This window comes from Bradyrhizobium macuxiense, from assembly GCF_007993935.1.
Lineage (GTDB): Bacteria > Pseudomonadota > Alphaproteobacteria > Rhizobiales > Xanthobacteraceae > Bradyrhizobium > Bradyrhizobium macuxiense_A.
This window is the reverse complement of sequence record NZ_VITY01000018.1, coordinates 1-55,231: the sequence shown is the minus strand read 5'-3', so window position 1 is coordinate 55,231 and position 55,231 is coordinate 1. Positions and strand designations below refer to the sequence as shown.

Genomic DNA, 55,231 nt, shown 5'->3' with positions numbered 1-55,231 from the left:
GTTGGCGAGTTCGACCGCGATCGCGCGGGCCTTGGCCAGCACCTCCGCGCGCGGCGCGACATGATTGACCAGCCCGATCCGCTCCGCCTCGTTGCCCTTCAGCAGCGTGCCGCGGATCAGGAATTCCTTGGCCTTGTTGATGCCGATCAGGAGCGGCCAGATCACCGTACCGCCGTCGCCTGCGACCAGGCCGACGCGCGAGACATGGGTGTCGCCGATCCGTGCATCCTCGGCCATCACGGTGATGTCGCAGAGCAGCGCGTGGGTCGCCGCAAGGCCGATGGCGTCGCCGTTGATCGCCGCGATGATCGGCTTGTCGAGCTCGAGCTGGCGGGTGACGCCGCGCCGGCTGATCATGGGATCGTGCACCTCGCCTTCTTCGAGGACGTCGCCGCCGGGCCGCTCCGACATCGCCTTCACGTCGCCACCGACGCTGAAGAAGTCTCCGGCGCCGGTCAGCACCACGGCATTGACGGCGTGATCGTCGGCGAGGTCGTCCCAGATCGTCCGCAGCTCGCGGATCAGCTTCTGATTGATGGCATTGCGCGCCTGCGGGCGGTTCAAGGTCACGGTCGCGACCTTGTCCGCGACCTCGACCGTCAGGCATTCATACTTGGCGTAATTGGACACGTTTGCCTCCATTGTATTGCTGTTTGAGTTGTTAATTGACTGACAGGGTTGGCGCGCTACCGGCGCATCCCGGGCTGCACGTCGGCCAACGCGACGTGGAGCGACATCGCCCCCGGATCCTGTTCCAGCATCCGCTGCACGGATTCCAGGTGCGACCGCAGCAGCCGGCTTGCCAGCGCCACGTCTCGCTCGCTGAGCGCCGCAAGGAATTGGCGCCGCTTCTCCGCGAGCCGCGCCATCGCAACTCCGCTCGAGGCGACCTTGGCGTAGACGAATCGCATGTGGATCTCGGTGACCGAGTCCACGATCATCGCAATCACCTTGTTGCCGGTCGAGGCCGCCAGCAGCTTGTAGAACTCGCGCGAACATTCGACGCGGTCGAGCAACCGCCCCTCCTTGGTCGCAAGCTCCGTCCGCTCGATATTGGCTTCCAGCGCATCGAGGTCGGCCCGGCGCGCGTTCGCGCAGGCCAGCTGCACCACGAGGTCGAGCACGTGAACCCGCGCCTCCGACAGTTCCCGCACCGAAATCGTCCCGAGGCTCAGCATGTCGCGCATGACCTCGTTCATGCGGCGGGTGTCGCCCTGCTGGATGAAGGCGCCGCCCTTGACGCCCTTCTGCAGCCGCAGCACGCCGGCCATCTCCAGGCTGCGCAACGCTTCCCGCAGCACATTGCGGCTGACGCCGAGCTGCTGGGCCAGTTCGCGCTCGGCCGGCAATTTGTCGCCGGGCTTCAGCACGCCGAGCGCCAGCTGCTCGCGAATCCGCTCGCAGATCTCCTCGAACGTCCGCCTGGTGTGGATCGGCTTGAATGTCGGCGCAGCCGACGCTCCGGCCGCCCGGTGATCGACGGCCCGCTCCCGCCGGTTCGGCGAGGCGGTGCGGGAGCGCTGCGGCGCGCGAGGGCTTGACTTGGTGCTCATGCGGTGAATTATTAAATGGATCACCCATTCAATGGAAGCCCCTTTTTCGGCTTCCAACAAAGAAAACGCAACGGGAGTCCGCATGAGTTTTTCCGAGGAGCAGGTCGCCTTCCGCGACAACGTGCGCAGGATGGTCGCGAGGCACGTGGCGCCGATCGCCGCCGAAATCGACGAAACCGACCGCTTCCCGACCGAGCTGGTCAAGCTGTTCGGCGAGATGGGGCTGATGCAGCTCTGGGTGCCGGAGCGCTATGGCGGCCCGAACGGCAATCTGACCATGGCCTGCATCGCGCGCGAGGAGATCTCGAAGGTCTCGCCGGCCTGCGCATCGATCGCGGCGCTCAACACCATGTTCATCATGCCGCTGCTGCATTTCGGCTCGGAAGAGCAGCGCCAGAAATACCTGCCGATCATCGCCCAGGGCGGCGTGGTCACGGCGATCGCGATCTCGGAGCCGCAGGCCGGCTCCGACGTCGCCGCGCTCAACACCCGCGCCCGCAAGGACGGCGACAGCTACGTGCTCAACGGCCGCAAACAGTGGTGCAGCTACGGCGTCGTCGCCGACTACATCGTGGTGATGGCACGAACCAGTGACGGCGCCGGCGCTGATGGCATCAGCGCCTTCATCATCGAACCCAAGAAGATGCCGGGCATCACGTTCGGCCGCCATGAGCGCAAGATGGGCTTTCGCGGCGCCCCCAATACCCCGATCTTCTTCGACAATGTGCGGGTCCCGGCCGAAAACCTCGTCGGCGAGGAAGGCAAGGGTTTCCGCGCGTCGATGCGCGCGCTCGACCTCAACCGCCCGACCATCGGCGCGCAGTCGGTCGGCCTTGCACAGGGCGCGCTCGATGCCTGCATCGCCTACGCCAAGGAGCGCAAGCAGTTCAAGCAGCCGATCGCCGAGTTCCAGGGCGTGCAGTTCATGCTCGCCGACATGGCCATGCAGATCGAGGCGGCCCGCGCCCTTGTCTATGAATGCGCGCGCGCCGGCGATGCCGGCGACTGGAAGCGGCTCAACGTGCTTGCCAGCATGGCGAAATGTGTCGGCAGCGACATGGCGATGAAGGTCACGACCGACGCGGTCCAGATCTTCGGCGGCTACGGCTACACCATGGACTACCCGGTCGAGCGCATGATGCGCGACGCCAAGCTGACCCAGATTTTCGAGGGCACCAACCAGATCCAGCGCGTGGTGATCGCCCGCGAGCTGCTGCGCTAGGCATGATCCGGAAAAGTGCGAAGCGGTTTTCCGGAAACGATCATGCTCAGACAACGAGCCAAAGCGCGATCTCATCGCGCTTTGGCTCAGTTCGATTTCAACAAGAAACGAATTACAGGGAGAACGACCTTGAACCACCTCATCGACCGGGCGTTGGCAGTTGTCGCGCTGTCGGCCCTGCTGGCGGCGCCCGCTTACGCGCAGAAAGCCTATGGTCCCGGCGTCAGCGATACCGAGATCAAGCTCGGCCAGTCGACGCCGCTCAGCGGCCCGGCATCCGCCTTCGGCGCGGGCGCCGGGCGCGCCGTGGTCGGCTATTTCGAGATGCTGAACGCGAAGGGCGGCATCAACGGCCGCAAGATCAACTTCACCCAGCTCGACAACGCCTACAGCGCGCCGAAGGCCGTCGAGCAGTCACGCAAGCTGATCGAGGACGTCGGCGTCCTGGCCGAGGTCGGCACGATCGGCACCGCGCCCAACGTCGCGATCCAGAAATATCTCAACGCCAAGCAGGTGCCGCAGCTGTTCATCACCGCCGGCGGACGCCGCTTCAACGATCCCAAAACCTTTCCGTGGACTATCCCGCTCTATCCGGACTTCGAGACCGAAGGCCGCGTCGTCGCCAAGTATATCCTGAGCGCAAAGCCCGACGCCAAGATCGGCGTGCTCTACCAGAATGACGACTACGGCAAGGACTATCTCAAAGGCCTTCGCGCCGGCCTCGGCCCGAAAGCCGAGCTGATCGTCGCCCAAGCCTCCTATGAGCTCGCCGATCCGACGATCGACTCGCAGATCGTCCAGCTGAAGGCCGCCGGCGTCGACACGCTGATCGAGCAGTCGTCGTCCAAGGCCGCCGCGCAATCGATCCGCAAGGTGTTCGAGCTCGGCTGGAAGCCGCTGCACGTGATCGGCGGCTCGACGGCATCGGTCGAAACCATCCTGAAACCCGCAGGCCTCGAAGCATCGAAGGGGCTGGTCACCACGCAATTCCTCAAGCAGCCGGGCGACCCGGCCTGGGCCAATGACGACGAGGTCAAGGCCTACAAGGAGTTTCTCAAGACGTACGCGCCCTCAGCGAATCCGGACGACTACTCCGTGCTCGTGGCCTACATGAACGTGCACGCCCTGGAGCTGGCGCTACGCAAGTGCGGCGACGACCTGACCCGCGAGAACCTGATCAAACAGGCGACCTCGCTGAGCGGCGAGCGGCTGCCGATGATGCTGCCGGGTGTCTCGATCGGCACCCGCCCCGGCGACTACACGCCGTTCCGGACCTTGCGGATCGCAACGTTCGACGGCGAAAGCTGGTCGCTGACCGGCGAGCCGCTCTCGGCCGACTAGGCCGGTTGGCGAGAACCGTCTTCGGCGGCACTCGCCAACGTCACCTCACGCGCGCAAGCTCGGCAGATCGAGCCCGTTGGCGCGGGCGCATTCGATCGCCGTCTCATAGCCGGCGTCGGCGTGGCGCATGACCCCCGTCGCCGGGTCGTTCCACAGCACGCGCTCGAGCCGGCGCGCCGCCTCCGGCGTGCCGTCGGCGACGATCACCATGCCGGCGTGCTGCGAATAGCCGATGCCGACGCCACCGCCGTGATGCAGCGACACCCAGGTGGCGCCGCTCGCGCAATTGAGCAGCGCGTTGAGCAGCGGCCAATCGGACACCGCATCGGAGCCGTCGCGCATCGCCTCGGTCTCGCGGTTCGGGCTCGCCACCGAGCCGCTATCGAGATGATCGCGGCCGATCACGATCGGCGCCTTGAGTTCGCCGCGCGCCACCATCTCGTTGAAGGCGAGGCCAAGCCGATGGCGGTCGCCGAGGCCGACCCAGCAAATTCGCGCCGGCAGCCCCTGAAACTTGATGCGCGCCTTCGCCATGTCGAGCCAATTGTGCAGGTGGCCGTCGTTGGGCATCAACTCCTTGACCTTGGCATCGGTCTTGAAGATGTCCTCGGGATCGCCCGACAGCGCCGCCCAGCGGAACGGACCGACGCCGCGGCAGAACAGCGGACGGATATAGGCCGGAACGAAGCCCGGAAAATCGAACGCCTGCCTCAGGCCCATGTCCTTGGCCATCTGGCGGATGTTGTTGCCGTAGTCGAGCGTCGGGATTCCCTGCGCGTGGAAATCCAGCATGGCCTGGACGTGATCGACCATCGAGGTCTTGGCCGCAGTCTCGACCGCCTTCGGATCGGCAGCGCGCCGAGCTTCCCAATCGGCGAGCGTCCACCCCTTCGGCAAATAGCCGTTGATCGGATCATGCGCGCTGGTCTGGTCAGTGACGATGTCCGGGCGCACGCCGCGCCGCACCAGTTCGGGAAAGATTTCCGCCGCATTGCCGAGCAGGCCGACCGACACCGGCTTTCCGGTCTTGGTCGCGTCGGCAATGATCGCCAGCGCTTCATCGAGCGTCGCCGCCTGGCGGTCGAGATAGCCGGTGCGCAGCCGCATCTCGATGCGGCTCGGCTGGCATTCGACCGCGAGCATCGAGGCGCCGGCCATGGTCGCGGCCAGCGGCTGCGCGCCACCCATGCCGCCGAGGCCGGCCGTGAGGATCCATTTTCCGGCGAGGCTGCCGCCATAGTGCCGGCGGCCGACCTCGACGAAGGTCTCGTAGGTCCCCTGCACGATGCCCTGGCTGCCGATATAGATCCACGAGCCTGCCGTCATCTGGCCGTACATCATCAGGCCCTGGCGATCGAGCTCGTTGAAATGGTCGAGTGTCGCCCAATGCGGCACCAGGTTCGAGTTCGCGATCAGCACGCGCGGCGCGTCGGCATGGGTGCGGAAAACGCCGACCGGCTTGCCGGACTGCACCAGCAGCGTCTGATCGCCTTCGAGCGTGCGCAAGGAGGCGGCGATCCGGTCAAAACTCTCCCAGTCGCGCGCCGCGCGGCCGATGCCGCCATACACCACGAGCTCGCTCGGGCGCTCGGCGACATCGGGATCCAGATTGTTCATCAGCATCCGCAGCGGCGCTTCGGTCAGCCAGCTCTTTGCGCTGATGTCGCTGCCGCGGGGAGCGCGGATGATGCGTTCGTTATCCAGTCGGCGGTTCATGACTGATATCCCTGTCGGCTAAGCAAGTTTTGGAAATGGATCGATCGAAAGGGCCGCGATCGCGGCGGCGGGCAACGCGTCGGCTTCGATTAACTTCGCCGCCCGTGCGAGATCGTCGGCCATGTAGCGATCCGCGGTGAGTGCCGGAACGTGCTCACGCAGCGCGGCAATGACCGCAGCGAGCGCTACACTCGTTGAATGCGGGGCGCGCAGCGTAATGCCCTGCGCCGCGACCAGCAGCTCGATGCCGAGGATGGAAGCGAGGTTGTCGGCCATGTCGGACAGCCGGCGCGCGGCATGCGCGGCCATCGAGACGTGATCCTCCTGATTGGCGCTGGTCGGCGTCGAGTCGATCGAGCATGGCATCGCGCGCTGCTTGTTCTCGGCATAGAGCGCCGCAGCCGTCACCTCGGCGATCATGAAGCCGGAATTGATGCCGGGATCGGGCGTCAGGAACGGCGGCAAGCCAAAGTTCAAGGCGGGATCGACGAGGGTCGCGATCCGGCGCTCGCTGGTCGCGCCGATCTCCGAGAGCGCCAGCGCGATCTGGTCGGCGGCGAACGCCACCGGCTCGGCGTGAAAATTGCCGCCCGACACGATCTCGCCGGTATCGACCAAAACCAGGGGGTTATCCGTGACGGCATTTGCCTCAACCACGAGGCCGCGCGCGGCCTGCGCGAGCAGGTCGAGCACGGCGCCCGCGACCTGCGGCTGGCAGCGCAGGCAGCATGGATCCTGCACGCGCTCGTCGCCTTCGAGATGCGACTGCCTGATGTCGCTGCCGTCGAGCAGCGCGGTCAGGGTCGCGGCCGCGGCGATCTGCCCATCATGGCCGCGCAAGGACTGAATCTCGGGACGGAACGGCACCGTGGAGGCCATCGCCGCATCAACCGAAAGCGCACCGGTCACCAGTGCGGCACACGCCAGCCGATGCGCGCGCAGCAGGCCGGAAATCGCATAGGCAGTCGAAAACTGCGTGCCGTTGATCAGCGCGAGCCCCTCCTTGGGACCGAGCGTCAGCGGCGCGAGACCAGCAGCGGCAAGCGCGTCTCGGCCCGGCACGACCTTGCCATCAAGGATTGCCTGTCCCTCCCCGATCATGACCGCGGTCATATGGGCGAGCGGCGCCAGATCGCCGGAGGCGCCGACCGAGCCCTGCTGCGGCACCAGCGGCGAGACGCCGCGCGCCAACATGCCCTGCAACTGCTCGATGACGTCGCGCCGGACGCCGGACGCGCCGCGGCCGAGCGAGATCACCTTCAACGCCATCATCAGGCGCACGATCGGCTCGGGCGTGGCCGGGCCGACCCCGCAGCAATGCGACAGAATGAGGTTGCGCTGAAGCAGCGCGGTCTGATCGGGCGCGATCCGCGTCGATGCCAGCTTTCCGAAACCGGTATTGATGCCGTAGGCAGGAATGTCGATCCGCGCCGCCTTCGCGACGATCTCCGCCGCCGCCTCGACGCGCGGCCAGAATGATGGATCGAGCTCGATTGTCGCACCGGCGAGCACGCGCGCCAGGACGTCGAGCCCGACCGTCCCGGGCGTGACGATATCAGGCGCGTTGGAAGCGCTCATTGTCCCCTCCACACCCGACGGTGCAGCGGATTGAAGCCGATCCGGTAGACCAGCTCGGCCGGACGCTCGATGTCCCAGATCGCCAGATCGCAATATTTGCCGGCTTCGAGCGTACCGGTCTCGGCGAGCATGCCGAGCGCGCGTGCCCCTTCCCGCGTCACGCCAGTGAGGCATTCTGCGACCGTCATCCGGAACAGAGTTGCGCCCATGTTCATGGCAAGCAAGAGAGAGGTCAGCGGCGAACTGCCGGGATTGCAGTCGGTCGCCAGCGCCATGGGCACGCCGTGCTTGCGGAACAGCTCGACCGGCGGCTTGTGTGTTTCGCGAATGAAGTAGAACGCGCCGGGCAGCAACACGGCGACCGTTCCCACCTTCGCCATTTCAGCGGCGCCGGCTTCGTCGGTGTGCTCCAGGTGATCGGCCGACAGCGCAGAGAATTTTGCGGCGAGCGCCGCGCCGCCGAGATTCGACAGCTGATCTGCATGCAGCTTCACCGGGAGCCCCGATGCGCGCGCCGCCGCGAACACCCGCGCCGTCTGCTCACCGGAAAATGCGATGCCCTCCATGAAGGCATCGACGGCATCGGCGAGGCCCGCCTTGGCCACGGCCGGCAGCATCTCGTTGCAGACCAGATCGATATAGCGGTCCTTGTCGCCATTGGCCTCGAGCGGCAGGGCATGCGCGCCGAGAAACGACGTGCGGATCGCGACCTGCCGCAAGCGGCCGAGGCTGCGTGCCGCCGCAAGCTGCCGCATCTCGGTCTCGGCATCGAGGCCATAGCCGGACTTGATCTCGACGGTGGTCGCGCCCTCGCTGATCAGTGCGTCGAGCCGCGGCAGCGCGCCCGCTACCAGCTCGGCCTCGGTCGCCTTGCGTGTTGCTGCCACCGTCGAGACGATTCCGCCGCCTGCACGCGCGATCTCCTCATAGCTCGCGCCCTTCAGGCGCAGCTCGAACTCGTGCGCGCGGTTGCCGCCGAAGACGAGATGGGTGTGGCAGTCGACCAGTCCGGGCGTAACCCAGCGGCCACCGCAATCGATCCGTTCGACGGCATCCGCATCCACGGGAAAATCCGCCTGCGCGCCGGCATAGACGATGCGGCCGTCGCGCGCCGCGATCAGGCCCTGCTCGATCTCGCCGAGATCGGCGCGACCATCGCGCATCGTAGCGAGCCGGGCGTTGTGCCAGATGCGGTCGAAGCGCTCTGCCATGCGATCGTCCCCTCGAGGTGGGATGCTTGACTTATATGTCTAGACATATAATCGTGTCGCGGTTCTGTCCAGCCGGCATGGAAAAATGACCCGACTGCATTTCGCATTCGCGCTGCTGCCCTCGGGCTGGGCCAATGACGTGCGGGTCGAGCTCAGCGGCGGCGCGATCGCGTCGGTGACGGCAGGCGTTGCGCCAGCCGCCGGCGATGAACGTCACCAATTGGCGGTTCCGGGACTGGCGAGCCTGCACAGCCACGCGTTTCAGCGCGGCATGGCCGGCCTTGCCGAGCAGCGCGGCGATACGACGGACACGTTCTGGACCTGGCGCGAGACGATGTATCGCTTCGCGCTGACCATGACGCCGGACGACGTCGCCGCGGTTGCAACGCTACTCTATATCGAGATGCTCGAGCGGGGCTTCACCCGCGTCGGCGAGTTCCACTATCTGCACCATGATCGCGACGGCTCGGCATACGCCAATCCGGCCGAGATGGCTGTGCGCATTGCGGAGGCGGCTGGCGCCTCCGGCATCGGGCTTACCCTGCTGCCGAGCTTCTATGCGCACAGCACGTTCGGCGGCGCGGCGCCACACGCCGGGCAGCGCCGCTTCATCTGCTCGGTCGACCAGTTCGCCACGCTGATGGCGGCCTCGCGCGAAGCGATCCGAACGCTCCCCGGCGCCAATATCGGCATCGCGCCGCACAGCCTGCGCGCCATGGCGCCCGATGAGTTCGGGGCGATCATCCCGCTTGCCGGACCGGATCCAATCCACATCCACGCCGCCGAACAGGTGCGCGAGGTGGAGGATTGCATGGCCTGGTCGGGGCAACGGCCGGTCGAATGGCTGCTCGAGCATGCGCCGGTCGACCAGCGCTGGTGCCTGATTCACGCGACTCACATGACGGAGCAGGAAGTCACGGCGCTCGCCGACAGCGGCGCGGTTGCCGGCCTCTGCCCCATCACCGAAGCAAGCCTCGGCGACGGTATCTTCTCGGCGCGTGAATTCCTCGCCGCGGGCGGACGGTTCGGCATCGGAACCGATTCCAACGTGCTGGTCGGCGTCGCCGACGAGCTTCGCCAGCTCGAATACGGCCAGCGGCTCAAGCACCGCGAGCGCAACGTGCTCTCGGGGCGTCCGGGCGCATCGACCGGCCGCGCCTTGTTCGATCATGCGTTGGCCGGCGGCGCGCAGGCTCTGGCACAAACCAAGGTTGGGATCATGCCTGGCGCACGGGCCGACATCGTCACGCTCGACACTGCGCATCCGTCCCTGGCGGGACGGTCGGGCGATGCAGTTCTCGACGGCTGGCTGTTTGCTACCGGCAGCGACGCGATCGATTGCGTCTGGGCCGGCGGCGACAGACTGGTCGCGGGTGGACGGCACCGGCTGCGCGACAAGGCGCGCGAGCGGTTCAATGCCAGCATCCGGAGGCTCGTCGCATGAGCCTCGCTTCCGATCGCGCCAAGCCGCGCGCAACCGAAAAGCCGACGCTCTACAAACGCATCAGGCTCGACATCGAGACGCGGATCCTGACCGGCGAATGGCCGCCGGGCCACCGCATCCCGTTCGAGCACCAGCTGATGGCGCGCTATCGCTGCTCGCGCATGACCGTGAACAAGGCGCTGTCGGAACTGGCGCAGGCCGACCTGATCGAGCGGCGACGGCGTGCCGGCTCATTCGTGCGCCGGCCGCAGCATATGTCCGCGGTACTCAAGATCGCCGACATCAGGGCCGAGATCACCGCGCTCGGCCGCGCTTACGGCTATCAGCTGATCGATTGCCGGCGGCGCACCGCGACATCGGCGGATCGCGCCCGGCTCGGCGTGAGCACGGCCGGCAAGGTGATCGCGATCGCCTGCCGCCACAGCGCCGACGATGTGCCGTTCGCCGTCGAGGACAGGCTGATCGATCTCTCCACCGTTCCGGAGGCCGCAACCGCGGATTTTGCGCGCGAACCGCCGGGATCATGGCTGCTGCATCACGTGCCGTGGACCGAGGCTGAACATACGATCAGCGCCGTCGTTGCCGACGCTCGCACGGCGAAGGCGCTCGACATCGCGGTCGGCGCGCCCTGCCTCGTGATCGACCGCTACACCTGGCGCAGCGCGCGCACGGTGACCGCGGTGCGGCTGCACTATCCGGGCGAGACGCACCGCCTGGTGGCTCGCTTCAAGGGAGGTTGAGGACGTCTTGCGCGGCATATTTCATGCAATGCATCATAGGCCACCATCCACCAACGTTCCTGATACGGCAATCCGCCGCGACTGACGTGAAAGCAATCAACAGGGTTCAATCCATCGTTCAAGGGGTCAACAATCATGCGTTCCTTCAAGCTATTGCCCGCAATGGTCGCGTTGCTCGCGTCCACCGCTGCGTTCGCGGATGACGTCAAGGTCGGCGTCGGCATCTCCGGATGGACCGGCTTCGCGCCGCTGACGCTCGCCAAGGAGGCCGGCATCTTCAGGAAGAACGGCCTCGACGTGACCTTGAAGAAGATCCCGCAGAAGGACCGGCATCTCGCGATCGCCTCGGGCGACATTCAATGCGCGGCGACCACGGTCGAGACCTGGATCTCCTGGAACGCCAACGGCGTCGCGACCAAGCAGATCTTCCAGCTCGACAAGAGCTATGGCGCCGACGGCATGGCCGTGCGTAACGACGTCGCCGCGATCAAGGACCTCAAGGGCAAGACCGTCGCGGCATCGGCGCCGGGCACCTCGCCCTATTTCGCGCTGGCCTGGATGCTGAAGAAGAACGGCCTCTCGGTGAAGGACGTCACCGTGGTCAATCTGGAGCCCGCCGCCGCCGCGCAGGCTTTCGTCTCCGGCCAGAACGATGCCGCGATGACCTACGAGCCCTATCTGTCGACGGTGCGTGCCGCGCCCGACAAGGGCAAGATCATCGCCACCACCCTCGACTATCCGATCGTGATGGACACCTTCGGCTGCACGCCGAAATTCCTCACCGACAATCCGAAGGCGGCGCAGGCGCTGGCCGACAGCTATTTCGAGGCGCTCGACATGATCGCCAAGGACCAGGCCAAGGCCTATGAGATCATGGGCGCCGACGTGAAGCAGAGCGGCGAGCAGTTCGGCAATTCGGCAAAGTACCTGCGCTGGCAGGACAAGGCCGCGAACCAGAAATTCTTCGCCGGTGATTTCCTCTCCTTCAACAAGGATGCCGCGGAGCTCCTGCTCGAGGTCGGCATCATCAAGGCCGCGCCGAAGGTCGAGGACATCTACGACGCCAGCTTCATCAAGTGATGCGTCCTCTCGAGCCCACCACATCGAAGCAGCGCGTGGCCTATGGCCTCGCGTTCTTCGTGCTGTTCGTCGCGCTCTGGTCCTGGGCAACGTTCGGCGGCCATGTGTCGAAGACCTTTCTCGCCAACCCGCTGACCATGGTGCAGGAAGGCTATGAGCTGCTCGCCAAGCAGGGCTTTCTGTTCGACATCGGCATGACGATCTGGCGTGTCATCGGCGGGTTTGTGCTTGCCGCCGTCATCGCGGTGCCGCTCGGCGTGCTGATGGGTGCGTACAAGCCGATCGAGGCCTTTCTCGAACCCTTCGTGTCCTTTGCCCGCTATCTGCCGGCGTCCGCCTTCATTCCGCTGCTGATCCTGTGGGCGGGCATCGGCGAGCTGCAGAAGCTGCTGGTGATCTTCATCGGCGCGGTGTTCCAGATCATCCTGATGGTGGCCGTGACCGTCGGCGCGACGCGGCGCGATCTGGTCGAAGCCGCCTACACGCTCGGCGCCCGTGACAGTGGTATCATCCGCCGCGTGCTGCTGCCGTCCGCCGCACCGGAGATCGCCGAAATCCTCCGCCTGGTGCTGGGCTGGGCCTGGACCTACGTCATCGTCGCCGAGCTGATCGGCTCGTCCTCGGGCATCGGCCACATGATCACCGATAGCCAGGCACTGCTCAACACGGGCCAGATCATCTTCGGCATCATCGTCATCGGGCTGATCGGCCTGATCTCCGATTTCCTGTTCAAGGCGTTCAACGCCTGGCTATTCCCTTGGAAACTCGCATGACCGCGCTTCGGATCGATCAGGTCTCGCGAACCTTCCCCGCCCGCGCCGGCAATGCGCCGACCCGGGCGCTGGAGCCGACCACGCTCGATGTCGGCGACAACGACTTCGTCACCATCCTCGGCCCCTCAGGCTGCGGAAAGTCCACCCTGCTCCGGATCATCGCCGGCCTCGACCGGCCGACCAGCGGCCGCGTCACGCTCGACGGGCGCGAGGTCACCGGCCCCGGCGCCGATCGCGGCATGGTGTTTCAGTCCTACACCCTATTTCCCTGGCTGACCGTGCGCGAGAACATCGCCTTCGGCCTGCGCGAGCGCGGCGTGCCGGAGAAGAAACGCCACGAGATCGCCGATGCCTTCATCCGCCGGGTCGGGCTATCGGGGTTCGAAACTCACTGGCCCAAGCAGTTGTCGGGCGGCATGCAGCAGCGCACCGCGATCGCCCGGGCGCTCGCCAACGATCCAAAGATCCTGCTGCTCGACGAGCCGTTCGGCGCGCTCGACAACCAAACACGGGCCTTGATGCAGGAGATGCTGCTCGGGATCTGGGAGCGCGACCAGAAGACGGTGCTGTTCGTGACGCATGACATCGAGGAAGCGATCTTCCTCGGCAGCCGCGTCATCGTCATGAGCGCGCGCCCCGGCCGCATCAAGGCGGAGATCGCGGTCGATCTTCCGCATCCCCGCTCCTACAAGATCAAGACCACGCCCGAATTCGTCGCGCTGAAGGAGCGGCTGGTCGAGGAGATCCGCACCGAGGCCCTGAAGGTCGCCGAACAGGCGTGACGATCGGCCGCTTTGTTAGTGGCTGATCATCCAGGGGCGCGCAGTCGGAAAGCCCTTGGCGCCGCTCCTGGTCTTGGTCATCAGTCGCGCCGGCTTCTTCTTTCCCGACGAGGAGCAACAGCCGCAGCCCGGGCCGTGCGCGGCCTTGTATTGATCGAGCGTCTTCGGCGCATGCCGGCTCTGCTCATTGGTGGCGTGCGCCTTGCGCTTGTCCGATGGCATGCAGAAGAATGCCGGCGCGGTGAGGATCACGCGCGGCGACGTCGTTTCGCATTGCGGACAGTCCTGCGGCAGGTCGCATTCCGCCATCGGCCGCATGTCGGTGAACGGGCCGCAGTCGTTGCAGAGATATTCGTAGATCGGCATTGTCTTAATCCTTGCGCAGTCGTGTGACATGCGGCGATGGATGCGGGGCGGCCAATACGCAGCCGTCCCGCACCCTTCGCGCAGGGATTCACTTGTCGGGCGAGATCGGCATCTGGACGTCACCCTTGATGTGCTTGATCGGTCCCGCCGACGACGGCATGACGTCGAAATCGAAGATCTCCGTCGGCAGCCACAGCGTGGCGCAGGCGTTGGGCACATCGACCACGCCGGAGATGTGGCCCTGGCACGGCGCGGTGCCGAGGATCGAATAGGCCTGGGCGCCGGAGTAGCCGAATTTCTTCAGATACTCGATCGCGTTCAAACAGGCCTGGCGATAGGCGATGTGGACGTCGAGATAGTGCTGCTTGCCGGCCTCGTCGACCGAGATGCCCTCGAAGATCAGATAGTCCTTGTAGTTCGGCGTGATCGGCGACGGCTTGAACACTGGGTTCTTGATGCCGTATTTCGACACGCCGTCCTTGATGACGTCGACCTTGATGTGCAGCCAGCCGGCCATTTCGATAGCGCCGCAGAAGGTGATCTCGCCGTCGCCCTGGCTGAAATGCAGGTCACCCATCGAGAGCCCGCCGCCCGGCACATAGACCGGGAAATAGATCTTCGAGCCGCGCGACAGATCCTTGATGTCGCAATTGCCGCCATGCTCGCGCGGCGGCACTGTGCGGGCACCTTCGAGGCCGATCTTGGCCTTGACGTCGCCCTTGGCCTGGCCGGCATGCGCGGTCGGCGCGAACGGCGGGTTGGCGAGGCCCGGCACGCGCGTCGGATTGGTCGCGATCAACTCGGCCTCGCGCGCATTCCAGGCCGCCAGCATCTTGGCGTCGGGCAGACAGCCGATCAGGCCGGGATGGATCAGGCCGGCGAAGTTGACGCCGGGGACGTGACGCGACGAGGTGTAGAGGCCCTTGATGTCCCAGATCGACTTCTGCGCCAGCGGGAAATGGTCGGTGAGGAAGCCGCCGCCGTTCTGCTTGGAGAAGAAGCCGTTGAAGCCCCACAGGCTCTCCTTCAACGGACCGACGTCGAGCAGATCGACGACCAGGAGATCGCCGGGCTCAGCGCCCTTGACGCCGATCGGGCCGGACAGGAAATGCACGATCGACAGATCGATGTCGCGCACGTCATCGGCGGAATCGTTGTTCTTGATGAAGCCGCCGGTCCAGTCGACGGTCTCGATGATGAAGTCGTCGCCGGGGCTGACCCACTCGACGATCGGAACCTCGGGATGCCAGCGGTTGTGGATCTTGTCGTTCTCATAGGCCGACTTGCTGAGATCGACCTTGATCAGTGTATCTGGCATCGCGATGCTCCCCTTGGGTTACTGATGGTGGTTGGTTACACGGACAGATATTTCGAGATCTGCGCGGCATCGACGCTATCGCGCGGATCGTCGCGAACGATCTCGCCGTTCTCGATGACGAGCACACGGTCGGCGATGTCGAGCGCGAAGCTCAGCACCTGTTCGGAAACGACGATCGACAGCCCCCGCTCGTCGCGGATCCGCTTCAGGGTGCGCGCCATGTCCTTGATGATCGACGGCTGGATGCCTTCGGTCGGCTCGTCGAGCAGCAGCACCTTCGGTTTGGTCGCGAGCGCGCGGGCGATCGCGAGCTGCTGCTGCTGCCCGCCCGAAAGATTGCCGCCGCGGCGGCCCTTCATCTCGAGCAGCACCGGGAACAGCTCGTAGATATCGCCGGGCACCTCGGAGCCGCCTGACACCACGAGCCCGGTCTCGATATTCTCCTTCACCGTCATGGTGGAGAAGATCATGCGGCCCTGAGGCACATAGGCGAGGCCTTTCGCCACCCGCTCGTAGCTTTTCATCGCGCCGAGCTCGGCGCCGTCCATGGTCACCTTGCCGCTCTTGGCCGGCAGGATGCCCATCAGCGACTTCATCAGCGTGGTCTTGCCCATGCCGTTGCGGCCCATGATCGCGACGATCTCATTGGGCGCAACCGACACGTTGAGGCCGTGCAGCACCTCGCTCTGGCCGTAGGCGACGTGAAGATCATTGATTGCCAGCATCGACGCCGCTCCTTAATGGCCGAGGTAAACTTCAATGACCTTGGGGTCGTTCTTGACGTGCTCCATCGTCCCCTCGGACAGGATCTGTCCCTGGTGCAGCACCGTGACCTTGTGCGCGATGTCCTCGACGAACTTCATGTCGTGCTCGATCACCAGCACCGAGCGATCCTTGATGATGCGGTTGAGCAGCTCGGCGGTCTTGGCGCGCTCGGAGACGCTCATGCCGGCGACCGGTTCATCCAGCATCAACAAATCCGGGTCCTGGATCAGCAGCATGCCGATCTCGAGCCACTGCTTCTGGCCGTGGCTGAGCTGGTCGGCATAGGTGTTGAGCCGGTCCTTCAGGAAGATCATCTCGGCGACCTCCTCGACCCGCTGCTTGACGGTGTCGTCGCGCTGGAAGGTCAGCGAGCCGAACACGGTGCGCCCGCGGGGGAAGGAAATCTCGAGGTTCTCGAACACGGTGAGATCCTCGAACACCGACGGCGTCTGGAACTTGCGCCCCACCCCGGCTTGCACGATCTCGTTCTCGCGCAGCCTTGTCAGCTCCTGGCCGCGGAACTGGATCGAGCCTGACGTTGCGCGGGTCTTGCCGCAGATCAGGTCGAGCACGGTGGTCTTGCCGGCGCCGTTCGGGCCGATGATGACACGGATCTCGTTCTCCTCGACATAGAAGGAGAGATCGTTGACTGCCTTGAAGCCGTCAAAGGACACGGTGAGACCGGAGACCGCGAGCAGGAAGTCTTTTGGCTGATGGCCGACGAGCATGATGATCCCCTCCTCACTCGGCCGGTGCGCCGTCGGCGATCATGCCGGCCGCCGATTTCGATTTGCGTGATGCCAGCAGGCGGTCGATGCGGGGCTGGACGTGGTCCGCCCAGATGCCTGAGAGCCCGTTCGCGAAGGCGAGCACGACCGCGATGAACAGCGCACCGAGGCCGAACAGCCAGAGCTGCGGGAAGGATTCCGAGAGGCTGGTCTTGGCGAAGTTGACCAAGAGCGCGCCCCAGACCGCGCCGAAGATCGACATCCGGCCGCCGACCGCGGTGTAGATCACCATCTCGATCGAGGGCACGATGCCGACGAAGGACGGCGACATGAAGCCGACCTCGAGTGTGAACATCGCGCCGCCGATCGCGGCGAACACCGCCGCGGCACAGAACGCGAAGATCTTGAAATTGGCGACGCTGTAACCGGAGAAACGCACACGATCCTCCTGCTCCCGCATCGCCACCAGGATGCGCCCGAGTTTTGTCAGCCGGATGAATTGCGCGGCGACGATGCATCCGAACAGCAGCACAACCTCGACGAAATACAGAATGAACTTGGCGTGATCGGTGCGGATGTCCCAGCCGTGCAGCGTGCGGAGATCGGTGATGCCGTTGATGCCGCCGGTGTAGCCCTGCTGCCCCACGATCAGGATGGTGAGGATCGCGGCGATCGCTTGCGTGATGATCGCGAAGTACACGCCGCCGACCCGGCGCTTGAACATCGCGGCGCCGATGATCAGCGCGAAGAACGCGGGAACCAGCAGGATCGCCAATAGCGTGATCGGGAAGCTGTGGAACGGTTTCCAGAAGAAGGGCAGCGAGGTCAGCTGGTTCCAGTCCATGAAGTCAGGAATGCCCGGCGTCGACTGGATCTTGGTGTTCGCGACCGACGACGCCTCGAGCTTGAGGTACATCGCCATGCAGTAGCCGCCGAGGCCGAAGAACACGCCCTGCCCCAGACTCAGGATGCCACCATAGCCCCAGCACAGCACGAGGCCGATGCCGACGAAGGCGTAGGTCAGATATTTGGCGACCAGATTGAGACGGAAGATATCCAGCGACAGCGGCAGGATGAGAAACAGCAGCACCGCGAGCGCAAGGAAGCCGAGCAATTCGGAGCGATTGAAAAAACGCGAGTTGATCATGACCAGCCTGCTTGTTCTTATTTGCGGACCTTGAGCGCGAAGAGCCCCTGCGGACGCACCATCAGGATCGCGACGATCGTGAGCAGCGTGATCACCTTGGCCATCGATCCCGACAGGAAGAATTCCAGCGTCGACTGGGTCTGCGAGATCGAGAAGGCGGAGGCGATGGTGCCGAACAGGGAAGCGGCGCCGCCGAACACCACGACCAGGAAGGTGTCGACGATATAGAGCTGGCCCGCGGTCGGCCCGGTCGAGCCGATCATGGTGAAGGCCGAGCCCGCAATCCCGGCGATGCCGCAGCCGAGGCCAAAGGTGTAGCGATCGACCTTCTCGGTGTTGATGCCGACGGCGCCGGCCATCACGCGGTTCTGCACCACGGCCCGCACCTGCTTGCCCCAGCTCGACCAAAACAGGATGTAGAACACGACGATCGTGATCAGGATCGTCAACCCCATCACGAACATGCCGTTGATCGGGATCTGGATCGCGTCGGTCGCCTGCCAGGAGCCCATCATCCATTCAGGCAGCTCGACGCCGACCTCGCGTGCGCCGAAGATCGAACGATAGGCCTGCTGCAGGATCAGGCTGAGACCCCAGGTCGCCAGCAGCGTATCGAGCGGACGTTTGTAGAGATGGCGGATCAGCGCCCACTCGACCAGCATGCCGAGCGCGCCGGAAGCGATGAACGCCAGGATCATCGCGATGAAGAAGTATCCGGGGAACAGCCAGGGCGCTGTGTGCTGCACGGCGTTCGAGGTCATCCAGGTGACGTAGGCCCCGAGGATCATGAACTCGCCATGGGCCATGTTGATGACGCCCATCTGGCCGAAGATGATGGCAAGCCCCAGTGCCATCAGCACGTAGACGGAGAACAGGATGAGCCCGGCAAATCCCTGCATCGCAAGGATGGCGCCGAGATCGCTGATCGAATAGTCGCCGAACATCTGGTTCTCCAGTCCAAGGGGCCAACGCCGCGACAAAGCGGCGCCCGATCAGCGGCGTGGGCGATGACGTCCACGCCGCGATGCGTTTGAAGTGAGGTCGCGCCTTACGCGAAAGAACTCACTGGTAGCCCTTAGGGAACGGATCCGGCTCGACGAGATCGGCGGTCTCGTAGATCAGCTCATACTGGCCGTCGGCCTTGGCGCGTCCGACGCGGGTCTTCGACCACAAATGATGGTTCTCGTGGATCCGGACGTAGCCTTCCGGCGCGCCCTTGAACTCGACGCCAGGGGAAGCCGCCGCGATCTTGTCGATGTCGAAGCTCTGCGCCTTCTCCACCGTCAATTTCCACAGCCACGGGCCGAGATAGGCGGCCTGGGTGACGTCTCCGATCACCGTCTTCTCGCCCCACATCTTCTTGAAGGCGGGCACGAAGGTCTTGTTGTTCGGATTGTCGAGCGACTGGAAGTACTTCATGCAGGCATAGGCGCCAGCGATGTTCTCGCCGCCGATGCCGTCGATCTCGTCCTCGGTGACCGAGATGGTCAGCAGCGTCTGCTTGGACAGATCGATGCCGGCCGCCTTGAGCTGCTTGTAGAACGCGACGTTGGAGCCGCCGACGATGATCGCGTAGATCACGTCGGGCTTGGTCAGCTTGATCTTGTTGATCACAGAGTTGAACTGGGTCGAACCGAGCGGGAAGTATTCCTCGCCGACCACCTTGCAGCCCTGCAGATGGTTCTCGATGTGCTTGCGCGCGATCTTGTTCGAGGTGCGCGGCCAGATGTAATCGGAGCCGAGCAGATAGAAGCTCTTGGCGCCCTTGGTCTTGTTCACCCAGTCGAGGCCGGCGATGATCTGCTGCGTCGCCTCCTGGCCGGTGTAGATCACGTTCTTGGACTGCTCGAGGCCTTCATAGAAGGTCGGGTAGTACAGCATGCCGTTGTACTGCTCGAACACCGGCAGCACCGCCTTGCGCGAGGCCGAGGTCCAGCAGCCCATCACGGCGGCGCATTTGTCGTTGACCAGGAGCTTCTTGGCCTTCTCCGCGAAGGTCGGCCAGTCGCTGGCGCCGTCCTCCTGGATGAACTTGATCTTGCGGCCGAGCACGCCGCCGGCGGCGTTGATCTGCTCGATCGCGAGCTTCTCGGCCTCGACCGACCCGGTCTCGGAGATCGCCATGGTGCCGGTCACCGAGTGCAGGATGCCGACCGTGACTTCGCTATCGGTGACTGCAAGACCCGTGGTGTTGACCGCGGAGGTTGCAGGAACGTCGGCAAATGCCGGACGGCCAAGCATCGAGACGGCCGGCAATGCCGCCATTCCCATCAAGAGCTTGCGCCGGAGCGGAGACTTCAGGCCTGGTTTGGTTTCGTCTGACATGAGCACCCCATCTGGTTCGAGAACGCTTATTGATGAGGCGAGGATTGCTTACTTTTGTGCACCGCACTGATACGTGAGATCGCGTATACTGCACCGCAAAATAGCGACGTAGGTTTTTGGTACGGGATTTGCCCGCGATCAGCGCATCGTGGACCAGGAGTAAGAACGAGTGGCAGGGCGGCAGCGGATAGACCGCGTCAGGCGCCAATACAATCAATGGGTCGCCAACCAGACGCTGGAAGACTACGCGCTGCGCTTCACCGCCAAGAGCGCGCGGCGCTGGTCCGCCGCCCGCGTCGCCAATACTGCGCTCGGCGCGATCTCCTTCCTCGCGCTGGAGGCGATCGGCGGCACCATCACGCTGAACTATGGCGCGATCAACGCCTCCGCCGCGATCCTGGTCGTCAGCGTCATCATCTTCCTGTGCGGGCTGCCGATCGCCTACCATGCCGCGAAAAGCGGCATCGACATCGACCTGCTGACCCGCGGCGCCGGCTTCGGCTATATCGGTTCGACCATCACCTCGCTGATCTACGCCTCCTTCACCTTCATCTTCTTCGCGATCGAGGCCGTGATCCTGGCCAGCGCGCTCGACATGTGCTTCGGCATCCCGCGGCCGATCGGCTATTTGATCAGCGCGGTCGTGATCATTCCGCTGGTCATCTACGGCATCACGCTGATCAGCCGCTTCCAGCTCTGGACCCAGCCGCTGTGGATCATCCTCCACATCATGCCGTTCGCGGCGATCGCCTGGGCCAATCCGCATTCGTTCACCGAGTGGCGCAAATTCGCCGGCGAGCACGGCGATCCCGCAGGGAATCTCGATCTGCTGCTGTTCGGCACCGCGGCCTCGGTCGTGTTCGCGCTGGTGGCGCAGATCGGCGAGCAGGTCGACTTCCTGCGCTTCCTGCCGCGCGATCGCCGCACCTCGCGCAAGGCCTGGTGGATCGCACTGCTCTCCGCCGGCCCCGGCTGGATCGTGCTCGGCGCGCTCAAGCTGCTGGCCGGCTCGTTCCTGGCCTTCTTCGCGCTCAGCCACGGCGTCTCGGCCGAGCATGCCGCCGAGCCGGCGAACATGTACCTCGAGGCGTTCCGTTACGTACTGTCGCAGCCGGATCTCGCGATGGCGCTGACCGGGACGTTCGTGATCCTGTCGCAGGTCAAGATCAACGTCACCAACGCCTATGCCGGCTCGATCGCCTGGTCGAACTTCTTTTCCCGCCTCACCCACTCGCATCCCGGCCGCGTGGTGTGGCTGGTGTTCAACGTCGTCGTCGCGCTGCTGTTGATGGAGATCGGCGTCTACAAGGCGCTGGAGCAGACGCTGGCGCTCTACTCCAATGTCGCGATCGCCTGGGTCGGTGCGCTGGTGGCCGATCTCGTCATCAACAAGCCGCTCGGCCTGCGGCCGCAGCACATCGAGTTCAAGCGCGCCCATCTCTGCGACATCAATCCGGTCGGCGTCGGCGCGATGACGATCGCGACCGTGGTGTCGATCAGCGCGTTCTACGGCCTGTTCGGCCCCACCGCGAAGGCGCTGTCCGCCTTCGTTGCGCTCGCGGTCGCGTTCGTCGCGGCTCCCCTGATTGCCTGGGCGACCGACGGCAAATACTACATCGCCCGCAAGCCGAAGCGGAGCTGGCAGAACATTGAATCGATCCAGTGCTGTATCTGCGAGCATGCGTTCGAGCCCGAGGACATGGCCGCCTGCCCGGCCTATGCCGGCCCGATCTGCTCCCTGTGCTGCTCGCTCGACGCCCGCTGCCACGACCTCTGCAAGCCGCACGGCCGGATCGGCGCGCAGGTCTCGGACGCGCTGGGCAAGGTGATGCCGCAGCCGATCTACGCCCGTATCAACTCGCAGCTCGGCCATTACCTCGGCGTGTTCGCGGTCTCGGCCGGCCTCGTGGCGCTGGTGCTCGGCCTGATCTATCTGCAGACCACAGCGGCCGTGCATGCCAACGAATTACTGGCCGACGTGCTGTGGAAGGTGTTCTTTGCGCTGACCCTGATCATCGGCGTCGTCGCCTGGCTGTTCGTGCTGGCGCAGCAGAGCCGGCGCGCCGCAGAAGACGAAACCCGCCGGCAGACCACGCTGCTGATCCAGGAAATCGACGCCCACAAGCGCACCGATGCCGAACTGCAGCGCGCCAAGGAAGTCGCGGAATCGGCCAACCTCGCCAAGAGCCGCTATGTCGTCGGCCTCAGCCACGAGCTCCGCTCGCCCCTGAATGCGATCTCCGGCTACGCGCAGCTGCTGGAGCAGGACGATAGTCTACAGGTGCGCCCCCGCGAGCAGGTGCGCGTCGTCCGCCGCAGCGCCGACCATTTGTCGGGGCTGATCGACGGCATTCTCGATATCTCCAAGATCGAGGCTGGCCGTCTTTATCTGTCGCGCGACGAGGTGCGGCTGAACGATTTCCTCGAACAGCTGGTCGGCATGTTCCGCCTGCAGGCGGCAGCAAAAGGCATCGACTTCGTGTTCAAACGGCCGGCCGTGCTGCCGGTCGTGGTCTATGCCGATGAGAAGCGGCTGCGGCAGATCCTGATCAACCTGCTCTCGAATGCGATCAAGTTCACCCAATCCGGCCAGGTGCAGTTCGTGGTGCATTACCGCAGCCCGGTCGCCGAGTTCGATGTGATCGATACCGGACCCGGCATCCAGCCCGACGACCTCGAGCGGATCTTCGCGCCGTTCGAGCGCGGCGAGCTCGGCGTCACCCAGCCGCAGACCGGCACCGGGCTTGGCCTCACCATCAGCCGCCTGCTTGCGGGCGTGATGGGCGGCGACATCAAGGTGCTGAGCACGGTCGGCACCGGCAGCGCCTTCAAGGTCAAGCTGCTGCTCTCCGAGGTCACCAATCCGCGCCGTGAAGCGCCGGTCGACGCTCCCGTGTACGGCTATCACGGCCCGCGCAAGACGATCCTGATCACCGACGACGACCCGACCCATCGCGACCTCTTGCGCGAGATCCTGGCACCGCTCGGCTTCATCCTGCTCAGCGCGCCGGACGGACCGGGCTGCCTTGCGCTCGCCCAGCATTGCCGGCCCGACATGTTCCTGCTCGACATCTCGATGGCGGGCATGGACGGCTGGACGGTCGCCGAAACCCTGCGCTCCGAAGGCCATCACCAGGCCCGCATCCTGATGATCTCGGCCAGCGCGCTGGAGGCCCACGGCGCGCCGCTGGCGCAACCCTTCCACGACGGCTATTTGATGAAGCCGATCGACATCCCGCGGCTGCTCGAGACCATCCGCCAACTGCTCAAGATCGAATGGCAGTATGAGGCCGAGCAGGCGCCGCCGCCTCCGCAGTGGAAGCCTGACAGCGGCTCGCGACCGCCGGTGAAACATGTCGAAGAGCTGATCAGCCTCGGCCAGCTCGGCTATATCAGGGCGATCCAGCTCAAGCTCGACGAGATCGGCAACGAACATCCCGAGCATGCCGATTTCGTCGGCCAGATGCGCACGCTGATCGACCGGTTCGATCTCGATCAATATATGGCGACGTTGAAGACATTGCACAGCTATGACCATTGAACAGAGAAAGCGCGACGTCGCGCTCGTCGTCGACGACTCGCCGGAGACGCTGCGCCTGCTCACCGACGCGCTCGACGGCGCCGGGATGACCGTGATGGTCGCGCTCGACGGTGCCTCCGCGATGCGCATCGTCGACCAGATCACGCCCGACATCGTGCTGCTCGACGCCGTGATGCCCGGCATGGACGGGTTCGAGACCTGCAAGCGGCTGAAGCGCGATGCCGGACTCGACGGCGTGCCGATCATCTTCATGACCGGGCTCGCCGAGACCGAGCACATCGTGCGCGGGCTGGAGGCCGGCGGCGTCGACTATGTGACGAAGCCGATCGTGATCGAGGAGATGCTGGCGCGCATCCGCGTCCATCTCGCCAACGCGCGGATGACACAGAGCGCCCGCGCGGCGCTCGACGTCTCCGGCCGCTATCTGCTCGCGGTCAACAGCGCAGGCGCGCTGCTATGGGCGACGCCGCAGGCGCAGCGGCTGCTGTCGGATACGCTCGCTGATGCCGCTGACAATTTCGTGCTGCCGGAGCCGATGCCGCAATGGCTCGAGCAGGCGCAGAAAGGTGCGGCGGGAAAGAAGACCGCGACGGTCGCGTCATTCCCCGGCAATGAGCAGCTGCGGCTGCAATACATGGGCAAGCTCGGTCCTAACGAATTCCTGCTGCGGCTCGCCAAGGACACCAGCGGCGACATGCCGGCCGAGTTCTCCAGCGAGCTCGGCCTGACCACCCGCGAAGGCGAGGTGCTGTCCTGGCTCTCCAAGGGCAAGACCAACCGCGACATCGCGCAGATCCTGGGCTTAAGTCCGCGCACGGTCGACAAGCATCTCGAGCAGATCTACGCCAAGCTCGGCGTCGAGAACCGCACCGCCGCCGCCGCGATCGCGGTCAACGCAAGGCATCGGAAGTCGTAGCGCCCCCTCCGCCCGGCATCGTGTCTGGACATGGCCAACGGCCGTGACAGGATGAGCAATGTCGCTCATTCCCGGAGAGAATAGGTATGGATCGTCTGGCGGCGATGGAGACGTTCGTGCGGGTGGTCGAGACGGGCTCCTTCTCCGAAGCCGCGCGGCAGCTTCGGGTCGGCCAGCCGGCGGTCTCGAAATCGGTCGCGCAGCTCGAGGAATTTCTCGGGGTCAAGCTGCTCACGCGCTCGACCCGCGGCCTCACCCCGACGGAAGCGGGCCTGGGCTATCTTGAGCGCGCCCGGCGCGCGCTCGAAGAAGCGGCCGAGGCGGAGATCGCCGCACGGGGCGCCGGGGCCGGACTCAAGGGCCGCCTGCGGATCTGCGCCGCCGTCACCTTCGCGCGGATACATCTGATTCCGATGCTGCCGAAATTCCTCGCGCAGAACCCGGAGCTCGACCTCGAGGTCGTGCTGGACGACCGCCAGATTGATCTCGTGCAGGAAGGCATCGATGTCGCCCTGCGAATGGGCAAGATGACGGACTCGATGCTGACAGCGCGCCGCATCGCCCGATGCAAGCGCATGGTGCTCGGCACGCCGGCCTATTTCAAGCGCGCCGGGACGCCGTCGACGCCGAGCGAGCTGAGCCGGCATCAGGCCGTCGTCTATCTTCGCGAAGGCAGTGTATGGTCCTTTCAACGCGAGAGTACCGAGCTGGCTGTCACGGTGCGGAGCCGGTTGCGGGTGACTGCGGCGGAGGGCGTTCGGGCGGCAGTGCTCGCTGACGCCGGGCTCGCGATCGCGTCGGAATGGATGTTCAGCCCGGAACTCAAGACAGGCAGCGTGCGTGCGGCGCTCCCGGAATGGAGCCTGCCCGCGCTCGATCTCTGGGCCGTGCTTCCGACCGGCCGCGCCGCAACCGCCAAGGCACGGGCCTTTGTCAATTTCTTCGAGCGCAGCTTCAATGGGTGAGCGGTAGCGGCGATCGGTATCAGCTATTTATTCCTGGCTGGAATAAATACTAATCCGACGACGCCGCTACCCGGCTCAGCCATCTCCTTTAGCTTCTCGCGTGTGTTCAACGAAGCGGACGGCTCAGTCGTCCTCCGCGCAGAAGCCAAAAAGGAGAACCGTCATGTCACTTCAAGCCAAGCTCGATGCCTTCAAGGCCGATTTCGAAGCCGGCAAACCGCCCTACAGCGTTCCGCGCTCGGTCATCGATGTCATGCACCGCGCCACCGAGGAGCTCGTCGAATCCGGCGCCGCGCAGCGCTCCAAGAAGGCCGGCGACGTCGCACCCTCCTTCTCGTTGAGCGATGCCGAAGGCAACATTGTCAATTCCGCTGATCTGCTGAAGCGCGGCCCGCTGGTGCTCAGCTTCTACCGTGGCGTCTGGTGCCCGTACTGCAACATCGAGCTTCAGGCACTGGAAGCCGCCAAGCCGGAATTCGACAAATACGGCGCTTCGCTGGTCGCGATCTCGCCGCAGACCGCGCCGAACAGCCGCAAATCGGTGCGCCAGAACGAACTGTCCTTCGCGATCCTGTCGGACGTGAAAGGCAAAGTCGGCGAAGCCTTCGGACTGCGCTTCCGTCTGCCCGATTATCTGATCGAACTCTACAAGCAGCTGAAGAACGATCTGCCGGCATTCAACGACGATCCGAGTTGGACGCTGCCGATGCCCGCGCGCTACGTGATCGGACAGGACGGCGTGATCCTCTACTCCGAAGTCAACCCGGACTACACCCGCCGCCCGGAGTCCGAGGACATGATCCCGGTGGTTCAGCAGGCTGCCGCCGTTCGCGCGTGATGGCATTCGAAGCGGCCGATGGCGATCAGGCCGTCGGCCGCTTCTGGCTGACGGACTATCGATGAGCATCCGGCGACATCGCACTCGGATCGACCGCTGCGGCAAGGCCCGCAGCCGCAGACGCCTCCTGTCCAGAATGCTGCGCTCTTCGCCACTGCGCCGGGGTTACGCCCATGTGGCTCTTGAACGCCCGCTGAAAGGCGGCCTCGGACTGGTAGCCGACGGTCTCGGCAACCGCACCGGTCGAGAGCGATGAACTCCGCAACTCGTTCGCCGCAAGCGTCATCCTGATATCGGTGAGCAGATCGCTGGCCGATCGCCCGAGCTTGTCCTGGAACTGCCGGGCCAGCGTCGCGCGCGACAAGTTGCACAGACGCGCAAGCTCCGGCAGCGACCATGCGCGGGCGGGCTCGTTGAACATGGCGGCCACCGCCGGCGCAAGGCGAGGATCACCGGCAAGCGCAAGCAGACCGCGTGACGTGGCGTCGCTCTCGCTCGCGAGCCGCAGTACCAGCGCAAACATCGCCGTGGACAGCGCGTTGAGCATGGCGCGCCCGCCGAGATGATCGTCCGCGGTTTCGCCGCGCATCAGCGACACAAGTCCGGCGAGCTGTGCGGCCGTCCCCTTTCCGATCCGCGGACCGGCATGCACGACAAGACGCGGCGGAAGATAGCTGCTCAACAGACGGTCGTGCGGAGGTGCAAGCGCGAAGTGTCCGCACAGCAGGTCGAGCCGTTCGTCCGAACCCAGGTTTTCGCTGATCGTGAAATTCTGCGCCGCCCGGTTGCGCGGCGACAGCGGTGCCGCTCCGCTGCCGTCATGCATCACGTGTCGCGGGTTGCCCGGCAGCAGAAGAATGTCGCCGGTCTTCAGCAGCAGCGGCCGACCATCCGCGGGATCGTCCAGGATCGCCGAACCGGCCAGCACCGCATGATAGGGGATCTCGTTGGTCGCGCCTGGCCCCTGCTCGATACGCCAGGGGACGCTGTAACTGCAGCGAATATCGAGCCGCCCGCGCACCGGCATCATCTCGAACAGCCGGCTGAGCCAATCCATGGCCGATCCTCCCCCAAGAGGCTTCACGAGACGATCGAGCATATAATCGAGATATATGAACATTCAATGTCTCAGGCCGCGCTCCTACTGTCCACTGCGCAATCGTTTCACCAACCCCAACAAGGAGTGCCACCATGTCGCGTCTCTCAGTCCCCAATCTCGAAACCGACACCGGCCCGTCGGGCCAGATCTACGCCCAGATCAAGAAGGCGGTCGGCGGCGTACCGAATGCCTATGCAGCCATCGCCGCCCACGGCCCGGCCGCGCTCAAGGCGATGGTCGCCGCCGATGCGGCGCTCGCCGGCGGCAGCCTGTCCAAGCGTGATCGGGAGATCATCAAGCTCGTGGTCAGCGCCGTCGGCGGCTGCGACTACTGTGTCGCCGCGCATTCTCACTTCGCCAAGCTCGCCGGCGTGAAGGCCGATGCACTGAAGCAGATCCGCGACGGCGCGCCGACCGGCGATGCCAAGGTCGATGTGCTGATCAATTTCGTTCGCAAGCTCGCGCAGTCGAGCGGCACCGTCAGCGACGAGGATTTCGCCGCGATCAAGGCCGCCGGCTACAGCGACGCGCAGCTGGTCGAGATCAGCCTGGCGTTTGCGACCATCGTCTTCACCAACGTCTTCAACCGCATCAACGACACCGACATCGACTTCCCCGCCGTCGCATGATGCGGCCGAGTCAGTCGAATGGAAGGATCGCGATCATGACCATGCTTTCCAGCACCACGCAAAATCCGCTCGTCCGCGCGCTCGACAGGTCCGGCCTGCTCGCGGAGGATCTCGACTACCACATCGTCCGGGCCGCGATGGTCACCATGTTCCTGTTCTTCGGCTACCAGAAATGGTTTCCGTACGAATTCGAACGCCTGGTCCCGTTCATCAGCAACGGGCCGCTGATCTGGTGGCTGTATCCCGTGTTTGGCCACGCCGGCGCCAGCTATTTCCTCGGCGCCTCGGAATGGACGTTCGGCTCGCTGCTGCTCGCGGGCTTCTGGAACAAGCGGCTCGGCATCCTCGGCGCGCTCGGTTCGACCGGGACGTTCATCGCGACGGTCACCATCATCCCGTTCATGCCCGATGGCTGGGACGTTGCCGCGGGAGGCTTTCCCGCGATGACCGGCAACGTGCCCTTCCTGATGAAGGACGTCGTTCTGCTCGCGGTCTCGCTCTATTTGCTGCGGCAGGACGTGGTTCGCCTGACGCGGCAGTAGGTGGCATCCGCTGATGGCGATGGACCGCCGGCGAACCCTGCGTTCGCCGGCGGTCGCGCGTTGCCGAGCGATTGAGCAGACGCAACATCGGCCTCGAGCGCTGCAGCATGGCAGCCGATATCGCCGCGCAAATCCGATCGCCTATCTCCTTTAAGGCCACGCCGTAACTCATTGCCGAATTTACGGAATGGCTCGAAATTGGACCACCCGTTCAGCGCGATCGCTTGCGCCGCCTCCCGCTCGACGCGGACGCATCCTTTATTCCCATGCAGGAATGATCCGTAGTTCTCCGCCCATAAACATAGTTCCGCCGCGCAGTCTGCGCTAAAGAAGGATCGCCGGTGTTGTTCTGGGGTAAGTTAATGAAGAAGGACGACGTCACGTGTCCGCGCTGCGGGGCCGGATTCCGACGCCTTGAGCTGGCATCCGGATCAGCAAGCAAGGGCGAGTATCGCTGCCCGGTCTGCGAGACGACACTCGAGCAGTTTGACGGTGACAAGCTCGTCGCCTATCGCCTGACCATCCAACCCTCGATTCGCGGGTTGAAGACCTAAAGCGCGATGATCGCGCTTTAGCCTTTTGTTTGCGCATGATCATTTCGGAAAACCGCTCCGCACTTTTCCGGATCATGCTCTAGCAGCGCCCGCTGCAGGCAATCTCCGGATCACGACCTCCGCTTCAGGACGTAGCTGTCCATGATCCAGCCGTGCCGTTCGCGCGCATCCCGACGCACCGCGACGATGCGGGGGCCTGTCTCCGCGAGCTCCCCCGCCATGATGATCTGATCGGGCATGCCAAGATAGGCGCCCCACCAGATCCTTATGCCGGCAGGATCGAGCGTCTGGAAGGCGGCGCTGCCGTCGAGCATCACGACGACGGTATCGACACCGGCCGGCCAGCCGCCCTCGCGCAACCTCCGGCCGGTCGTGACCAGGAACGGCTCGCCGATCTCGTTGAGCGGCAGCGCATGCGCCGCGCACAGCGCCTGGATCGACGTGATGCCCGGGATCACGTCGATCGACGGGCGCGGATCGAGCCGTTGCGCAATCCGCAGGCTCGAATCGTAGAGCGAGGGATCGCCCCAGATCAGCAAGGCGACGCGCCCCTCGCTGCCGAGATGCCGCGCGATTTGCTCCGACCAGCTCGCAGCCACTGCATCGTGCCAATCGTCCACGCCCTTGCGATAGTCCTCCTCGCCGGCGTCACGCACCGGCAGGTCGAACTCGGCAATGCGCGTGCGGTCGTTGCTCAACGCCTCCGCGCAGATCGTTCGGCGCAGTTCGGCGAGGTCCGACTTCGCGGTCCCCTTGCGCGGGATCAGGATCAGGTCGGCAGCGTTGATCGCGTCGATCGCGGCGAGGGTGAGATGCTGCGGATCGCCGCATCCGATACCGATCAGGGACAGCGTCAACATGGCCGCATCACTTTTCTTCCGGTGCCAGCGCGCCGAACAGAATAATGGAAGCCGCCGTGGCAGCGCCGGCATGCGCGAGCTGTTCGGCCAGCCCTGCGATCGTGGTCCGATGAAGCTGCTCGTCGGCATGACCGAGGGACTCCGCCAGCAGCGCCGGCGTGTCGGGGGCGAGACCATGCGCGATCAGCCCTGCGGCCAGAGCCGGGAACGTGCGCCGCCCCATATAGACCACCGTGGTCGCTTCCGGGTCGGCCAGTGCCGCCCAATTCAGATCCGCGGGCAACCCGCCGGTGACGTCGGCGCCGGTGACAAACTGCACCCGGCGCGAGGTCAGCCGTCGCGTCAGCGGAATGCCGGCCTGCGCGGCGGCAACCGAGGCCGAGGTCACGCCGGGAATGATCTCGTAGCCGATGCCTGCATTGCGCAGCGCCTCGATCTCCTCTTCGAGGCGCCCAAAGATGCCGGCATCGCCGGATTTCAGCCGCACCACCCGCACGCCCGCCGTCGCGTAATCGACCAGCAGCCGGCTGACATGATGCTGCTTTGCCGAGAGGCGGCCGGCGCGCTTGCCGACCGCGACAAGATTGGCGCCGGAGCGCGCGAGATCGAGGATCGCGCCCGAGGCGAGATCGTCGTACAGCACCACATCGGCCTCGCGCAGCCGCGCCGCTCCCTTCATGGTCAGAAGCTCGGGATCGCCGGGACCGGCCGAAACGAAGGAGACGAATCCGCTCATCGGTCCTCCGCAATCAGATGGAAGAATGTCCCCGTTGCGCTACCTCGTCGCGATCCGGTTTCCGCAACGATCGCGCCGGTCGCATCGCGCACCACCGCAAGCGGCCTATCGGGCTGCGCGATGATCGTCGAATAGTGAAACTCGTGACCGCGCAGCCGCGCGCCTGGACCGTGTCCTGGCACCGGTGCGGCAAGCTCGGCGAGCCGGTAGCCCAGATGCATGCGCCGTTTGGCGTAGCTCGTCTCGAGGCCAAGCAGGCCCGCCATCTCATGGCGCACGCCGTCGGCATCGGTGAGCGCTGTGCCCAGCACCATGTAGCCGCCGCACTCGCCATGCACCGGATTTGTTTCGGCGAAAGCGCGCAGCCGCTCAAGAAATCGCCGGTTGGCGGCAAGCCGGCCGGCATGCAGTTCAGGGTAGCCGCCGGGCAGCCAGCACACATCGGCGTCCGCATCCGGGCCTTCGTCGGCAAGCGGCGAGAACGTCACGATGTCAGCGCCGGCCGCACGCCAGGCTTCCACCATATGCGGGTAGACGAAGGAGAATGCGGCATCGCGCGCGAGCGCAATGCGCTGGCCGGGCGGTGTGATGTCCAGACCGCGCGCGGCCGGTTGCGGCGACCAGACCGGGGCCGATTGCAGCACGGCATCGAGATCGACGTGCTCGGCGACGAAACGTGCGGCCTCACTGATCAGGCCATCGATCTCGGCCTGCTCTTCGGCCTGCACCAGGCCGAGATGACGCTTCGGCAAGGCAATCTCGGCGTGGCGCGGCAGCGCGCCCAGCACGGCAATGCCTGCCCCTGCCATGGCATCGCGCACCAACGCTTCGTGCCGCGCACCGGCGACGCGGTTGAGAACGACACCGGCAAGCCGCACGCCGGCGCGAAAATCGCGCAATCCCGCCGTGATCGCCGCCGCCGTCTGAGCCTGGCCGGAGGGATCGATCACGAGCAGCACCGGCCATCCCATCATCTCGGCAATATCGGCGGTGGCGCCAGTGCCCGAGACGCCGCGCGCGGCGACGCCGTCGAACAAACCCATCGAGCCTTCGGCCAGCACGAGATCGGCATCCGCGCCGCGGCCTGCCAGAGATGCGATCGCATCTGATGCCATCGCCCAGCTATCGACGTTGACTGAGGCGCGTCCGGTCGCCACCGCATGAAAGGCGGGATCGATGTAGTCGGGCCCGCTCTTCAGGCATTGCACCTTCAACCCGCGACTGCGATAGGCGCGCGCCAACGCCAGGGTCAGCGTCGTTTTGCCGACACCGGATGCGGGTGCCGAGATCACGAGCCCCGCGGTCATTGCGACGATTCCGGCGATGACCCCGGAAACCGTGGCGCCGCACCGACCGGGCGGTAGCGGCGGTCATAGTCGGCGGCGTAGAGACGGCTCTCGCCGAAGTCGCCGGCGCCGAGGGTCTTGCCGACCAGGATGAGCGCGGTGCGTTCGAGCTCCGGGCCAAGCGCGGCATCCAGCGTCGCGAGCGTGGCGCGCACGATGCGCTGGTCCGGCCAGCTTGCGCGCCAGACGATCGCCACCGGGCAGTCCGCGCCATAATGCGGCGTCAGCTCGGCGATGACCTTGTCGAGCAGATGGATCGAGAGATGGATCGCGAGCACCGCGCCGGTCGCGGCGAAGGCTGCGAGCGTCTCACCATCAGGCATCGCGCTCGCCCTGCCCGGCGTGCGCGTCAGCACCACCGATTGGGCAAGGCCAGGCAGCGTGAGCTCGGCCTCCAGTGCCGCCGCGGCCGCCGAGAAAGCCGGCACGCCGGGCGTCACCGAATACGGAATCTGCAACGCGCGCAGCCGGCGCAGCTGTTCGCCCATCGCCGACCAGATCGAGAGATCACCCGAATGCAGCCGCGCGACGTCCTTGCCTTCCGCATGCGCCGCCGCGATCTCGGCGATGATGTCGTCGAGCGACAACGATGCCGTGTTGACGATGCGCGCATCCTTCGGGCAATGCGCCAGCACGCCTGCGGGCACCAGCGATCCGGCGTAGAGACAGACCGGGCACGAGGCGATGAGATCGCGTCCGCGCAAGGTCAGGAGATCGGCGGCGCCAGGTCCTGCGCCGATGAAATGCACCGTCATTCGCCGTCTCCTTCCGCGATCGCGGCAGTCGCCATCCGATCCTGCGAGACGGCCCTCGCGGAGATCAGGCGCGCGCCACGCCCTGCCGCCGCGATGGCTGCAGCTTCGGCGATGGAACCTGTACCAAACTCGGTACGAATCAACTCGGATTGCGTCACAGTTTCGACCTCGGCCAACGCGTCGGCGGGAATTCCCCGGATCGACAGTCCGAGTTCCTGCGCCAGGACTCTCAGCGCCGTTGCATCGGACTTCTCACTCACCGTTGCAAGCGCCGCAAGGCCTTCGGCCCCGCCGGCCGCGTCGAGGGCTTCGCGCAAGGACGCGACACTGGCCTCGCGCCTGAATCCGAGACCCGCGACCTTCATTTGATCACACTCCATTGCACGATCGGCCGCGCGGCCTTCCAGGAACGATAGCGGCCCAGCGGCTCGGCCTGCGCGATCTCGACGCGCATCAATTCGCCGCCATGCCGCTGGTGCAGACCGGAAAGCAGCGCCTCGGTTTCCAGCGTCACCGCATGCGCGACCAGCCGCGTGCCCAGAGCGATGTGCGACCAGATCGCGGCGAACATATCAGCATCGAGGCCGCCACCAATGAATACGGCATCGGGTGCCGCGAGGCCCGGCAGGATGCCGGGCGCCTCGCCTTCGATGATCGTGATCCGGTGGGCTAGGCCGAAGCTCGCAGCATTGCTGCGAATGTTGGCGGCCCGTTCGCCGCGCGCCTCGATGGCAATAGCTGTCCCGCCGCAGAGCGCCCATTCGATCGAGATCGAGCCGGAGCCGGCACCGATATCCCACAGTCGCTCGCCGGGCCGCGGCGACAGCGCCGACAGCGCAAGCGCTCGGACCGGTCGCTTCGTGAGCTGCCCATCATGCACAAACAATTCGTCGGGAAGACCCGAGCTGCGCGCGAGTCCTTGCGCTCCCCTCGCCTCCAGCGCAACCGCGACCAGGCTGTCGCCGGAATCGTCCGCATAAGTGTCAGCGCAATGTTGCGTGATGGATTCACGCGGGCCGCCCAGCGCGGACAGCGTCCACATCGCCGACGATCCCCAGCCATGCTCCGCAAGCCAGCGCGCGAGATCGGAACCCGCCTTGCCGTCGCGCACCAGGCAGACGATCCGTACGCCCCGCGCAAGGTGCGGCAACAGCCGTTCGAACGGCGCCGCATGAAGACCAAGGCAGACGACATTCTCGAGCCGCCAGCCCAGACGCGCCGCCGCCAACGAGAATGTCGACGGCGCGGAGTGCGCGATCCATTCATCGGACTGCAGCTTCTCGACAAGGCTACCGCCGGCGCCGTGCCAGAACGGATCGCCCGAGGCGAGCACAACGGTCGGACGTCCCCGGCATTGAAGCACGATGCCCGCATCGAACGGCACCGGCCAGGCGCGGCCACGATCGGTGATGCCGGCCAGCGCAAGGTGCCGTTCACCGCCGAAAACCACCTCCGCTTCATCAAGCGCCTTTCGGCTTGCGTCCGGCAGCCCCGCAAGGCCATCTTCGCCGATGCCGACGATGGTCAACCAGGGATTACCCATGATGCGCGCCCTGATCCTGGGCGGAACGGCCGACGCCAACCTGCTCGCCGCTGCGATCGCGCGCGCGGGGATCGACGCCGTCTATTCCTATGGCGGTCGCACCGCCGCCCCTGCCGAACAACCTTTGCCGACCCGGATCGGCGGCTTCGGCGGCGTGAGCGGTCTTGCCGACTATCTGCGCTGCGAAGGCATCACCCATGTGATCGATGCGACGCATCCGTTCGCGGCCGAGATGAGCCGCAATGCGATCGCCGCCTGTGCGCAAACCACGACGCCGCTGCTCGCGCTCGAACGCGCGCCGTGGGACAAAGCCTCTGGCGATCATTGGATCGAGGTCGGAGACGTCGTATCCGCGGTCGCGGCCTTGCCGGAGTCCCGTGCCAGCGTATTCCTCGCGATTGGCCGCCAGCACATCGCGCCATTTGGGAGCCGGCCGCAGCATGCCTATACGTTGCGTTTCGTCGACCCGCCCAAGCACGCGCTGCCATTGCGGGATGCTGATGTGATTGTCTCGCGCGGACCATTCACCCTCGAAGGCGAGCTCGAAATGATACGCACGCGCAATATCGAATGGATCGTCGCACGCAATTCCGGCGGGAGCGGCGCGCGCGCCAAGATCGACGCGGCCCGCTCGCTTGGCCTCCCCGTCATCATGATCACGCGGCCGCTGCTGCCCGAGAGGCCGCGGGTGGAAAGTGTCGCCGACGTGATGGAATGGCTCGGTCATCGGACCTGCCTCGGCGCATAGACCCAGCGGCCGACCCGGCGCGTCGCCGAATTGCCGACGATCACGAGCGTCCGCATGTCGGCCATCTCGGGCCGTGCATCGCGCAGTTCGACCATCTCGATCCGCTGCTCGGGCGTAGAGACGGCGCGCGCGAAAATCACGATCCGCTCGTCACACCCCGCCTCGCGCAAGATTTCGAGTGTTCGCGCAAAACCTTCCGGCCGGCTTGCCGAGCGCGGGTTGTACACCGCAATAGCAAAATCGGCTTCGGCGGCGAGCCGCAGGCGCTTCTCGATCAGCGACCACGGCTTGAGATTGTCCGACAAGTTGATCGCACAGAAGTCATGGCCGAGCGGCGCACCAGCGCTCGCCGCCGCCGCCAGCATCGCCGTGACGCCGGGCAGCACGCGAATCGGCAGATCATGCCATTGCGGCATGTCCTCCAGCGCTTCGAACACGGCGGATGCCATCGCGAACACCCCGGGATCGCCCGACGACACCACGACGACCTGCCGTCCCTCGGACGCGAGCCGCAGCGCCTCGCCGGCGCGCTGCAATTCCACACGATTGTCGGACGGGTGCAGCGTCAGGCCGGCACGCGGCGGCACACGCGAAACATAGGGTGCATAGCCGATGATGTCGGTCGCCATTGCGAGTGCAGCGGAGACTTCAGGCGTGATCAGCGCCTCGTCGCCCGGCCCCAATCCCGCGATGGTCAGCGTGCCGGTCATGGCGCCGCCTCCCGGCGCCGCCCCTGCCCGTGCACCAGCACGATCGCAAAATACGGACAGTCGGCCTCGGCGATATCAGCGAGCTTGATGACCCGCTGATCCGGCATGGTGCCGCGCTCGACCAGCCACGCATCGTCGAGACGGCCCGCGGACGCGAGCGCGCGACGGATCTTCGGAAGATTGCGGCCGGTCTTCATCACGACCAACGCGTCGGAACTGCGCATCCGCTGCGCAAGCTCCGCCTCCGGCAGCGTGCCCATCAGGACTGATGTGACATCGTCGGCCAGCGCGATCGGCTGGCCGACCGCATTCCAGCAGCCGACCATGCCGGGAATGCCGGCGATCACCTCGATCTCGACACGGCCCTGCAAGCGCGCATATAGATGCATGAACGAGCCATAGAAATAGGGATCGCCCTCGCACAGCACGACAACGTCGATCTCGCGCGCCAGCCGCGCCAGCCGCTCGGCCCATGCATCGTAGAAATCGGCCAGCAGCCGCGCGTATTCGGGATTGTCGAACGCAATCTCCGTGGTGACCGGGTACTCCATCGGATATTCGCTGACGTCAGCGGCAAGCAATCCCTCCACGATGCGCCGCGCCTGCCCGGGTTGCCCCTTCTTGCGGAAATGGGCGACATGTTTTGCCGCGCGCACGATCCGGTCGGCGCGCACGCTCATCAGGTCCGGATCGCCAGGGCCAAGCCCACAGCAAATGATGCGCCCCATCGCTATTCGCTCCAGCTCGCCAGCGCATTGACGGCGGCAACGGTGATCGCCGAGCCGCCGAGACGTCCCTCGACCGTCAGCGCCGGCACAGGCGGTTCAGCCATCAATGCCGCCTTGGACTCGGCAGCTCCGACGAACCCGACCGGGCAGCCGATGATTGCCGCCGGCCTTGGGCAATCGGCATCCTCCAGCATGTTGAGCAAATGGAACAGCGCCGTCGGCGCATTGCCGATCGCGACGATGGCACCGGCCAGATGCGGCCGCCATAGCTCCAGCGCAGCCGCCGAGCGCGTGTTGCGCATCGATTGCGCGAGCGCGGGAACCTCGGCGTCACCGAGCGTGCAGATGACTTCGTTGCGGGCCGGCAGCCGCGCGCGCGTAATGCCCTCCGACACCATGCGCGCGTCGCAGAGGATCGGCGCGCCCTCCTGCAAGGCTGCTCGCGCACGCGTGGCCATGCCGGGCGTGAAGCGAATATGGGCTTCCAGGCCCACCATGCCCGCGGCATGGATCATGCGCACCACCACCGGCTCTTCGTCTGGCGTAAAGCGGGCAAGGTCAGCCTCCGACCGGATGGTGGCAAAGGACTGGCGGTAGATCGCCGCGCCATCGGTCTCATAGACGTGCGGCATCAATGATCTCCCGTCAGCACGGAGGGATTTGCGACGAGGTAAGAGCCGGTCAACCCGCGCATGACCGGCGTATCTCGCGTCGTGCCGCGGCGGATCAGGTCAAAGCCCTCGCGTGACGCAACGAGGGTGACATCAGCAGAACCGGAATAGGCGCAGCCCTTGGCGCAGCCGGAGACGTGAAGCCGGGCGCCAGCCGGGACAAACGAAGCAAGCGCAGATGCCAATGCGCGCGTATCGGCATGCGCCTCTGCGCAGCGCGGCGCGCCGCTGCAGGCGATGACGCGGAGCGCCGGATCATCGGCATCAGTGACGAGGTCCGCCCCACGGGGCATCTCATGCATTCCCTCCGCCAGCACCATCCGCCACGGCGTCAGGCGAAGCGCCTGCGCGCGCGCGGCAAGATTCTCGAGCGTCCCGTGCGGCATTTGCCCGAAGGCCACACCGACCATCGCACCAATCGGAGTGAGACTGGGAACGGGGTTCGCCGATTGGGCTACAGGTTCGGCATCGCCCCGAAGCGGCTCGGGAAGGCTCGCACCGCCGGCCAGATGCGCCGCCATCCGTCGCTTCTCACCCCTGGCTCCGCCCGAGGCAATGAACCAATCGGCCAGCGCCAACGCGACCTGCACGGCCTCGCCACGCGTGACGGAAAGCCCGAATTGTGCGCCATCGGCGCGCACCAGCAAGCCCCCGTTGCGAGCGCGTTCGATCCTGATATCGGCCGATGCCCCCGCCAGCACCCGCTCGCGGCCGTCATCGATTGCGAAGCCGAACTTGGTTGGAAGATCGAGTGCCGTGCTGGCTAGCGCCCGCTCAAGCTCGGCCGCAAGCGAGTGCGTATCGTCAGCGTCGGTCCAGAACGGCGTCACCAGAATGTTGCGCTGGGCCTCGATGTTGGAATCTGCGTCCAGCAATCCGAGCCCGGCGAGCCCATCGATCAAGGGCGGATAGCTTTCATCGCTGACGCCGCGGATCTGGAGATTGGCGCGGCTGGTCAGGTCGATCAGGCCGTTGCCATATCGCGCAGCGAGATCAGCTATTCCTGCCGCCTGCCTCGCGTCCAGCCGACCACCGCGCGGGCGAACTCGCACCACGAGGCCATCGCCGGACTGCATCGGCCGCAGCGCGCCGGGACACCAGCCTTTGATCGCGACCGCGCTCATGAGGCCTCCTGCAGCGATGCCGCAATCGAGTTGCGCCGCGTCTGCCAGAGCGAGGCGTCGTGCAGCCGGGTGAAGCAGGTTTCGATCGCCGCCAACGCCGCGGGATTCTCGCGCGCCATGAAGCCACGGACCTCGTCATTGCCGAGCGTCGCGTCGTAATAGAGGTCGAACAGGTGCGGCGGCACCGCGCCGGCGAGATGCGCGAATGCCGCCATATGCTCCAGCGTCGCCGTGATCTCGGCGGCACCACGGAAGCCGTGACGCATCATGCCGGCAATCCATGCGGGATTGGCGGCGCGCGCGCGCACCACCCGCGAGATTTCCTCGGTCAAGGAGCGGGCATGCGGCTGATCCGGCCGCGTCGCATCGAGGTGATAGAGCGATGGCGTCTTTGTGCCAAGGCGCCCGGCCGCGGCGGCGATACCGGCCTCATGCGCCGCATAGTCCGCCGCCAGCAGCAGATCGGTCTCCGGCAGGTCCTGGCTATGGACAAAGCTGTCGGCCGCGGCGAGCCTGGCCTCGATGCCGGCGCGATCCGGCCGGATCTCGCCGTCGGCCGCGATGGCCCAGGATGACGCCGACAGCCAGGCTTCGCCGGCCGCCTCGCGCGCCTCCGCTGTGAAGACATCGGGAATAGACGCAATGCCGGCACCGTAATGTCCGGGGCGCGGACCGAACACGCGCGCGATGCGCAGCCGATAGGGATTCTCGTCCGCCTCCTCGCTGCGTTCGGACAGCGCCTCCGTCGCAGCTTCGAACAATTGCGCAAGCCCCGTAAAGACGTCGCGGAACAATCCCGACACGCGCAGCGTCACGTCGATGCGGGGCCGGCCGAGCTCCGCCGGCGCGATGATGTCGTAGCCCGACACCCGGCCCGATCCATGATCCCAGCGCGGTGCGATGCCGGCAAGATGCAGGGCCATCGCGAAATCTTCGCCGGCGGTGCGCATCGTCGATGAGCCCCAGAGATCAACGACGAGTCCTTTCGGCCAATCGCCGTGATCCTGCAAATGACGGCGAAGCAGCTCCTCGGCGAGCTTCACGCCTTGCGCATGCGCCGACGGCGTCGGCACCGCGCGCGGATCGACCGCGAACAGATTGCGTCCGGTCGGCAGCACATCGCTGCGCCCACGATAGGGCGAGCCCGACGGCCCCGGCGCCACGCGCCGGCCGGCGAGCGCCTCGCGCAACGCGGACTTCTCCGCCTCACCGCAGGCGCCCTGCCCGAACACATGCAGGCCATCGCCGAACTGGCTTTCCTTGAGATCGCAGACGAAGCGATCGATCTGCGGAATGGCCTCGGCTGCCGAGACCGATGTCGCAAGACCCAGGTCGTCTTCCAATCCCGCGATCCGCGCTTCCTCACGGATCGCAGCGATCAGGCGCTGCCGCCTAGCGGGATCGAGACCATCGGCGGTCGAATATTCATCGAGCAAGCGCTCGAGACTTCGCAGCCGCTCGGGCAGCGCTGACGGCGCCAGCGGCGGCGGCAGATGGCCGATCGTCACGGCACCGATCCGGCGCTTGGCCTGCGCCGCCTCGCCGGGGTCGTTGACGATGAAGGGATAGATGACAGGCAGATCGCCGATCAGTGCTTCCGGCCAGCACGCCGACGACAGCGCAACCGATTTGCCGGGCAGCCATTCCAGCGTTCCATGCGCCCCCATGTGAACGACGGCGTCGATACATTGCCGCCGGAGCCACAGATAGAACGCGACATAGGCATGGCGCGGCGTGCGCGAGAGATCGTGATAATCGGCATCGCGATGGCCAGCATCGCCGCGCTCCGGCTGAACGGCAATGATCGACTTGCCGCATTGGATCGCCGCAAAGTGGAATGCGCCATCACGGCAATCAGGATCGTCTTCCGGCGCGCCCCATGCCGACGCAAGATCGTCCTGGAGCTGTTGCGGCAGGCCAGAGATCGCCGCGCGATATTCGGCCACGTCCCATGTCAGCTTCCGGCGCAGGAGCACGTCGCCCAGCGACGCCGTCGGTTCAAGGTCAAATCCCGCAGCCGCGAGATCGATCAGCAACGCCTCGACCGAGGCAAGTGCATCGAGGCCGACGGCATGCGCGATCTGGTGCGGGCGGCCCGGATAGTTCGAGAGCACGAGCGCAAGCTGCTTGTCTTGCGCCGGCTTGCCGGCAAGCCGGTGCCAGGCGGCGACCCGCGCGGCAATCGCCGCGACCCGCTCGGCGTCCGGCCGATGCGCAAGATGCTCGAATTGCAGATCTGGATCGCGCTCACCGGGCGACTTGAAGCTCACGACGCCCGAAAACAGGCGGCCATCGACTTCCGGCAACACCACATGCATCGCGAGATCGCCGGGCGACAGGCCGCGCAGCGACAGGGCCCAATCCTCGCGCCGCGCGGTGGACAGCGCGACCTGGAAAACCGAGCACGACACGGCATCGAACGGCGTCGTGCCGTCGTCACCGGCCGCGGAGAACGCGGTCGCGTTGACGATGGCGGCAGGCGGGCATTGCTCGAACTGAACGCGCAACCAGTCGGCAACGCCTGCCGCCTTCAGCGAGGTGACGAAGACACCGTGGGCATCAAACCCCCTCTCGAGCAACGCATCGATCAATGCATCGACCGGCGCGGTGTCGCCGGCCGCGAGATAAGAACGATAGAACGTCACCAGCGCCCTCGGCCGGCCATCCGGCGCCGGCAGCGCCGCGATGGCGCCGCGACGGGACTCGTAGGCGCCGATCTCGGGAAGATCGATCTCGCCGACCACCGGCCCGGCATAGAGTCCGGACGCCAGCGCCAGCTGCGCGATCACGGCCTGCGCGGCAACGGGGCCGCCCTTGTCGCAGAGCACTTTCAGACGGCGCAGTGTCGAGACCGGCAGCGTTGAAAATTCATCCAGCCGCAGATCGTCGCGGCCATCCGCCGGCAGCACCACCAGAGCGATGCCGCGCTCCCTGGCCAGCCGATGCACCGCGGCAAGCCCGTAGGACCAATAGGGTTCGCCGCCGATCAGCCGCACCAGAATGCCGCGCGCGTGCGACAGCGTCCGCTCGATATAGGTGTCCACCGACAGCGGATGGCGCAGCTCCGCGAGATTGGCGAGCCGCAGCGAGGGCAATGCGGCGCGCCCTCGCCGCCAGCCGGCCGCGAATGCTGCGAGATCGCTGTCGGAAAACGACAGCACCACGAGATCGGCCGGATCCTGGCCGAGGTCTCTTGGTGTCGCAGTCTCCTCAAGGCCGCGACTCTCGCGGAAAACGACGTGCATCAGACACCAAGCCGTGCCCTGATCGCGGCTTCATCGATATCGCCGTGTTCGCCGATCACGACGAGCTTCGACTGCCTCGTCCGCGCGCCCCAGGGCATGTCGAACTGATGCCTCACCCGCTCGCCGACCGATTGCACCAGCAAGCGCATCGGCTTGCCTTCGACCGCAATATAGCCCTTGGCGCGCAGCACGTTCTGCTCGCGTGCCAACCCCTTGATCGAGGCGACCAGCGCATCGACATCGACAATCTCGGGAAGATCGATCACCACCGAATTGAAATCGTCGTGCTCGTGCTCTTCTTCGCCATCGTGATGCGACGGTCGCGACGCGAGGTCATTTTCGGCCGCGGCGCCGAGCCCCAGGATCACGCGCGCGTCGATGGTGCCGTCGACGACAGGCAACATCGGCACCTCGCGCGGCATTTCGGCCGCGATCACTTCCTTGGCCGCCCTGATCCCTTCCGCGCCGGCGAGATCGGCCTTGGTCAGCAGCACGATGTCGGCGCAGGCGATCTGGTCCTCGAACACCTCCGACAGCGGCGTCTCGTGGTCGAGATTGTCGTCGGCAGCACGCTGTGCATCCACCGCGGCAACGTCAGGCGCGAAGCGGCCGGCCGCAACGGCCTCGGCATCGGCCAGCGCGATCACGCCGTCGACGGTGATCCGCGAGCGGATCTCCGGCCAGTCGAACGCCTTGAGCAGCGGCTTCGGCAGCGCGAGCCCCGAGGTCTCGATCACGATGTGATCGGGCTTCACCGGGCGCGCGAGCAACTGCTCCATCGCCGGGATGAAATCGTCGGCGACGGTGCAGCAGATGCAGCCATTGGCGAGCTCGACGATGTTCTCGGTCGGGCAATTGGCGTCGGCGCAGGATTTCAGGATGTCGCCGTCAACACCTTCGCTGCCGAATTCGTTCACCAGCACCGCGAGCTTCTTGCCGTTGGCATTGCGGATCAAATGCTGAATCAGCGTCGTCTTGCCGGATCCCAGAAAGCCGGTCACGACGGTAACCGGAACCTTGGCGAGTGTGGTCATTCTGCGGCCTCCGGCACGACGGGAAGAGGTGGAATGCGGGCAAGCGATTGCTTGCGGAAAACTTCCGGGCGGCTGCGCCACGGCACGATGCCGTCAGGTGCCGCCGCATAGGCGGAGGCGCCTGCGATCACATCCCCGGCATTGGCTTCGGACAGGCGCCCATAGACATAGGACCACCGGCCGGGCGCGCTGAGCGCGACCGAGCAGCCCTGGCTGCAAGCCGACAGGCATTCGACGGGAACCAGATTGACGCCATCGGGCACGCCGGCCTCGACAAGCGCGGCATGCAGACGCGCACCGGGCGCGACGTCACCTTCCGCCAGCGTTTGGCCGGCGCGGCAGGTGATACAGACATGAAGGGTAACGCTCATCGGTCTTCCTGGATTGACAGCGGGAAGCGATGAGGCACACGAACCGGATGGTAAATCGGTTCGTTCCCCGTCGCGGAACACCCCGTCCGCCGGTCTCACAACATGCTGCGTTGGCAGGTCTCCCGGCTTGCGGAGTAGGATTTTTCCTTTGATGCCCACCTTCCCGACTCCTTACGGAATCAGTGGCCTGGGCATCTCTCCGGTGACGGTCGCGGGGGCGGCTGCGTTTCGGGCCGACCTTGCGGTCTCAGCCCTATCGCATTCCCTGTTCGCCTGTCGTAGGACAGGAACCAACGCGGGCCCACCATTCGTCCAAGCCCCGCACTTGTCAAGCCGAAGGAACGTGATGATTTCTGATGGAAACGACGCTGAGGACGGCGCCGTCGGCGCCGACCCATCGCTGGACGCGCGCCATGCCGACAAGATGGCGAAAAAGAAGGCCGCCCGGGATCGCATCATGGCGACCAAGAGCGGCGAAAAGGGCCTGATCATCGTTCATACCGGCGCCGGCAAAGGAAAATCCTCCTCCGCCTTCGGCATGATCGTCCGCTGCGTGGCGCACGGCTTTCCCTGCGCCGTGGTGCAGTTCATCAAGGGGGCCTGGGATACCGGCGAGCGCCGCCTGCTCACCGGGCATTTCGGCGATCTCTGCCAATTCCACGCGATGGGCGAAGGCTTTACCTGGGAAACGCAGGATCGCGCCCGCGACATCGCGGCAGCGCAAGCCGGCTGGGAAAAGGCCAAGCAGCTGATATCAGACCCGAGCCTGCGCATGGTCGTGCTCGACGAGATCAACATCGCGCTGCGTTACGACTATCTCGCGGTCGCCGATGTCGTGGAATTCCTGACGACGTCGAAGCCGCCGATGACCCATGTCGTGCTCACCGGGCGCAACGCCAAGGAGGAGCTGATCGAGATCGCCGACCTCGTCACCGAGATGACGCTGGTGAAGCATCCGTTCCGCTCCGGCATCAAGGCCCAGCCGGGCGTCGAGTTCTGACAGACATCGCCATGGCACGCGCATTGATGATCCAGGGTGCCGGCTCGGACGTGGGCAAGTCGCTCATCGTCGCGGGCCTCGCGCGCGCCGCCAGACGACGCGGCCTGCGCGTGCTGCCGTTCAAGCCGCAGAACATGTCGAACAATGCGGCCGTGACCGTCGATGGCGGCGAGATCGGGCGCGCGCAGGCGTTGCAGGCGCTCGCCGCCGGCGTCGAGCCGCACACCGACATGAACCCGGTGCTGCTGAAACCCGAGACCGATGTCGGCGCCCAGATCATCGTGCACGGCAAACGGATCGCGACCGCCCGCGCGCGGGAATATGCCGGCATGAAGCCACAGCTGATGGGCGCAGTGCTGGAGAGTTTTGCGCGGCTGAAGGAGCGCGCGGACCTCGTGCTGGTCGAAGGCGCCGGCAGCCCGGCCGAGGTCAACTTACGCAAGTCCGACATCGCCAATATGGGCTTTGCTCGCCGGGCCGACGTGCCCGTGGTGCTGGTCGGCGACATCGACCGCGGCGGCGTGATCGCGCAGCTCGTCGGCATCAAGACCGTGATCGATCCCGACGATGCCGCGATGATCCACGGCTTCGTCATCAACAAATTCCGCGGCGATCCCTCACTGTTCGATGACGGCTACCGCCTGATCGAGGACCGCACCGCCTGGCGCGGCTTTGGTGTGCTGCCGTGGTTCGGCCGCGCCGGCGAATTACCTGCGGAAGACGCGCTCGGGCTCGGCGACGCGCGCAAGCCCGGCCAGTGCAAGATCGCGTTTCTGGCACTGTCGCGGATCGCCAATTTCGACGATCTCGATCCGCTCAAGCTCGAGCCCGGCGTCGATCTCGTGATGGTGCGTCCGGGCGAGGCCATCCCCGGCGATGCCAGGCTCGTCATCCTGCCCGGCTCGAAATCGACCCGCGGCGACCTCGCCTTCCTGCGCGCGCAAGGCTGGGATATCGATCTGTTGGCGCATCATCGCCGCGGCGGCCATGTCCTCGGCCTGTGTGGGGGCTACCAAATGCTTGGCGAGAGCGTCGCCGATCCCGATGGGATCGAGGGCCCCGCCGGCGAAACGCGCGGCCTCGGGCTGCTCGACGTCACCACAACCATGACCGAGCAGAAGACGCTGACCCGCGTCAGCGCCGTGCACGCGGCGACCGGTCAGCCGATCAGCGCCTACGAAATCCACATCGGGCGCACCGACGGCCCGGATCGCGTGCGGCCGTTTTCGATGCTTGGCGGCTCGCCGGAAGGCGCCAGGTCGCGTGACGGGCGCGTTCACGGCAGCTATCTGCACGGCCTGTTCACCTCGGACGAATTCCGCAAGGCATTCCTTGCGCAGCTCGATATCCCTGCGGCGGATCAGCCGTACGGCGCCAGGGTCGAGAGCGCGCTCGACGCGCTTGCCGAGCACATCGAAGCCCATCTCGATGTCGACGGCCTGCTCGCGCTGGCGCGCTGAATCAACGCGACAACACGGCTAAGAGCCGAGACCATTCGGCCTCATTGCCGGGCAGACCAAGACGCAGCCATCCCGGCTTTTGCTGGAAGACGCGCGACCAGATCAATCCGCGGGCAAGCGTCTCCTGCGCGGCGAGCGCATCGCCGGTCTCGTAGAGCCGGAACAGCGGCGTGCCACCGACCAGCATCCAGCCCCGCGATTGCGCCGCCGCGTCGAGCCTGACGCAGTCGTCCGCCAGCCGGGCGGTCGTTGCCCTCGCCCAATCGTGGTCGAGCAAGGCCCGCCGACCGATCGCGATCGCGGCCCCCGAAACCGGCCACGGCCCGGTCATTGCGGCAAGCGCGGCGATATCAGCCTCGCTGCCGACAGCGAAGCCGAGCCGCAAGCCGGCAAGCCCGTAGAACTTGCCGAAAGAGCGCAGGATCACGAGCCCCGCGCGTCCTGCTTCTGCTGCAAGCGAGATGCCGGGTACGGCGTCCGCAAAACTCTCGTCGATCACGAGCCGGCCGACGCGTGGCAGCAGCGCCAGCAGGTCGTCCCGATCATGGCGTCTTCCGTCGGGGTTGTTCGGATTGACGACGACGGCAACATCGGCTCCCGCGAGCGCCGCAAGCTCGGACACCTCGGCAAGGTCCCAGCCCGCCGCCGACAACACGCCGGCATACTCATTATATGTAGGCGCCAGGATGCGGGCCCGTCCGCGCGGCGCCAGATGCGGCAGCAACTGAATGGCGGCCTGCGCACCGCCCATCGCCACGATCGGCGCGCTGGTAGCGTAGGCCCGCCGCGCGGCGTCGTGCAGGGATTCGATTTCGGATCGCGACGGCAACGCACTCCATTGCCGCTGATCCACGCCGACGTCAGGATAGGACACGCGATTGATCCCAGTCGACAGGTCGATCCAGTCTTCCGCTGTGCCGCCGAAGCGTTGCTGGGCGACGTCGAGATTCCCGCCATGCTCACGCATCCGCCGCTCCTTCACGCCAGCGCCAGGGCCACGAAGGCCGCTGCCAATAGGATCATGGCGTAACGATAGAGTTTCAGCCCGGTGAGGACATCAGCGGCGGCCGGATCGCGCGCGCCGTCATTCAGCCAGGGCTCGTCCGCGATGCTGCCGTGATAGATGCGCGGTCCGCTGAGCCGCACCCCGAGCGCGCCGGCCATCGCCGCTTCCGGCCATCCGGCGTTGGGCGAGCGATGCCGTCGCGCATCGCGCAGCATGCATGACCATGCCTGCGAGCGGTTTGGCGCGAGCAGCACGAACAGAACACCGGTCAGCCGCGCCGGAATGAGATTGGCGAGATCGTCGATCCGCGCCGCGGCCCAGCCAAAGGCTTCGTGCCGCTCGGTGCGATGGCCGATCATGGAATCCAGCGTATTGATCGCCTTGTAGCCGAGGATGCCCGGCAGGCCGAACAGCGCGCCCCAGAACACCGGCGCCACGATACCGTCGGACGCATTCTCGGCAAGGCTCTCGATGGTCGCGCGCGCGATGCCGGCATCGTCGAGCGTGGCCGGATCGCGTCCGACAATCTGCGCAACCGCTGAACGCGCGGCCGCGATGTCGCCGGAGACAAGCGGATGGGCCACTGCGGCGACATGGTCGTGCAGCGAGCGCAGCGCCACCAGCGGCCATGCCAGCACACCCACGACAACGACATGCACCCATCCGGATGCGAGCGCGGACTGAACGGCCCAGCCCAGCGCCGCCGCCAGCGCGATCACCAGCACGGCCGCCGCAACACCGGCGGCGCGACGCAGCGCGGGCGGATCGGAGGCCCGGTTCCAACTGGTATCGAGCAGATGGATCAAACGGCCGAGCCAGGTCACGGGATGGCCGATGCGGGCAAACAGCCACGCCGGCCAGCCGATCACGGCATCCACAGCCATCGCCACCGCCATCGCTCCCGCAAAACCCACTTAACCCTCTCCTCGCCGCGATCCCCCTGATGCGCAAGACATTGCGCGAGCGCAAGCCCTCCGCGGGCGGATTTCGGCTTTGTGTTTTACCGCGATTGGTGGTTAGAGCGTTTTTGAGCGAAGCGGATCCCGCTTCGCAGCAGGAGACCATATGACCGTCATTCTGATCACCGGCGGAGCCCGGTCCGGAAAGAGCCGGCGCGCCGAACTTCGCGCGCGCAGCTTTCCAGGTCAGCCGGTCTATGTTGCGACCGCCGAGGCGCTGGATGCTGAAATGGACGAACGCATCGCTAGGCATCGCGCACGGCGCGGCGGCGACTGGATCGAACGCGAGGTGCCGCTCGATCTGGTTGATGTGCTGTCCGAGACCGATCGCGGCGGCGCAAGGCTGGTCGATTGCCTGACGCTGTGGCTGTCCAACCTGCTGCATGCGGAGCGCGACTGGTCGCAGGAAGTCATGCGCCTTGCGGAGGCACTGCCGCGCCAGCACAGCCCGGTCGTCCTGGTCACCAACGAGGTTGGCCTCGGCATCGTGCCCGACAACGCGCTGGCGCGAACTTTTCGCGACGCTGCCGGCCTCATGAACCAGACCATCGCAGGTGTGGCTGAGGAAGTGGAATTCGTCGTGGCAGGCTTGCCGATGAAGCTCAAATGATGTCCGCTATCAAGCGTATCAAGGCCCCGCGATGATCTCATTCGACGACGCGTTTCGCCGGCAACTGCACGAGCTGTTCGTGTGGCGGCGCGACGTGCGGCGCTTCCGGACCGATCCACTGCCGGATGGCTCGATCGAGCGGCTGATCGAGATCGCCTGCCTGTCGCCTTCGGTCGGGTTGAGCCAGCCCTGGCGGTTCGTCATTGTCGACGATGCAGCACGGCGCCGCGCCGTGATCGACGACTTCAAGACCTGCAACGCCGAAGCGCTGCGCTCCTATTCGGGCGAACGCGCCGCAAAATATGCCGCGTTGAAATTATCAGGCCTCGAGGAAGCGCCGGGCCACCTTGCGGTGTTCGCCGAGAAGAGCGACCAGATCGGCTCCGGCCTCGGCCGCGCGACGATGCCGGAGACGTCTGAATATTCCGTGGTGGCCGCGATCTGCTCGATGTGGCTTGCCGCGCGTGCCGAAGGCATTGGGCTCGGCTGGGTCTCGATCCTCAATCCGGGGCGTGTTCGTGACATCCTGGAGATACCGGACGGCTGGAAATTTATCGGCTACCTCTGCATCGGTTACCCCCAGGCAGAGTGTGACCGTCCCGAGCTCGAGCAGGCCAAGTGGGAATCGCGGCGAGGTCCCGGTGAATTCACCATCCGGCGCTGACGAATCTCCGACCGGCAGCGGCGCCGCGAACAGCGCCGCCCACTGGCGCGCCGACATCGCCTCCTTGGCGTTTCCCGTCCCGGAGCACGGTGCGATCTGCGCGGTGCATCGGGGTGCGTTTCGGACGCTGCTCGGCGCAGAGCCGGTGCCGGAGGCCTGCCTCAGTTATTTCGAGCGCCATACAGGCGCATTCAGAGCCGCGGCACGCGCCAAGATCCTGCGCAAGCGCATCCCTTCTGGAACAAATCTGCATCTTACCAGTCGCGACATCGCCCGAAAGGTGCTAGAAGCCGACCAAATCGAACGTGGAGAACGATCATGAGCCAGTCCCAGACCGCGCAAGCCCAGCATCTGCCGGTTGCCACCCGACAGGTCGGCCGGCTTGCCCAGTCCCTGATGGCGATGACGCTCGGCCTGTTCATCGTCGGCGTGGTCGGCTTCTCGCACATCGACGTGATCCACAACGCCGCGCACGATGTGCGCCACTCCAACGCATTCCCCTGCCACTGACCTCGTCGGCATGAGCACGTTTCGCTCGATCGTCTTCTCGTCGGTCATCGCCGGTTTCATCGTTGGCCTGATCGTCACCGCGGTCCAGCAGTTTAGCACCGTTCCCCTGATCCTCAGGGCCGAGGTCTATGAGAAGGCGGCCGAGCACAAGCACGAAGCCTCAGCGCCGCCGCAGGCCATCCTCGTCCACGATCATGCCGACCATGATCACGGCGCCGAGGCCTGGGAGCCGAAGGACGGGCTGGAGCGCAATCTCTATACGGCGGGCGCGAACATCCTGACCGCGATCGGCTTTGCGCTGCTGCTCTGCGGCTTCCTCGCGGTCCGCAGCGGCGCGACCGGCGAGCCGATCTCGTGGCACGAAGGCCTGATGTGGGGCCTCGCGGGCTTTGCCGTCTTCACCATCGCCCCCGGCCTTGGGCTGCCGCCTGAATTGCCGGGCGTGCCCACTGCTCCACTGCTGTCGCGTCAGATCTGGTGGACGATCGCGGTGCTGGCGACAGCAGCGGGCCTCGGGCTGATCGTGTTCCGCCGCTCGATGCCGGCCGCGATCGCCGGCGTGGTCCTGATCATGCTGCCGCATCTGATCGGCGCGCCGGAGCTCGAGCATGTCGAGACCAACGTGCCGTCGTCATTGTCGCATCAGTTCGTGGTCGCGGTCACGCTGACCAGCCTGGTGTTCTGGTCCCTGCTCGGCGGCCTGACCAGCGCCGCCTTCGCCTATTTCGACCGGCCCGCGTCGGCGTAGCGCCGCAACCGCAGCGGCAGGAATCATTTGAGATTCGTGGCCGAGCCTGATTAGGATCGGCTACGTCGTCCGCTGCACGCCGCAACTGGCGCGCCTGGCGACGGCATTGCCGAACCGACAGGGCCCGACCACGAATGACAAAGGCGCGACGGACACGACCGACGATTCGTGACGTCGCCGCCGAAGCCGGCGTGTCGGTTTCGAGCGTCAGCCGCACGCTCAATGGCGGCATCTATACCAGCGCGGAACTGCATGCCCGCATCATGCGCGCGGTGAAGCGTCTCGGCTTCGAGCCGGACCAGGCGGCGCAGGCGCTGCGCTCGCGGGCCTCCAACACCATCGGCTGCATGGTGGCCGACTTCTCCAATCCGCACTATACCGGCATGGTGAGCGCGGCGGAGGAGGAGTTCCAGCGCGCCGGCTTCCTCCTGATGCTGGCCGCGACCAAGCACGAGGAGGCGCGCGAGGCCGCGTTCCTGTCGGCGGTGCGGCGCCGCCAGATGGATGGCTTGCTGCTGTTCGCCGGCGACAATTCCCACAAGGACTTCATGAAGGGGCTCGCGACGCTCGACCTGCCTTGCGTCACCGTCGACCGCGAGGTGCCTGATAGCGTCCCGGTTCGCGTCGATCACCGCGGCGGCGCGCTGGAGGCGACGCGCTATCTGATCGGCCTCGGCCATCGCCGGATCGCGCTGCTCACCGGAAGCGCCGCGGTGCTGCCGAGCTCGGAACGGCTCGCGGGCTACCGGCAGGCGCATCAAGAGGCGAAGATCGAGGTCGATCCCGGCCTGATCCGCCCGCATATGCAGGGCGCCAACACTGCGTTCAGCTCGGTGTGCCAGCTCTTGCAAATGACAAAGTCGCCGACCGCAATCATCTCGCTCGGCACCAGCATGCTGGCCGAGGTGCTGGAAGCGATCACCAGCAACGGCCTGCGCTACCCGCAGGACGTCTCGATCGTGTGCAGCGGCGACACCGACCTCGCCCGCCATGCGACGCCGGCGATCTCGGCCTTGAGCTGGGACATGAACGAAGTCGGCCGCACCGCAGCGCGGCTGCTGCTGGAGCGGATCCGCGACAGCGACAAGCCCGGCAGCAGCGCACCGGTATTCCTGCCGACGCGCCTCATCCTGCGCCACTCCTGCGCCGCGCCGGCGACGCGCGGGCGGAAGTAACGCCGGTTAATCGGCCTGCGGCGCCGCGGCGTATTGCGCGTCGGAGACGTGCTCCATCCACGTCGCGTAGTCACCGTCGAGCGCTTCGTGGATGGCGATGTGGCTCATGCCCGTGGTTGGCGCCGCACCATGCCAATGCTTCTCGCCCGGCGGAATCCACACCACATCGCCCGGACGGATCACGCGGATCGGGCCGTCCCAGCTCTGCACATATCCCGCGCCGGCGGTGACGTAGAGCGTCTGGCCGAGCGGATGGGTGTGCCAGGCCGTGCGCGCCCCCGGCCCGAACGTGACGCGCGCGGCCTGCACCCGCGCCGGTGCGGGCGCATTGACAATCGAGTCAGCCCAGACCGTGCCGCTGAACCACTCGGCGTTGCCGCGGCGGCTCGGGACCGTTCCTGCGCGCTTGATGTCCATCTTCAGTCCTCCAACTCTTCCAATCTGGAAACGGTTCCAATTCTATCCGTCATTGCGAGCGAAGCGAAGCAATCCATACCTCCGCCGACGCGGAGCGATGGATTGCTTCGTCGCTTCGCTCCTCGCAATGACGGAGAGCAAAGCGCCCGCCTCAGCGCAACTCAAAACCCTCGTAACCACGCTGCGCGATTTGCGCGATGCGATGGCGGTAGCCCTGGCCGACATAGGGCATGAACACCCGCGGCTTGCCGGCGATGTTGGCGCCCTGGTACCAGGAATTGGCCTTCGGATAGAGCGTGCGGCTGGCAGCGTCAGCGACATGCGCCATCCAGGCGCGCTCGGCATCGCGATCCGGCTCGATCCGCGTTTGTCCGTTGGCGCGCATGCTGTCGAGGCACGCTGCGATCCACTCGACATGGTTCTCGCAGGCGTGGATCACATTACCAATAACTGATGGGCTCCCCGGCCCGGTCACGACGAACAGGTTCGGAAAGCCCGACACCATTAGGCCGAGATAGGCGCTGGGCCCGCCGGCCCAGGCCTCGTTCAATGTCGCGCCGTCGCGGCCGCGGATTTGCATCGCGGCGAGCGCTCCCGTCATCGCGTCATAGCCGGTCGCCAGCACCAGCGCATCGACCACGAAGGACCGTGTCGCGGTCTCGAGGCCGGTCTCGGTGACCGCCGTCAGCGGTTCTGTGCGCAGATCGACCAGCTCGACATGCGGCAGATTGTAGGTGGCAAAATAACCGGTATCGATGCAGATGCGCTTGACGCCGAGCGGATAGTTCTTCGGCGACAGCGCCTCCGCCGTCGCCGCGTCGTTGACGATGCCGCGGATCTTGTCCCGCACGAAGTCGCAGGCGACGTCGTTGACGGCCTCGTCGGTCAGGATGTTCGGGAACGCGGTCAGGATGCCGCCGCCGCCCTGCTCCCACAGCTGTTCATAGCGCGCCCATTGCACGTCGCGGTCGGGCACCGCAGCGTCGAATGCGTTCGCGGGCACCCGCCCGAATTCCGGCGTCTCGAGGCTTTCGCGATATTTCGCGATCAACGGCTCGGCGGCCGCGATATCGGTGTCGGACAGCGGCGCATTGCGTGCCGGCACCGAGTAGTTCGGCGTGCGCTGGAACACGGTCAGGCGGCTTGCCGCCTTGGCGACCATCGGGATGGTCTGCACACCCGACGAGCCGGTGCCGATCACGGCAACACGCAAGCCCGAAAAGTCGACCTCCTCATGCGGCCACTGCCCGGTGTGATAGACCGGCCCGCCGAAGCGCTCCAGTCCCGGCAGCTTCGGCTTGTTGGGCACCGACAGATTGCCGGTCGCCATCACGCAAATGGATGCGACGATGCAATCGCCGCGATCGGTGCGCACCGTCCAGCTCTCGCCGGCTTCGTCCCAGTCGGCGCTGGTCACGCGCGTATCGAAGCGGATCAGGGAGCGCAGCTCAAACCGGTCGACGACATGCTGCGCATAGCTCAGGATCTCCGGCTGCGCGGCGTATTTCTCGCTCCAGCGCCATTCCTGCCGCAGTTCCTCCGACCAGGTGTAGGAATAGAACAGGCTCGGTATGTCGCAGCGCGCGCCGGGATAGCGATTCCAGTACCAGGTGCCGCCGACGTCGGACGCCGCCTCGATGCCGATCACCTTGAGCCCGAGCTCGCGCAGCCGGTAGATCGCATACAGCCCGCCGAAGCCGGCTCCCACCACGACGGCATCGCATTCGGCGACCAGCGGCGGCCTCGCGCCATGGTCCGGGCTCGTCTGCTCCAGTCTGCTCATTTGTCACATCTCTCCGGCCGCAGGGAATATTGCCATCGGTGGCAACACGCGCTAATCTGGAAACGTTTCCAGACCGGAAGCGCATACGATAATTGTTGCCGGGCGTCAACGCGCAGGCCGTCCAGGCCCGCGCACGTCACAAGGCGATCAGCGAATAATCAGGGAGTGAACGAGGGATGTTGGACGGATTTTGTCTTCGCGCGTGGCTTGCGGTCGCGGCAACGCTCAGTGCGCTGTCGCCGGCGCTCGCGCAGAAGAACTACGGCCCGGGGGTCTCGGATGCCGAGATCAAGATCGGCAATATCATGCCCTATAGCGGCCCCGCGTCCGCCTACGGCGCGATCGGCCGCACCGAAGCGGCCTATTTCAGGATGATCAACGATCAGGGCGGCATCAACGGCCGCAAGATCAATTTCATCAGCTACGACGACGGCTTCTCGCCGCCGAAATCGGTCGAGCAGGCGCGCAAGCTGGTCGAGGGCGACGAGGTGCTGCTGGTGTTCCAGCCGCTCGGCACCGCGCCCAATGTCGCGATCCAGAAATACCTGAACGGCAAGAAGGTCCCTCACCTCTTCATCGCATCGGGCGCGACGCGCTTCGGCGATCCCCAAGGCTTTCCGTGGACGATGGGCTGGCAGCCGAACTACCAGAGCGAAGGGCGGATCTACGCCAAATACATCCTGGACAAGTTCCCGAACGGCAAGATCGCGGTGCTCTGGCAGAACGACGATGCCGGCAAGGATGCGCTCAAGGGGCTGCGCGACGGCCTCGGCGACAAGGCCGGCAGCATGATCGTCGCCGACAAGTCCTACGAGCTGACCGATCCGACGCTGGATTCGCAGATCGTGGCGCTGCGCGCCTCGGGCGCCGACATCCTGTTCAGCTGGGCAGCCCCGAAGGGCGCGGCGCAGACCATCAAGAAGGTCGCCGAGCTCGGCTGGAAGCCGACGTTCTTCCTGACCTCGACCGCAACCTCGGTCGCTTCGGTGATGCGCGCCGCGGGCGTCGAAAACTCGCAAGGCATCATCTCGGTCGCCTACCTCAAGGATCCGACCGACAAGATCTGGGCCGATGACGCCGAGACCAAGGAGTGGCGGGCGTTCATGGACAAATACATGCCCGACGGCGACAAGACCAACGGCAACCACGTCTATGGCTACGCCGCCGCGCAGACGCTCGCGCAGGTGCTCAAGCAATGCGGCGATGACCTGACGCGCGAGAACGTGATGAAGCAGGCCGCCAGCGTGAAAGACTTTGCGCCGAAGATGATCCTGCCCGGAATCCGGATCAACACCAGCGCGACCGACTTCCGTCCGATCGAGCAATCGCAGCTGATGCGATTCGAAGGCGAGAGTTGGACGCTGTTCGGCAACATCATCACCGGCGAGGTCGGCAGCGAGTAACCTCGGACAATCATGTCACGAGAATGCAGCGCCGTGGTCCACCGCCCGCGCAACACACTCGGTGTCGTCCCTGCGAAAGCAGGGACCCATAACCACAGATGCGGGTTGTTGCGTAGTGGCAGAACGACGAGTCCCGTTCACAATCTCCGCCGCGGAGTATGGGTCCCTGCTTTCGCAGGGACGACGCGCGGGAAGAGTTGTGTACTCCTCCAATGTCATCGCCCGGCTCGACCGGGCGATCCAGGGCGGATTCAACCGCTCGTCGCAACACTCTGTGTATCGCTCACTCGGAGCAGTTCGTCGAGGGTTTCTGCCGGTGTTTTCCAGCCGAGGGTTTTGCGGGGCCTGGTGTTGAGTGCAAGAGCCACGGCCTCAAGATCATCAGCATCGTGCATGCTGAGATCCGTCCCCTTTGGAAAGTACTGGCGCAGCAACCCATTCGTGTTCTCGTT

At 65.7% G+C, this 55,231-nt stretch carries 55 protein-coding genes and 1 riboswitch (1 of these 56 cut by a window edge); of the genes, 24 read left to right on the top strand and 31 right to left on the bottom strand.

Going from position 1 to position 55,231, the window contains the following annotated elements:
- Both FBZ93_RS35115 and FBZ93_RS35110 read right to left on the bottom strand, forming a co-directional pair.
- Positions 1–630, bottom strand: partial view of an enoyl-CoA hydratase/isomerase family protein gene (locus tag FBZ93_RS35115; RefSeq protein WP_244482432.1) — the 5' portion only. 180 nt of this gene lie to the left of the window's left edge; 630 of the gene's 810 nt are visible here — the first part of the coding sequence; the start codon lies at positions 628–630; the stop codon falls past the left edge of the window.
- Positions 631–686: 56 nt separating this feature from the next.
- Positions 687–1,637, bottom strand: a complete 951-nt coding sequence (locus FBZ93_RS35110) for a FadR/GntR family transcriptional regulator (protein ID WP_146991985.1) — start codon at positions 1,635–1,637, stop codon at positions 687–689.
- On the opposite strand from FBZ93_RS35110, the gene FBZ93_RS35105 reads away from it, so the two are divergent.
- Positions 1,636–2,775 (top strand): acyl-CoA dehydrogenase family protein, encoded by a 1,140-nt coding sequence (locus tag FBZ93_RS35105; RefSeq protein ID WP_146991984.1) that lies wholly within the window; start codon positions 1,636–1,638, stop codon positions 2,773–2,775. The genes FBZ93_RS35110 and FBZ93_RS35105 overlap by 2 nt on opposite strands.
- Before the next feature lie 42 nt (positions 2,776–2,817).
- Positions 2,818–4,116 carry an ABC transporter substrate-binding protein gene (locus FBZ93_RS35100; RefSeq protein WP_246667773.1) on the top strand — a complete coding sequence of 433 codons (1,299 nt, stop codon included), beginning with the start codon at positions 2,818–2,820 and terminating at the stop codon, positions 4,114–4,116.
- 45 nt (positions 4,117–4,161) lie between these two features.
- Here the strand turns inward: FBZ93_RS35100 and hutU are convergent, their stop codons facing one another.
- From hutU to hutI, 3 genes are read right to left on the bottom strand one after another with little or no spacing between them, the layout of a single operon-like run.
- On the bottom strand, positions 4,162–5,832 hold the full coding sequence (hutU, locus tag FBZ93_RS35095; RefSeq protein WP_146991982.1) for a urocanate hydratase: 1,671 nt from the start codon (positions 5,830–5,832) through the stop codon (positions 4,162–4,164).
- Between the two features lie 18 nt (positions 5,833–5,850).
- A complete protein-coding gene (gene hutH, locus FBZ93_RS35090) occupies positions 5,851–7,410 on the bottom strand; it encodes a histidine ammonia-lyase (RefSeq protein WP_146991981.1) in 1,560 nt (519 codons plus the stop codon).
- Positions 7,407–8,621, bottom strand: coding sequence for an imidazolonepropionase (gene hutI / locus FBZ93_RS35085; RefSeq protein WP_146991980.1), 1,215 nt, complete (start codon positions 8,619–8,621; stop codon positions 7,407–7,409). The genes hutH and hutI overlap by 4 nt, the downstream gene beginning before the upstream one ends.
- Before the next feature lie 85 nt (positions 8,622–8,706).
- Here hutI and FBZ93_RS35080 point away from each other — a divergent pair, with 85 nt between their 5' ends.
- From FBZ93_RS35080 to FBZ93_RS35060, 5 genes are all read left to right on the top strand, one after another.
- On the top strand, positions 8,707–10,065 hold the full coding sequence (locus FBZ93_RS35080; protein ID WP_146991979.1) for a formimidoylglutamate deiminase: 1,359 nt from the start codon (positions 8,707–8,709) through the stop codon (positions 10,063–10,065).
- Positions 10,062–10,805: a histidine utilization repressor gene (gene hutC, locus FBZ93_RS35075; RefSeq protein ID WP_146991978.1), complete on the top strand. Its 744-nt coding sequence runs from the start codon at positions 10,062–10,064 to the stop codon at positions 10,803–10,805. The genes FBZ93_RS35080 and hutC overlap by 4 nt, the downstream gene beginning before the upstream one ends.
- 135 nt (positions 10,806–10,940) lie before the next feature.
- Entirely contained in the window at positions 10,941–11,885 is a 945-nt protein-coding gene (locus FBZ93_RS35070; RefSeq protein ID WP_146991977.1) for an ABC transporter substrate-binding protein, read from the top strand.
- The gene (locus FBZ93_RS35065) at positions 11,885–12,658 is read left to right on the top strand and encodes an ABC transporter permease (RefSeq protein WP_146991976.1); all 774 of its coding nucleotides are present in this window, start codon (positions 11,885–11,887) and stop codon (positions 12,656–12,658) included. The genes FBZ93_RS35070 and FBZ93_RS35065 overlap by 1 nt, the downstream gene beginning before the upstream one ends.
- Positions 12,655–13,440 (top strand): ABC transporter ATP-binding protein, encoded by a 786-nt coding sequence (locus FBZ93_RS35060; RefSeq protein WP_167529358.1) that lies wholly within the window; start codon positions 12,655–12,657, stop codon positions 13,438–13,440. Before FBZ93_RS35065 ends, FBZ93_RS35060 begins: the two co-directional genes overlap by 4 nt.
- Before the next feature lie 15 nt (positions 13,441–13,455).
- On the opposite strand, the gene FBZ93_RS35055 is transcribed toward FBZ93_RS35060, so the two are convergent.
- From FBZ93_RS35055 to urtA, 7 genes are all read right to left on the bottom strand, one after another.
- The gene (locus FBZ93_RS35055; RefSeq protein WP_050421886.1) at positions 13,456–13,806 is read right to left on the bottom strand and encodes an FmdB family zinc ribbon protein; all 351 of its coding nucleotides are present in this window, start codon (positions 13,804–13,806) and stop codon (positions 13,456–13,458) included.
- Positions 13,807–13,894: 88 nt separating this feature from the next.
- Positions 13,895–15,124: a formamidase gene (gene fmdA / locus FBZ93_RS35050; protein WP_050400074.1), complete on the bottom strand. Its 1,230-nt coding sequence runs from the start codon at positions 15,122–15,124 to the stop codon at positions 13,895–13,897.
- A 35-nt stretch (positions 15,125–15,159) separates the two neighbouring features.
- Positions 15,160–15,849, bottom strand: a complete 690-nt coding sequence (urtE, locus tag FBZ93_RS35045; RefSeq protein ID WP_146991974.1) for an urea ABC transporter ATP-binding subunit UrtE — start codon at positions 15,847–15,849, stop codon at positions 15,160–15,162.
- A 12-nt stretch (positions 15,850–15,861) separates the two neighbouring features.
- The gene (gene urtD, locus FBZ93_RS35040; protein WP_146991973.1) at positions 15,862–16,617 is read right to left on the bottom strand and encodes an urea ABC transporter ATP-binding protein UrtD; all 756 of its coding nucleotides are present in this window, start codon (positions 16,615–16,617) and stop codon (positions 15,862–15,864) included.
- 13 nt (positions 16,618–16,630) lie between these two features.
- Positions 16,631–17,764: an urea ABC transporter permease subunit UrtC gene (urtC, locus tag FBZ93_RS35035; RefSeq protein ID WP_146991972.1), complete on the bottom strand. Its 1,134-nt coding sequence runs from the start codon at positions 17,762–17,764 to the stop codon at positions 16,631–16,633.
- Between the two features lie 17 nt (positions 17,765–17,781).
- The gene (gene urtB / locus FBZ93_RS35030) at positions 17,782–18,708 is read right to left on the bottom strand and encodes an urea ABC transporter permease subunit UrtB (protein WP_146991971.1); all 927 of its coding nucleotides are present in this window, start codon (positions 18,706–18,708) and stop codon (positions 17,782–17,784) included.
- A gap of 118 nt (positions 18,709–18,826) precedes the next feature.
- A complete protein-coding gene (gene urtA, locus FBZ93_RS35025; RefSeq protein WP_146991970.1) occupies positions 18,827–20,089 on the bottom strand; it encodes an urea ABC transporter substrate-binding protein in 1,263 nt (420 codons plus the stop codon).
- Positions 20,090–20,258: 169 nt separating this feature from the next.
- Here urtA and FBZ93_RS35020 point away from each other — a divergent pair, with 169 nt between their 5' ends.
- From FBZ93_RS35020 to FBZ93_RS35005, 4 genes are all read left to right on the top strand, one after another.
- Positions 20,259–23,630 (top strand): hybrid sensor histidine kinase/response regulator, encoded by a 3,372-nt coding sequence (locus FBZ93_RS35020; protein WP_146991969.1) that lies wholly within the window; start codon positions 20,259–20,261, stop codon positions 23,628–23,630.
- On the top strand, positions 23,620–24,546 hold the full coding sequence (locus tag FBZ93_RS35015) for a response regulator (RefSeq protein ID WP_146991968.1): 927 nt from the start codon (positions 23,620–23,622) through the stop codon (positions 24,544–24,546). The genes FBZ93_RS35020 and FBZ93_RS35015 overlap by 11 nt, the downstream gene beginning before the upstream one ends.
- Positions 24,547–24,632: 86 nt before the next feature.
- A complete protein-coding gene (locus FBZ93_RS35010) occupies positions 24,633–25,511 on the top strand; it encodes a LysR family transcriptional regulator (RefSeq protein WP_146991967.1) in 879 nt (292 codons plus the stop codon).
- A gap of 163 nt (positions 25,512–25,674) precedes the next feature.
- Entirely contained in the window at positions 25,675–26,349 is a 675-nt protein-coding gene (locus FBZ93_RS35005; RefSeq protein ID WP_146991966.1) for a peroxiredoxin-like family protein, read from the top strand.
- Positions 26,350–26,404: 55 nt separating this feature from the next.
- On the opposite strand, the gene FBZ93_RS35000 is transcribed toward FBZ93_RS35005, so the two are convergent.
- Entirely contained in the window at positions 26,405–27,406 is a 1,002-nt protein-coding gene (locus FBZ93_RS35000; protein ID WP_246667772.1) for an AraC family transcriptional regulator, read from the bottom strand.
- A 134-nt stretch (positions 27,407–27,540) separates the two neighbouring features.
- Here FBZ93_RS35000 and FBZ93_RS34995 point away from each other — a divergent pair, with 134 nt between their 5' ends.
- The 3 genes from FBZ93_RS34995 (at position 27,541) to FBZ93_RS34985 (ending at position 29,173) form a co-directional block, all read left to right on the top strand.
- Entirely contained in the window at positions 27,541–28,077 is a 537-nt protein-coding gene (locus FBZ93_RS34995; RefSeq protein WP_146991965.1) for a carboxymuconolactone decarboxylase family protein, read from the top strand.
- Positions 28,078–28,112: 35 nt separating this feature from the next.
- The gene (locus FBZ93_RS34990) at positions 28,113–28,619 is read left to right on the top strand and encodes a YkgB family protein (protein ID WP_146991964.1); all 507 of its coding nucleotides are present in this window, start codon (positions 28,113–28,115) and stop codon (positions 28,617–28,619) included.
- A 362-nt stretch (positions 28,620–28,981) separates the two neighbouring features.
- Positions 28,982–29,173 carry a hypothetical protein gene (locus FBZ93_RS34985; protein WP_050421878.1) on the top strand — a complete coding sequence of 64 codons (192 nt, stop codon included), beginning with the start codon at positions 28,982–28,984 and terminating at the stop codon, positions 29,171–29,173.
- A 110-nt stretch (positions 29,174–29,283) separates the two neighbouring features.
- Here the strand turns inward: FBZ93_RS34985 and cobF are convergent, their stop codons facing one another.
- Genes cobF through cbiE form a run of 6 tightly spaced genes read right to left on the bottom strand, consistent with a single transcriptional unit; the run spans position 29,284 to position 34,413 of the window.
- Positions 29,284–30,033, bottom strand: coding sequence for a precorrin-6A synthase (deacetylating) (gene cobF, locus FBZ93_RS34980; protein ID WP_146991963.1), 750 nt, complete (start codon positions 30,031–30,033; stop codon positions 29,284–29,286).
- 7 nt (positions 30,034–30,040) lie between these two features.
- Entirely contained in the window at positions 30,041–30,769 is a 729-nt protein-coding gene (gene cobA, locus FBZ93_RS34975) for a uroporphyrinogen-III C-methyltransferase (RefSeq protein WP_146991962.1), read from the bottom strand.
- Positions 30,766–32,076, bottom strand: a complete 1,311-nt coding sequence (locus FBZ93_RS34970; protein ID WP_146991961.1) for a cobyrinate a,c-diamide synthase — start codon at positions 32,074–32,076, stop codon at positions 30,766–30,768. The genes cobA and FBZ93_RS34970 overlap by 4 nt, the downstream gene beginning before the upstream one ends.
- The gene (cobM, locus tag FBZ93_RS34965) at positions 32,073–32,870 is read right to left on the bottom strand and encodes a precorrin-4 C(11)-methyltransferase (RefSeq protein WP_146991960.1); all 798 of its coding nucleotides are present in this window, start codon (positions 32,868–32,870) and stop codon (positions 32,073–32,075) included. Before cobM ends, FBZ93_RS34970 begins: the two co-directional genes overlap by 4 nt.
- Complete coding sequence (locus FBZ93_RS34960) at positions 32,867–33,235, bottom strand: cobalamin biosynthesis protein (protein ID WP_167529357.1); 369 nt, start codon at positions 33,233–33,235, stop codon at positions 32,867–32,869. Before FBZ93_RS34960 ends, cobM begins: the two co-directional genes overlap by 4 nt.
- Positions 33,232–34,413: a precorrin-6y C5,15-methyltransferase (decarboxylating) subunit CbiE gene (gene cbiE / locus FBZ93_RS34955; protein ID WP_146991958.1), complete on the bottom strand. Its 1,182-nt coding sequence runs from the start codon at positions 34,411–34,413 to the stop codon at positions 33,232–33,234. The genes FBZ93_RS34960 and cbiE overlap by 4 nt, the downstream gene beginning before the upstream one ends.
- Between cbiE and FBZ93_RS34950 the strand changes: the two genes are divergently transcribed.
- Positions 34,412–35,161 (top strand): cobalt-precorrin-6A reductase, encoded by a 750-nt coding sequence (locus tag FBZ93_RS34950; RefSeq protein WP_146991957.1) that lies wholly within the window; start codon positions 34,412–34,414, stop codon positions 35,159–35,161. The two genes, cbiE and FBZ93_RS34950, sit on opposite strands and share 2 nt — an antisense overlap.
- Here FBZ93_RS34950 and cobJ read toward each other — a convergent pair.
- Genes cobJ through FBZ93_RS34915 form a run of 7 tightly spaced genes read right to left on the bottom strand, consistent with a single transcriptional unit; the run spans position 35,137 to position 43,044 of the window.
- Positions 35,137–35,871, bottom strand: a complete 735-nt coding sequence (gene cobJ, locus FBZ93_RS34945; protein ID WP_146991956.1) for a precorrin-3B C(17)-methyltransferase — start codon at positions 35,869–35,871, stop codon at positions 35,137–35,139. The two genes, FBZ93_RS34950 and cobJ, sit on opposite strands and share 25 nt — an antisense overlap.
- Positions 35,868–36,599, bottom strand: coding sequence for a precorrin-2 C(20)-methyltransferase (locus FBZ93_RS34940; protein ID WP_146991955.1), 732 nt, complete (start codon positions 36,597–36,599; stop codon positions 35,868–35,870). Before FBZ93_RS34940 ends, cobJ begins: the two co-directional genes overlap by 4 nt.
- 2 nt (positions 36,600–36,601) lie before the next feature.
- Positions 36,602–37,231: a precorrin-8X methylmutase gene (locus tag FBZ93_RS34935; protein WP_146991954.1), complete on the bottom strand. Its 630-nt coding sequence runs from the start codon at positions 37,229–37,231 to the stop codon at positions 36,602–36,604.
- Complete coding sequence (gene cobG / locus FBZ93_RS34930; protein WP_146991953.1) at positions 37,231–38,394, bottom strand: precorrin-3B synthase; 1,164 nt, start codon at positions 38,392–38,394, stop codon at positions 37,231–37,233. Before cobG ends, FBZ93_RS34935 begins: the two co-directional genes overlap by 1 nt.
- Positions 38,391–41,639, bottom strand: coding sequence for a cobaltochelatase subunit CobN (gene cobN, locus FBZ93_RS34925; RefSeq protein ID WP_146991952.1), 3,249 nt, complete (start codon positions 41,637–41,639; stop codon positions 38,391–38,393). Before cobN ends, cobG begins: the two co-directional genes overlap by 4 nt.
- Positions 41,639–42,673 carry a cobalamin biosynthesis protein CobW gene (gene cobW, locus FBZ93_RS34920; RefSeq protein WP_146991951.1) on the bottom strand — a complete coding sequence of 345 codons (1,035 nt, stop codon included), beginning with the start codon at positions 42,671–42,673 and terminating at the stop codon, positions 41,639–41,641. Before cobW ends, cobN begins: the two co-directional genes overlap by 1 nt.
- Positions 42,670–43,044: a DUF1636 family protein gene (locus FBZ93_RS34915; RefSeq protein WP_146991950.1), complete on the bottom strand. Its 375-nt coding sequence runs from the start codon at positions 43,042–43,044 to the stop codon at positions 42,670–42,672. Before FBZ93_RS34915 ends, cobW begins: the two co-directional genes overlap by 4 nt.
- A 95-nt stretch (positions 43,045–43,139) precedes the next feature.
- Positions 43,140–43,354, bottom strand: a riboswitch (cobalamin riboswitch).
- A 36-nt stretch (positions 43,355–43,390) separates the two neighbouring features.
- On the opposite strand from FBZ93_RS34915, the gene cobO reads away from it, so the two are divergent.
- On the top strand, positions 43,391–44,044 hold the full coding sequence (gene cobO, locus FBZ93_RS34910; RefSeq protein ID WP_146991949.1) for a cob(I)yrinic acid a,c-diamide adenosyltransferase: 654 nt from the start codon (positions 43,391–43,393) through the stop codon (positions 44,042–44,044).
- Positions 44,045–44,055: 11 nt separating this feature from the next.
- Positions 44,056–45,504 carry a cobyric acid synthase gene (locus FBZ93_RS34905; RefSeq protein WP_146991948.1) on the top strand — a complete coding sequence of 483 codons (1,449 nt, stop codon included), beginning with the start codon at positions 44,056–44,058 and terminating at the stop codon, positions 45,502–45,504.
- A gap of 1 nt (position 45,505) precedes the next feature.
- Here FBZ93_RS34905 and cobD read toward each other — a convergent pair whose 3' ends face one another.
- Positions 45,506–46,471, bottom strand: a complete 966-nt coding sequence (gene cobD / locus FBZ93_RS34900) for a threonine-phosphate decarboxylase CobD (RefSeq protein WP_167529356.1) — start codon at positions 46,469–46,471, stop codon at positions 45,506–45,508.
- Positions 46,472–46,482: 11 nt separating this feature from the next.
- On the bottom strand, positions 46,483–47,406 hold the full coding sequence (gene cbiB / locus FBZ93_RS34895; protein WP_146992068.1) for an adenosylcobinamide-phosphate synthase CbiB: 924 nt from the start codon (positions 47,404–47,406) through the stop codon (positions 46,483–46,485).
- 169 nt (positions 47,407–47,575) lie between these two features.
- On the opposite strand from cbiB, the gene cobU reads away from it, so the two are divergent.
- From cobU to FBZ93_RS34865, 6 genes are all read left to right on the top strand, one after another.
- Complete coding sequence (gene cobU, locus FBZ93_RS34890) at positions 47,576–48,079, top strand: bifunctional adenosylcobinamide kinase/adenosylcobinamide-phosphate guanylyltransferase (RefSeq protein ID WP_146991946.1); 504 nt, start codon at positions 47,576–47,578, stop codon at positions 48,077–48,079.
- Between the two features lie 31 nt (positions 48,080–48,110).
- The gene (gene bluB, locus FBZ93_RS34885; protein WP_146991945.1) at positions 48,111–48,743 is read left to right on the top strand and encodes a 5,6-dimethylbenzimidazole synthase; all 633 of its coding nucleotides are present in this window, start codon (positions 48,111–48,113) and stop codon (positions 48,741–48,743) included.
- Positions 48,721–49,065 (top strand): DUF1488 family protein, encoded by a 345-nt coding sequence (locus FBZ93_RS34880; RefSeq protein WP_146991944.1) that lies wholly within the window; start codon positions 48,721–48,723, stop codon positions 49,063–49,065. Before bluB ends, FBZ93_RS34880 begins: the two co-directional genes overlap by 23 nt.
- On the top strand, positions 49,062–49,253 hold the full coding sequence (locus FBZ93_RS34875) for a CbtB domain-containing protein (protein ID WP_021082128.1): 192 nt from the start codon (positions 49,062–49,064) through the stop codon (positions 49,251–49,253). Before FBZ93_RS34880 ends, FBZ93_RS34875 begins: the two co-directional genes overlap by 4 nt.
- 10 nt (positions 49,254–49,263) lie before the next feature.
- Positions 49,264–50,001, top strand: coding sequence for a CbtA family protein (locus FBZ93_RS34870; RefSeq protein ID WP_146991943.1), 738 nt, complete (start codon positions 49,264–49,266; stop codon positions 49,999–50,001).
- A gap of 134 nt (positions 50,002–50,135) precedes the next feature.
- Complete coding sequence (locus FBZ93_RS34865; protein ID WP_146991942.1) at positions 50,136–51,176, top strand: LacI family DNA-binding transcriptional regulator; 1,041 nt, start codon at positions 50,136–50,138, stop codon at positions 51,174–51,176.
- 6 nt (positions 51,177–51,182) lie between these two features.
- On the opposite strand, the gene FBZ93_RS34860 is transcribed toward FBZ93_RS34865, so the two are convergent.
- Positions 51,183–51,593 carry a (R)-mandelonitrile lyase gene (locus FBZ93_RS34860; RefSeq protein WP_146991941.1) on the bottom strand — a complete coding sequence of 137 codons (411 nt, stop codon included), beginning with the start codon at positions 51,591–51,593 and terminating at the stop codon, positions 51,183–51,185.
- A gap of 151 nt (positions 51,594–51,744) precedes the next feature.
- A complete protein-coding gene (locus FBZ93_RS34855; RefSeq protein ID WP_146991940.1) occupies positions 51,745–53,376 on the bottom strand; it encodes a flavin-containing monooxygenase in 1,632 nt (543 codons plus the stop codon).
- Positions 53,377–53,552: 176 nt separating this feature from the next.
- On the opposite strand from FBZ93_RS34855, the gene FBZ93_RS34850 reads away from it, so the two are divergent.
- Positions 53,553–54,779 carry an ABC transporter substrate-binding protein gene (locus FBZ93_RS34850; protein ID WP_146991939.1) on the top strand — a complete coding sequence of 409 codons (1,227 nt, stop codon included), beginning with the start codon at positions 53,553–53,555 and terminating at the stop codon, positions 54,777–54,779.
- Positions 54,780–55,030: 251 nt separating this feature from the next.
- On the opposite strand, the gene FBZ93_RS34845 is transcribed toward FBZ93_RS34850, so the two are convergent.
- On the bottom strand, positions 55,031–55,231 hold a 201-nt coding region (locus FBZ93_RS34845; protein WP_146988716.1), incomplete at its 5' end, for an IS30 family transposase.

What these genes read in the sequence shown, in the direction of transcription:
- bluB (WP_146991945.1), top strand. Translation starts at nt 48,111, where the DNA reads ATGATCTCATTCGACGACGCGTTTCGCCGGCAACTGCACGAGCTGTTC.
- cobJ (WP_146991956.1), bottom strand. Translation starts at nt 35,871, where the DNA reads ATGACCGGCACGCTGACCATCGCGGGATTGGGGCCGGGCGACGAGGCG.
- FBZ93_RS34870 (WP_146991943.1), top strand. Translation starts at nt 49,264, where the DNA reads ATGAGCACGTTTCGCTCGATCGTCTTCTCGTCGGTCATCGCCGGTTTC.
- FBZ93_RS34950 (WP_146991957.1), top strand. Translation starts at nt 34,412, where the DNA reads ATGATGCGCGCCCTGATCCTGGGCGGAACGGCCGACGCCAACCTGCTC.
- FBZ93_RS34865 (WP_146991942.1), top strand. Translation starts at nt 50,136, where the DNA reads ATGACAAAGGCGCGACGGACACGACCGACGATTCGTGACGTCGCCGCC.
- urtC (WP_146991972.1), bottom strand. Translation starts at nt 17,764, where the DNA reads ATGATCAACTCGCGTTTTTTCAATCGCTCCGAATTGCTCGGCTTCCTT.
- FBZ93_RS35000 (WP_246667772.1), bottom strand. Translation starts at nt 27,406, where the DNA reads ATGGATTGGCTCAGCCGGCTGTTCGAGATGATGCCGGTGCGCGGGCGG.
- cbiE (WP_146991958.1), bottom strand. Translation starts at nt 34,413, where the DNA reads ATGGGTAATCCCTGGTTGACCATCGTCGGCATCGGCGAAGATGGCCTT.
- hutU (WP_146991982.1), bottom strand. Translation starts at nt 5,832, where the DNA reads ATGAACCGCCGACTGGATAACGAACGCATCATCCGCGCTCCCCGCGGC.
- cobU (WP_146991946.1), top strand. Translation starts at nt 47,576, where the DNA reads ATGACCGTCATTCTGATCACCGGCGGAGCCCGGTCCGGAAAGAGCCGG.
- FBZ93_RS35060 (WP_167529358.1), top strand. Translation starts at nt 12,655, where the DNA reads ATGACCGCGCTTCGGATCGATCAGGTCTCGCGAACCTTCCCCGCCCGC.
- FBZ93_RS34990 (WP_146991964.1), top strand. Translation starts at nt 28,113, where the DNA reads ATGACCATGCTTTCCAGCACCACGCAAAATCCGCTCGTCCGCGCGCTC.
- urtB (WP_146991971.1), bottom strand. Translation starts at nt 18,708, where the DNA reads ATGTTCGGCGACTATTCGATCAGCGATCTCGGCGCCATCCTTGCGATG.
- FBZ93_RS34935 (WP_146991954.1), bottom strand. Translation starts at nt 37,231, where the DNA reads ATGCCGCACGTCTATGAGACCGATGGCGCGGCGATCTACCGCCAGTCC.
- FBZ93_RS34875 (WP_021082128.1), top strand. Translation starts at nt 49,062, where the DNA reads ATGAGCCAGTCCCAGACCGCGCAAGCCCAGCATCTGCCGGTTGCCACC.
- FBZ93_RS35105 (WP_146991984.1), top strand. Translation starts at nt 1,636, where the DNA reads ATGAGTTTTTCCGAGGAGCAGGTCGCCTTCCGCGACAACGTGCGCAGG.
- FBZ93_RS35100 (WP_246667773.1), top strand. Translation starts at nt 2,818, where the DNA reads ATGCTCAGACAACGAGCCAAAGCGCGATCTCATCGCGCTTTGGCTCAG.
- FBZ93_RS35070 (WP_146991977.1), top strand. Translation starts at nt 10,941, where the DNA reads ATGCGTTCCTTCAAGCTATTGCCCGCAATGGTCGCGTTGCTCGCGTCC.
- FBZ93_RS34970 (WP_146991961.1), bottom strand. Translation starts at nt 32,076, where the DNA reads ATGACCGCGGGGCTCGTGATCTCGGCACCCGCATCCGGTGTCGGCAAA.
- cbiB (WP_146992068.1), bottom strand. Translation starts at nt 47,406, where the DNA reads ATGGCGGTGGCGATGGCTGTGGATGCCGTGATCGGCTGGCCGGCGTGG.
- FBZ93_RS34960 (WP_167529357.1), bottom strand. Translation starts at nt 33,235, where the DNA reads ATGAAGGTCGCGGGTCTCGGATTCAGGCGCGAGGCCAGTGTCGCGTCC.
- cobM (WP_146991960.1), bottom strand. Translation starts at nt 32,870, where the DNA reads ATGACGGTGCATTTCATCGGCGCAGGACCTGGCGCCGCCGATCTCCTG.
- hutH (WP_146991981.1), bottom strand. Translation starts at nt 7,410, where the DNA reads ATGAGCGCTTCCAACGCGCCTGATATCGTCACGCCCGGGACGGTCGGG.
- urtE (WP_146991974.1), bottom strand. Translation starts at nt 15,849, where the DNA reads ATGCTGGCAATCAATGATCTTCACGTCGCCTACGGCCAGAGCGAGGTG.
- FBZ93_RS35005 (WP_146991966.1), top strand. Translation starts at nt 25,675, where the DNA reads ATGTCACTTCAAGCCAAGCTCGATGCCTTCAAGGCCGATTTCGAAGCC.
- hutI (WP_146991980.1), bottom strand. Translation starts at nt 8,621, where the DNA reads ATGGCAGAGCGCTTCGACCGCATCTGGCACAACGCCCGGCTCGCTACG.
- cobN (WP_146991952.1), bottom strand. Translation starts at nt 41,639, where the DNA reads ATGCACGTCGTTTTCCGCGAGAGTCGCGGCCTTGAGGAGACTGCGACA.
- cobF (WP_146991963.1), bottom strand. Translation starts at nt 30,033, where the DNA reads ATGTTGACGCTGTCCCTGATCGGTATCGGATGCGGCGATCCGCAGCAT.
- hutC (WP_146991978.1), top strand. Translation starts at nt 10,062, where the DNA reads ATGAGCCTCGCTTCCGATCGCGCCAAGCCGCGCGCAACCGAAAAGCCG.
- FBZ93_RS34905 (WP_146991948.1), top strand. Translation starts at nt 44,056, where the DNA reads ATGGCACGCGCATTGATGATCCAGGGTGCCGGCTCGGACGTGGGCAAG.
- FBZ93_RS34985 (WP_050421878.1), top strand. Translation starts at nt 28,982, where the DNA reads ATGAAGAAGGACGACGTCACGTGTCCGCGCTGCGGGGCCGGATTCCGA.
- FBZ93_RS34940 (WP_146991955.1), bottom strand. Translation starts at nt 36,599, where the DNA reads ATGGGGCGCATCATTTGCTGTGGGCTTGGCCCTGGCGATCCGGACCTG.
- FBZ93_RS34850 (WP_146991939.1), top strand. Translation starts at nt 53,553, where the DNA reads ATGTTGGACGGATTTTGTCTTCGCGCGTGGCTTGCGGTCGCGGCAACG.
- FBZ93_RS35010 (WP_146991967.1), top strand. Translation starts at nt 24,633, where the DNA reads ATGGATCGTCTGGCGGCGATGGAGACGTTCGTGCGGGTGGTCGAGACG.
- FBZ93_RS34915 (WP_146991950.1), bottom strand. Translation starts at nt 43,044, where the DNA reads ATGAGCGTTACCCTTCATGTCTGTATCACCTGCCGCGCCGGCCAAACG.
- cobG (WP_146991953.1), bottom strand. Translation starts at nt 38,394, where the DNA reads ATGAGCGCGGTCGCGATCAAAGGCTGGTGTCCCGGCGCGCTGCGGCCG.
- cobW (WP_146991951.1), bottom strand. Translation starts at nt 42,673, where the DNA reads ATGACCACACTCGCCAAGGTTCCGGTTACCGTCGTGACCGGCTTTCTG.
- FBZ93_RS34860 (WP_146991941.1), bottom strand. Translation starts at nt 51,593, where the DNA reads ATGGACATCAAGCGCGCAGGAACGGTCCCGAGCCGCCGCGGCAACGCC.
- FBZ93_RS34995 (WP_146991965.1), top strand. Translation starts at nt 27,541, where the DNA reads ATGTCGCGTCTCTCAGTCCCCAATCTCGAAACCGACACCGGCCCGTCG.
- urtD (WP_146991973.1), bottom strand. Translation starts at nt 16,617, where the DNA reads ATGCTCGTCGGCCATCAGCCAAAAGACTTCCTGCTCGCGGTCTCCGGT.
- FBZ93_RS34855 (WP_146991940.1), bottom strand. Translation starts at nt 53,376, where the DNA reads ATGAGCAGACTGGAGCAGACGAGCCCGGACCATGGCGCGAGGCCGCCG.
- FBZ93_RS35065 (WP_146991976.1), top strand. Translation starts at nt 11,885, where the DNA reads ATGCGTCCTCTCGAGCCCACCACATCGAAGCAGCGCGTGGCCTATGGC.
- FBZ93_RS35110 (WP_146991985.1), bottom strand. Translation starts at nt 1,637, where the DNA reads ATGCGGACTCCCGTTGCGTTTTCTTTGTTGGAAGCCGAAAAAGGGGCT.
- FBZ93_RS35055 (WP_050421886.1), bottom strand. Translation starts at nt 13,806, where the DNA reads ATGCCGATCTACGAATATCTCTGCAACGACTGCGGCCCGTTCACCGAC.
- fmdA (WP_050400074.1), bottom strand. Translation starts at nt 15,124, where the DNA reads ATGCCAGATACACTGATCAAGGTCGATCTCAGCAAGTCGGCCTATGAG.
- cobO (WP_146991949.1), top strand. Translation starts at nt 43,391, where the DNA reads ATGATTTCTGATGGAAACGACGCTGAGGACGGCGCCGTCGGCGCCGAC.
- urtA (WP_146991970.1), bottom strand. Translation starts at nt 20,089, where the DNA reads ATGTCAGACGAAACCAAACCAGGCCTGAAGTCTCCGCTCCGGCGCAAG.
- FBZ93_RS35080 (WP_146991979.1), top strand. Translation starts at nt 8,707, where the DNA reads ATGACCCGACTGCATTTCGCATTCGCGCTGCTGCCCTCGGGCTGGGCC.
- cobD (WP_167529356.1), bottom strand. Translation starts at nt 46,471, where the DNA reads ATGCGTGAGCATGGCGGGAATCTCGACGTCGCCCAGCAACGCTTCGGC.
- FBZ93_RS35015 (WP_146991968.1), top strand. Translation starts at nt 23,620, where the DNA reads ATGACCATTGAACAGAGAAAGCGCGACGTCGCGCTCGTCGTCGACGAC.
- cobA (WP_146991962.1), bottom strand. Translation starts at nt 30,769, where the DNA reads ATGAGCGGATTCGTCTCCTTCGTTTCGGCCGGTCCCGGCGATCCCGAG.